Source organism: Enterobacter sp. UPMP701, assembly GCF_053709515.1.
Genome location: NZ_JBSKJN010000010.1, coordinates 1 through 52,354, shown reverse-complemented (window position 1 = coordinate 52,354; position 52,354 = coordinate 1). Strand labels below are relative to the sequence as shown.

Genomic DNA, 52,354 nt, shown 5'->3' with positions numbered 1-52,354 from the left:
CGGCTTGCCGCTGGAGGCGTGAGCCGGAAGGATTAACGCGTCCGGGTTTTCCGGCAGCTCGATGGCGTTCAGCACCAGCTGGAGCAGGTTGCCGAAGTCGCTGGTGTCGCCCACCAGCACTGCACCGAGCAGGGTTTTGTTGTCCTGGCTGACGATAAGACGTTTGTAGACCTCTTTGCTTTCGTCGAGATAGACATAGCTGCGGGAATTCGGGGTGCGACCGTGCGCATCGCCGATACCGCCCACGTCCACGCCCAGTAGCTTCAGCTTGGCGCTCATGTCTGCGCCAGTAAATGCGTTTTCGCTACCGAGGATATGGTCAACGGCGACCTGCGCCATTTTGTAGCCCGGCGCGACCAGGCCGTATACGCGGTTGTTCCAGCTGGCGCATTCACCGATGGCGTAGATATCTGGATCGGAAGTCTGGCAGGAATCGTTAATCATGATCCCGCCGCGCTGCGCTACCGCCAGGCCGCACTGGGTCGCCAGCTTGTCGCGCGGGCGAATACCGGTGGAGAAGACGATGAAGTCCACTTCCAGCTCGCTGCCGTCGGCAAAGCGCATGGTTTTACGCGCTTCGGTACCTTCCTGCACGATCTCTTTGGTGTTCTTGCTGGTGTGAACTTTCACGCCCATGCTTTCGATTTTACGGCGCAACTGGTCGCCACCCATGTGGTCCAGCTGTTCGGCCATCAGCATTGGCGCAAATTCGATAACGTGGGTTTCAACCCCGAGGTTTTTGAGCGCGCCAGCTGCTTCCAGACCCAGCAGACCGCCGCCGACCACCGCGCCACGACGGCTTCGGCGCGCGCAGGACTCGATAGCGTTGAGGTCTTCAATCGTACGATAAACGAAGCAATCCTGCGTTTCCGAGCCTTTAATTGGCGGGATCCACGGATACGAGCCTGTCGCCATGATCAGCTTGTCGTAAAAAACTGTACGCCCGGCACTGGAGTGGATCACTTTTTCCTGACGGTTAATAGTGATGGCACGCTCGCCCACCAGCACTTTTACGCCATGCTTCTCGTAGAAACCTTCACGCACCAGAGAAAGCTCTTCGGCGGTATGATGGGAGAAGTAGGAAGACAAGTGCACGCGGTCGTACGCCTTGCGGGGTTCTTCACAGAACACGGTAATATCGAACTGCTCAGCATCGGCTTTATCGAGAAGATCCTCAATAAAGCGGTGGCCGACCATGCCGTTACCGATGATAGCGAGTCTGACTTTGCTCATTTTTGCCTCGATTTCTTATCTATTACTGCCTACCTTAACGATTCAGCAGTGGCGCTTATTGATGTAAATCAAATACGTCTTCGCCTACTCCTTAGGGGGTATGAGGCTGATTTGTCAGGATTTTTATAAGTTGTGGAAATCGCAGGCTTTTCGATGTCGTCGATTTTGTGTACAACACAAAGGCGGATTTTCAAACAAAAGTACGCTTTAACAACCGTTGCGTTTATCAGGGGAAAGGAAATGTCTACAACACCGCTTTGGCTTGTTCAGAATGTTCGCTTACCGGGTCGGGAAGGACTGTGGCAACTCGCCATTGAAAACGGCCGGTTTGGTGACATCACCCCAATGGACGATACCCACGCCGAGAGTTATGACGTGTTAAATGCGCACGGTGGGCTCGCTATTCCGCCGTTTATTGAGCCGCATATCCATCTTGATACCACCCAGACGGCGGGTGAACCAAACTGGAACCAGTCCGGCACGCTGTTTGAGGGCATTGAGCGCTGGGCGGAACGCAAGGCGTTACTCAGTCATGAGGAAGTGAAAGCGCGCGCCTGGAAAACGCTTAAATGGCAAATCGCCAACGGCATTCAGTTTGTCCGCACCCATGTGGATGTCTCGGACCCGACGCTCACCGCCCTGAAGGCCATGCTGGAGGTGAAGCAGGAGGTCGCCCCGTGGGTGACGCTGCAAATCGTCGCGTTTCCGCAGGAGGGTATTCTCTCTTACCCGAACGGCGCGGCGCTGCTGGAAGAGGCGTTAAAGCTGGGAGCCGACGTGGTGGGGGCGATCCCGCATTTCGAATTCACCCGCGAGTATGGCGTCCAGTCGCTGCACATCGCTTTCGAGCTGGCAAAGAAGTATGACCGTCCGCTGGATATTCACTGCGATGAAATTGACGACGAACAGTCGCGCTTTGTGGAGACGGTCGCGACGCTGGCCTATGAGGCCGGCATCGGCCCGCGCGTGACGGCCAGCCACACTACCGCCATGCACTCCTACAATGGCGCATACACCTCGCGGCTCTTCCGTCTGCTGAAAATGTCGGGAATTAACTTCGTCGCTAACCCGCTGGTCAACATTCATTTGCAGGGGCGCTTTGATGACTATCCGAAGCGCCGCGGCATCACGCGCGTGAAAGAGCTGCAGGAAGCGGGCATTAACGTCTGTTTCGGTCACGACGATGTCTTTGACCCGTGGTATCCGCTCGGCACCGGCAACATGCTGCAGGTGCTGCATATGGGGCTGCACGTCTGCCAGATGATGGGCTATCCGCAAATCGACAGCGGCCTGAATCTGATCACCCATAACAGCGCCCGGACCTTTGGCCTGAGCGATTACGGCATTAAGACGGGGAACCCGGCGAACCTGATTATTCTGCCTGCGGAGAGCGGGTTTGAAGCGGTGCGCCGTCAGGTGCCGGTGCGCTGGTCGATTCGTCAGGGGCGGGTGATTGCCACCACGCAGCTGGCGCAGACGTGGATCCAGACGGATGTCGGGGGAGAAGAGGTGAGTTTTACCAGAAACAGCCCCTCTGCCGAGTGCAAAGGGGCGTAAGGATTAGTGAGACGCTGCTGCCGCGTTGTGCTGGCGGTGGCGGGTCACGAAGCCCAGGATGAAGCACATGATGAACACCACGGCGTACAGACCGTTCGCGGTGTGCAGCGCCGCCAGCGGGCCGCTGTGGGCGACGATCGGGCCCGTCACCACGAAGGTCAGCATGGTGCCGATGGTGCCGCAGGTCAGCACGAAGTTAACCAGCTTCGGCGAGGCCACTTTAGTCTGCAGGGAGCCCAGGGTGATGATCGAGGTGTAAATCGCGCTGGAGAAGAAGCCCAGGGTCAGGATGAACCACGGCATATGCTCCGGTGAACCGTTGATGAACAGGTACATCAGCACGGTCGCCAGGCCCGCCAGCACGGTCAGGATACGCTGCAGGTCGAAGAAGCGCAGGATGAAGCTAAACGCCCACATGCCGAACATGTAAGACATCCAGAAATCGCTCACCAGTTTACCCGCGTCGTTCAGGCTCATGCCCAGGCCTTTGGCGTATTCCGGTACCCAGGAGATAAAGCCCAGCTGGCCCAGGATGTAGCACAGCGCGGCGATGGAGAGGAACAGCACGCCGATGCCCCATTTCTCTTTCGCGACGGGCTCTGCGGTGGTTTGCGCTTTCTTGCCCAGCACCGGGAATTCGCAGCCGAAGGTCAGAATAAAGATCGCCACGTAGACCAGACCGATGCACGCATAGACCCAGTACCACTCAATGCTGCGTGCCAGCAGTACGGCCGCGACCATCGGGAAAATCATCCCGGCCATGCTGAAGAAGGAGTCGGTAAACAGCAGGCGCGCGCCGCGCTGGCGGCCTTCATACATATGGGTAATGAGGAACGTACCGATCGACATGGTGATCCCGCTGACCAGACCGAGCACGAACATGGCGGCGGAGAACAGCGCGATACTGTGGCTCAGCATCAGGCCCGCCACGGCGGCGACCATCAGCACAAAGCCAAAGCGCAGCTGAGTTTTCAGCGGGACGATTTCCATCAGCCAGGCATTCAGGAAGATAGAGATCAGGATCCCCGCGTTGAGGAAGGTGAAAGTGTTACTCATGCTGGAAACGGGCAGCTGGAAGTAGTCTGCGATATTCCCCATCACCATCCCGGTGACGATCACCAACGCGCCGGTCAGGGCGTAGGAGAAGAAGCTGATCCATGTGAGCTTGATGCGATTGCTGTTAGTCATGTCTGGCCTGTTCAGAAAAAGAAAAGCGCCGGGAGGGCGCTGAGAGCGGGCAGATTTTAGTCGTTAAAGTGATCTATTCCTATCTTTTAAAGGCAATGAATATTTAATTGCAGGTTTTAGTGTGATCTAAATCACACTAATGCGGGCGTAACCAATCGTTTGCGCAGTAATAATTGTTTCAATTTCGTAAAATTAGGTAAAAGGCTGGTCTCCGTTCATACTGCTCTTTAGAATCAAGCCATTCGCTTTTTACACTGCGCTTTGTTAAGGAATTCTCATGCTCAAATCAACACTGGCGGCTGTCGCAGCTGTGTTTGCTCTTTCTGCCGTTTCCCCTGCTGCGCTGGCAGCCAAAGGGGACCCTCACGTTCTGCTGACCACCTCCGCCGGGAACATTGAGCTGGAACTGAATAGCCAGAAAGCTCCGGTTTCTGTGAAAAACTTCCTCGACTACGTGAACAGTGGTTTCTATAACAACACCACCTTCCACCGCGTGATCCCAGGCTTCATGATTCAGGGTGGCGGCTTCAATGAGCAGATGCAGCAGAAACAGCCGAACCCGCCAATTAAAAACGAAGCGGACAACGGCCTGCTGAACAAGCGCGGCACCATCTCGATGGCGCGTACCGCAGACAAAGATAGCGCCACCAGCCAGTTCTTCCTCAACGTGGCGGATAACGCCTTCCTTGACCACGGCCAGCGCGACTTCGGCTATGCGGTCTTCGGTAAAATTGTGAAAGGAATGGACGTGGCGGACAAGATTTCTCAGGTACAGACTCATGACGTCGGCCCGTACCAGAATGTACCGTCTAAACCTGTCGTGATCCTCTCCGCGAAAGTTCTGCCATAAGTCTCTTCGACACGGGCGATCCTCGCCCGTGTTGCGTCCCTCCCTGCGAAAGCGCGTTTTGCTGCTTATACTTGTGGCAAACGGACTATTCAGGGAGGCGTTAAGTGAAAAAACTCACCGATAAGCAAAAATCCCGTCTCTGGGAGCAGCAGCGTAACGTCAATCTTCAGGCCAGTTGTCTCCTTGAAAAAGGTAATGGTCCCTCAGAACCTCACATCGAGACGCTTGAGCTTGGGCCTTCCGCGCCCGGGTTGCCCCATCTGTGCCTTATTCACCGCCATCTGTATCACAGCGAGATGAAGCGGGCAGGCGAATTCCGTACCGACGATATTTTTAAGGGAGACATTCCCTTCTGTCATTTCGAGTACATCGAAAAGATGGGCAACGAACTGATGGCGGCGCTGGAGAGCGATAAGTATCTTGTGGGTCTTGAGAAAGCGGCGTTTGTTGAAAAAGTCAGCCATTACTACTGTGAAATCAATATGCTGCATCCCTTTATGCGCGGTAACGGCATTGCGCAACGCGTCTTCTTTGAGCAGTTGGCCATCCATGCGGGTTACGCGCTGGACTGGCGGGATATCGATCCCGAGCAGTGGGTGGCGGCTAACCGAAGTGGCGCAACGGGAGATTTAACCGCGTTAAACGCTATCTTTGCCAAAGTAGTGAGCGAAGCGCGGGAATCTGAGTAGAATAGGGCGGCATTTTTTTCAGGAGCCGCCATGATTCTGCTGATTGATAACTACGATTCCTTCACCTGGAACCTTTACCAGTATTTTTGTGAGCTGGGTGCAGAGGTGGTTGTCCGCCGCAACGACGAGATCGGCATGACCGATATTGAGACGCTGGCTCCGCAGAAAATCGTGATTTCGCCGGGGCCGTGTACGCCATCGGAGTCGGGCATTTCTCTCGATGTTATTCACCACTATTCCGGCAGGCTGCCGATCCTGGGCGTCTGCCTGGGGCATCAGGCCATTGCCCAGGCGTTTGGGGCTACCATCGTGCGTGCCGCGAAAGTGATGCATGGCAAAACCTCGCCGGTCACTCACGCCGGTACCGGCGTATTCCTGGGGCTAAACAATCCGTTAACCGTGACGCGCTATCATTCTCTGGTCATTGACCCGCCGACGCTGCCCGACTGCTTTGACGTTACCGCCTGGAGCGAGTCGCAGGAGATCATGGGGATTCGCCACCGCGAGTACGATCTGGAAGGCGTGCAGTTCCATCCGGAAAGTATCCTCAGCGAGCAGGGGCACGCGCTGCTGGCAAATTTCCTCCATCGCTGAATATCTGTTGCCTTGTTGTGATTTTTTATGCATATTTTGTGATTATATTTTCACAATCACTGTGACATAAAAATGGATGGTCATGACATGGCAACTGAACAACCAGCAATTACCCGCGCGACATTTGATGAAGTGATCCTGCCGATTTATGCACCGGCTGAGTTCATCCCGGTGAAAGGGAAAGGCAGCCGCGTCTGGGATCAGCAGGGTAAAGAGTATGTAGATTTCGCGGGCGGTATTGCGGTTACGGCGCTGGGTCACTGCCATCCTGCGCTGGTTGAGGCATTGAAAACCCAGGGTGAAACCCTGTGGCACACCAGCAACGTGTTCACCAACGAACCGGCGCTGCGCCTGGGCCGTAAGATCATTGATGCCACCTTTGCCGAGCGCGTGCTGTTTATGAACTCCGGCACCGAAGCGAACGAAACCGCCTTTAAGCTGGCGCGCTACTACGCAACCACGCGCCACAGCCCGTATAAAACCAAAATCATCGCCTTCCATAACGCCTTCCACGGACGCTCCTTCTTTACCGTTTCCGTTGGCGGTCAGCCGAAATATTCCGACGGCTTCGGCCCGAAACCGGCCGACATTATCCACGTGCCGTTTAACGATCTGCATGCGGTAAAAGCGGTAATGGACGACCACACCTGCGCGGTGGTGGTGGAGCCTATTCAGGGCGAAGGCGGCGTGACCGCTGCGACCCCGGAATTCCTGAAAGGGCTGCGTGAACTGTGCGATGAGCATCAGGCGCTGCTGGTGTTTGATGAAGTGCAGTGCGGAATGGGGCGTACCGGAGACCTGTTTGCCTACATGCACTACGGCGTGACGCCGGATATTCTGACCAGCGCCAAAGCGCTCGGCGGCGGTTTCCCGGTGAGCGCGGTGTTGACGACGCAGGAAATTGCCTCCGCGTTCCACGTCGGGTCTCACGGCTCCACCTACGGCGGCAACCCGCTGGCGAGCGCCGTGGCCGGCGCCGCGTTCGACATCATTAACACGCCGGAGGTGCTAAACGGCGTTAGCGCGAAGCGCGAGCTGTTTGTGAAGCATCTCCAGCAGATAAACGATAAGTACGCCGTTTTCAGCGAGATCCGCGGCATGGGGCTGCTGATCGGTGCCGAGCTGAAGCCGCAGTACAAAGGCCGCGCGCGCGATTTCCTGCACGCCGCCGCCCACGAAGGGGTGATGGTGCTCAATGCCGGGCCGGACGTGATGCGTTTTGCGCCGTCGCTGGTGGTAGAAGACAATGACATTGAAGACGGGTTAACCCGCTTTGCCGCGGCGGTCGAGAAGATCGTTAAAGGCTAATACTCGGTTCGCTTTAACCGGCGCGTTAACCAAATGCCGTGATGCGGGCGCTGACGCCATGCCACCGACGAAATGGTGTGCATGGTGTTCAGATGTCCCAGCACGCGCTGCAAATGCTGCTCCAGGGTGCTCATCGGCCCGTGGGTCAGCGTCTCCGGCGCTTCCAGAATGTTTGAATCCCCCGACTCACCCGGCGCGTCATACTCCAGACGCTGCTGACACCTCTGCAACGCAATTTCACACGACTGCAAATAGCGTTGCGCCAGGTCTGGCGTCAGCATCGTGTGTTCGCGCGCCAGCGTGGTCATGGCATTAATGTGCTCGACGATAAACTGGCTGTGCGTGACCCACAGCTTCATGTCTGCCAGATAGTGCGCGTTAAAGCCCGGCTCCTGCATCGCCTGGTTAAGGGAGTTAAACAGGGCGTTGTGCGCCTGGTTGACCTTCATGCGCTCGTAGGCCAGCGGAGAGGGCTGCGGGTCATCGCTCAGAATAAGACGAATGGCCTGCTGGTCAGCTTCCAGCGCGTCGTGGGCGTTCTGCCTCAGTAGCCCGCTCTGCCACTGCGGCCACAGCCAGACCATGCCGCCAAAGGCGATCAGGCAGCCAATCAGCGTGTCGATCAGACGGGCAACAATAAACTGTTCGCCGTTAAGCGTAAGTAGTTGCAGGGTATACACCGCCGTCACCGTAAAGCCCACCATCGCCCAGCCGTAGTTTTTACGGATAATCAGATAGCTAACCAGAGTGATCGCCAGCATGCCCGCCAGGGTATAGCCCTCGGGGACGTGGAAGTGCAGCGTCACGCCCGCAATAATCAGACCCGCCATCGTGCCGCCAGCCCGGTGCAGAATGCGCACCCGCGTGGCGCCATAGCCATTCTGGGTGACAAACAGCACGGTCATTAAAATCCAGTAGGGTTTCGGCAGGTGCAGGGCCATTCCCATCAGGCTGGCGATGCTGAGCATGACGCTAATCCTTGCGGCGTTGCGCAGGGCGGAAGATTTCAGCGACAGGTAGCTTTTAAGGGCGGGCAGCAGCGGCAGACGTTTCTGTTTATCCGCCATCAGGTCGCGGGGGTAAAGCGGGCGCTGGGTGCGCAGCACGCGGGCGATGCGGCTAAAGTGCCATGCGGCAAACTGGCCGACCGGGTTTTCCGGGTGCTGGCGTGCAATTTTCTCCAGCGCGCCGAGCTGTTTGTCCATGGAAAAGCGTGTCGGGTAGCGGTGATAGAGAATATCATCGGCCAGCACCCGCAGGCGAGCGGAGACGGTTTGCGCGTTCCAGCGGATCACCGCTTCGGCATGGCTGCGCTCAACCAGCTTTTGCACCTCCTGCGGATGGTGCAGGCTTACGGAAATATGCTCCTGCAGATCGAGCCCGACCTGGAAGGTGCGCAGCAGCCGTTTGTATTCGTGATTTCTGTTGGCGGCAAGCATGTGCAGCTGCTGATAGCACTGGCTTATCAGGTCCACCACCTTTTGCTGGCGCGCAAGCAGCGGCGGCAGCGATTTTTCCGGGTCGGTATGCTGGGTGAGCAGGGTGTATTTGGCTTCGCAGTAATCGGCCAGTTGGCGGTAGAGCAGGCTCAGGGATTCGCGCAGCGGCTGTTCCCGCCACAGCCAGAACCAGAACCAGTTAAACAGCCCGTACCACAGCGTGCCAAGGGCGTAGATCAGCAGCGGCTCCCACACGGGCATATTCCCGGCCAGGCTCAGGGTGAAGATGGCCGCAATGAGTGACGCGGGAAGCAGACGGGCATGGAGCGAGCTGATTTCGGCGGTGACGCCGAGAGTCATCGCCAGCACGGTCAGGATCAGCGGCAGCGGAATGTCGCGGGCCAGTAAGATCTGGACGGCAAGGCTACAGCCAGCAAACAGGCTGCCACCGATAATCAGGCGTTTGAAAAAGCGTTTATGCGGCGTATCCAGACCGGCAATGTTGCAGCAGGCGGGGACGAGGGAAAACAGCAGACCTTGCTGAAGGTGTCCGAGGATCAGGCCCACGGCCACAGGAAGACACAGCACCAGCGTTTGTCGCAGTGCGTAGTTAACTTCCGGGTGATAGATCAGCCTGCGCCACATGGGGAATAGAGACAAAAACGGCGTGACACCTTGCGATGACACGCCGTTTGACCGGGATTAACGGGTTCCGTAAACCACGATGGTTTTACCGTGGGCGGAGATCAGGTTTTGATCTTCCAGCATTTTCAGAATACGGCCCACTGTTTCGCGGGAGCAACCGACGATCTGACCGATTTCCTGACGGGTAATTTTAATTTGCATGCCGTCAGGGTGGGTCATCGCGTCTGGCTGTTTCGCCAGGTTCAGCAGGGTCTGCGCGATGCGGCCGGTAACGTCCAGGAAGGCGAGGTTACCCACTTTCTCTGACGTGACCTGCAGACGGCGCGCCATCTGAGAAGAAAGACGCATCAGGATGTCAGGGTTAACCTGAATCAGCTGACGGAATTTCTTGTAGGAAATTTCAGCCACTTCACATGCTGTCTTTGCTCGAACCCAGGCGCTACGTTCCTGGCCTTCTTCAAACAGGCCCAGTTCACCGATAAAATCGCCCTGGTTCAGATAAGAAAGGATCATCTCTTTGCCTTCCTCATCTTTGATCAGCACTGCCACCGAGCCTTTGACGATGTAATACAACGTTTCCGCTTTTTCACCCTGGTGAATCAGCGTGCTCTTCGATGGGTACTTATGAATGTGGCAATGAGACAAGAACCATTCGAGAGTCGGGTCTGTTTGCGGTTTGCCAAGCACCATGCGCTGTTATCCTCTGTTATAAGCTGTCACCAGAGTCATCAGATGCATCCGGACTCTGGGGTTGCAATCGAATTCTTACCCATACCCTGGGAAGTCGGCTGTCGTAACGTTTCGCAGCCAGTAAAGTTTGATGTCCTCTGCATACATGTGTAACGTCAATGTATTACTGTAGCATCCTGAGTGTTTTAGCATAGCTTTCGCCGCGTGTCTCCTGGTGTCTCGCTTCAGCATGATGCAGGTCGCCTTCCATTGCGAGAAATGTAACGTGCGCGTAATCTGTCACCAAAAATGCAACGTTGGAGTTAATGAATATGCAAGCGCGCGTGAAGTGGGTTGAAGGTTTAACGTTTCTGGGCGAGTCCGCATCAGGACACCAGATTTTGATGGACGGTAACTCCGGCGATAAAGCGCCAAGCCCAATGGAAATGGTGCTCATGGCGGCAGGCGGATGCAGCGCGATTGACGTGGTGTCGATTCTGCAAAAAGGCCGTCATGACGTGACGGATTGCGAGGTAAAACTCACTTCAGAACGTCGCGAAGAGGCGCCACGCTTGTTTACCCATATTAACCTGCACTTTATCGTCACCGGCAAAGAACTGAAAGACGCGGCGGTTTCACGTGCGGTGGATCTTTCTGCGGAGAAATACTGCTCTGTGGCGTTAATGCTGGAGAAAGCGGTAAAAATCACCCATTCGTATGAAGTGATCGAGGCTTAATTATTGGGGCATCGTGCGTGTTGATGCCCTCACCCTAACCCTCTCCCACAGGGAGAGGGAACATGTTCACGCGATCTGCTTCCCTTCCATCAGTCGCTGAACCAGCGGCGTCATGATGAGCTCCATCGCCAGCCCCATTTTCCCGCCCGGTACCACTAACGTGTTCATGTGCGAAATAAACGAGCCCTGCAGCATCGCCAGCAGCCAGGGGTAATCTATACCTTCGAGATTGCGGAAATGGATCACCACAAAGCTCTCATCCAGAGACGGGATACTTTTGGCGGCAAACGGGTTGGAGGTGTCCACCGTCGGCACGCGCTGGAAGTTAATGTGGGTGCGGGAGAACTGCGGCGTGAGGTAATTGATGTAATCTTCCATGGAGCGCACCACCGAGTCCATTACCGCCTCGCGCGAATGGCCGCGCTCGCTCATGTCACGCGTCAGCTTCTGGATCCATTCCAGGTTAACGATAGGGACCACGCCGACCAGCAGATCCACATGGCGTGCCACATCGTGCTGAGGCGTAACTACGCCACCGTGCAATCCTTCATAAAACAGCACGTCGGTCGGTTCCGGCAGCGGTTGCCAGGGGGTAAAGGTGCCCGGCACCTGGTTCCAGGGTACGGCTTCGTCGTAGGTGTGCAAATACTTGCGGGACTGCCCGGTGCCGCTCTGCCCGTATTCACGGAAGGTCTGTTCCAGCAGGCCGAAATCATTGGCTTCCGGGCCGAAGTAGCTGATGTGTTTACCCAGATCGCGCGCCTTGCGGATCGCCATGTCCATCTCAGGCCGCGTATAGCGGTGAAAGCTGTCGCCTTCGACCTCCGCCGAACGGAGATTCAGCTGGGCGAAAATCTTGCGAAAAGCGAGGCTGGTGGTGGTGGTTCCCGCACCACTCGAGCCCGTAACGGCAATAATGGGATGTCTGGCAGACATAGCAACTCCCTGACTGAAAAGGTTGGAAGATCAGCCGTGAAACGCGTTGCGGGGCATGATATTGACCGTCTCATGCAGTTCTGACCACACCAGCACCACGTCGCCGCTTTTCAGCTGGCGTTTTACATCGTTGACCTTTTGCTCAAGCGAACGCTCATGTTCACCATAATCGGTGCCTTCGCGTAATACAAAGCTTTCAATCAGATTATCGAGCGTTTCGGGAGCCAGATCCTGCCAGGGAATGATCATTTTGCACCGTCCAGATAAGGAGTAAGCCAGTCAGGAATTCGCGCCTCCAGCCACATTTTCGGCTTGCGCAGCGTGCCGCCGATGAACCCCACGTGGCCGCCATGCTCGGTCAGCTGGTAGTGAACGTTGTCAGGCAGGAATTCCTGCGCGGGAATAGAGTGATGATCCATAAACGGGTCATCTTTGGCGTGAATAATCAGCGTCGGCTGCGTGATCTTGCTGAGCAGCGGCATGGCGCTGCACTGACGATAATAGTCAATCGCATCGGCGAAGCCGTGGATTTTCGCGGTGATCAGGTCGTCGAACTCGCGAATACGGCGCACCTTTTTCAGCTGGCGCAGGCTTACCGGCAGGGTATCCGGGTAGGCCTTCAGCTTTCGCGCCGCGTTGGCTTTTAGCAGGTTGAGCAGATAGCGCTGATAGACGCGGGAAAAGCCTTTTTCCATGTGGTAGCTGCACTGCTCCAGCATAAACGGCGCGGAAACAATGACGGCGGCATTCAGCGGTACGCTGTCGCCCTCTTTTGCCAGCAGGCAGGCCAGCATATTGCCGCCCAGCGAGTAGCCCACGGCGGCCGTTGGCACGGTGCCGTAATTTTCCCGCAGCCAGTGTAAAAACCAGGTGCCGTCTTCGGTTTCACCCGAGTGATAGATGCGTTTCTGACGATTGGGCTCGCCGCTACAGCCGCGAAAATGCATCACCACGCCGAGCCAGCCGCGCGCTTTTGCCGCCTCAATTAACCCATGTGCATACGGGCTGTGCAGGCTGCCCTCTAAACCGTGAAACACCACCAGACGCGGCTTATGACGAGCCTGCTCCGGCGCTTCGCTCCAGGCGAGATCCAGAAAGTCGCCGTCGGGCAGATCGAGCCGTTGCCAGTGCGGGGTGAACTGAACCTTGCGGCGAATCAGCCGCGGCAGCATGGTTTGCAAATGGCAATTGGCCACGCCGCGCATGGGCACGAATTCGGTGCTGTCTTCGGCTGCAATGTCGAAGTCTGATGGAATGATTTGGGTCATAAGCGCGATGCTGATTCTTGTCGGAAATTTACGATACTTTCCGAATTGTACCCCGTTTAGCCTGGATTTCCGAACCAGGGACAGATTCCGTTCGCACAACGGGGTAAATACGTCACTCCGCCTGCAGCATCGCTTCCAGCTGTTCCTGCGCGTCCAGCCACGCCATTTCGCACTCTTCAAGGCTGGATTTGGTCTTCGCCTGCGTTTGCAGGCAGTCCGTCAGTTCGGCTTTACGGCTCTGGTCGTACAGACCGCTATCACCCAGCTTCTCTTCAACGGAGGCCAGCGTGGCGTTGAGCTTTTCCATCTCTTTTTCAAGACGGGCAATCTCTTTACGCAGCGGCTGCGTCTGGGTGCGCAGCTCGGCTTCGCGACGTTTCTGGTCTTTACGCGACCGCGCGCTGTTGGCGTTGTCTTTCGCTGACTCTTCCGGCTGGTTTTCCTGCTTTTGTACATCCGTCAGCCACTGCTGGTAGTCTTCCAGATCGCCGTCGAATGGTTCGACTTTGCCGCCGTGCACCAGGTAGAGATCGTCCGTGGTGGAGCGGATCAAGTGGCGGTCGTGCGAAACGACAACCAGCGCGCCTTCGAACTCAATCAGCGCTTCGGTCAGCGCCTGACGCATGTCGAGATCAAGGTGGTTAGTGGGTTCGTCGAGCAGCAGCAGGTTCGGGCGCTGCCAGACGATCAGCGCCAGCACCAGACGGGCCTTTTCGCCGCCGGAGAAGCGCTCGGTGTTTTCAGTCACCTTATCGCCCTGGAAGCCGAAGCCGCCGAGATAGTCGCGCAGTTTCTGCTCCATCTCCTGCGGCGCCAGACGTGCCAGGTGCTGAATCGGCGATTCATCCGCGCGTAAAAATTCCAGCTGATGCTGAGCGAAATAGCCCAGCTTGATGCCCTTCGCCAGGCCGATTTCACCGCTGACCGGGTTAAGCTCGCCCGCCAGCAGTTTGATCAGCGTGGATTTACCGGCGCCGTTGCGCCCCAGCAGGCCAATGCGTGAACCCGGCACCAGGTTGAGCTTGATGGAGTCGAGAATAATGCGGTCGGCGTAGCCTGCGCTGACCTTTTCCATCTTCAGCAGCGGATTGGGCAGGCTTTCCGGTGCGCGGAAGCTGAAGTGGAATGGGTTATCCACGTGTGCCGGGGCGATCATCTCCATGCGTTCCAGCATCTTGATGCGGCTCTGGGCCTGCTTGGCTTTTGACGCTTTAGCTTTGAAGCGATCCACAAAGCTTTGCAGGTGCGCCACGCGCTGCTGCTGGCTTTCATACATAGACTGCTGCTGGGCAAGACGCGTCGCGCGCTGGCGCTCGAAGGAGCTGTAGTTGCCGGTGTACTCGAACATCGTTTGCTGTTCGATATGAATGATTTTATCCACCACCGGGTCGAGGAAGTCGCGGTCGTGGGAGATCAGAATCAGAGTGCCCTGATAGCTCTTGAGCCACTTCTCCAGCCAAATAACCGCATCGAGATCGAGGTGGTTGGTCGGTTCATCGAGCAGGAGCAGGTCGGAGCGGCAGATCAGCGCCTGCGCCAGGTTGAGGCGCATACGCCAGCCGCCGGAGAAGTCGCTGACCGGACGTTCAAGCTGTTCGTTGCTGAAGCCCAGGCCGTGCAGCAGGCTGGAGGCGCGGGAGCGAATGGTCCAGGCGTCGATGGCGTCCAGCTTGCCGTGAACGGTGGCGATGGCGTGACCATCGTTGCGCTCGTTCGCGGCATTGAGTTCCGCTTCGAGCTTGCGGTATTCGCGATCGCCGTCGATAACATAGTCGAGCGCCGGTTCGCTCAGGGCTGGTGTCTCCTGGTTTACCCAGGCGAGCTGCCAGTTTCCCGGCCAGGTAAAGTTACCGCCATCTGCGCTAATCTCGTTTTTCAGCAGGGCCAGCAGGGTTGATTTACCGCAGCCGTTTTTGCCGACCAGACCCACTTTCTGGCCCGGGTTGATGGTAGCAGTGGCGTTATCCAGCAGGACGCGCACGCCGCGACGAATTTGTAACGAGGAGAAAACAATCATAGAAGCGCCGTATGTTCCGACTATGTTAATTTGTCATTATGATAATGTAAGGTGTGGGCCATTTTCCGCACCGGGCCGCCATGGTAGCCCAAAACAACGACGATACACAAAAACAGAAACAAGACCGGGAGGGGAATGATGTCTCAGACAGCAAAAGTGCTGCTGCTGTATGCCCATCCGGAATCTCAGGACTCGGTGGCGAACCGGGTGCTGCTTAAGCCGGCCACACAGCTCAGTAACGTAACGGTGCACGATCTCTACGCGCACTATCCTGATTTCTTTATTGATATTCCTTACGAGCAGGAACTGCTGCGTCAGCATGACGTGATCGTGTTCCAGCATCCGCTTTATACCTATAGCTGTCCGGCGCTGCTCAAAGAGTGGCTGGACCGCGTGCTGAGCCGGGGCTTCTCCAGCGGGGTGGGGGGCAACCAGCTGGCGGGAAAGTACTGGCGTAGCGTCATCACCACCGGTGAGCCTGAAAGTGCATACCGCCACGACGGGCTGAACCGCTATCCGATGAGCGATATCCTCAGGCCATTCGAACTGACGGCGGCAATGTGCCGTATGCACTGGATGAGCCCGATTATCGTCTACTGGGCACGGCGACAGGATCCGAAAGCGCTGGCGAGCCACGCCAGAGCCTACGGTGAATGGCTGGCATCACCCATTCCGGCTGGAGGTCGTTAAATGGAAGGATCGAATTTGCTCCTCGCCGGGGTGCTGTTTTTATTTGCGGCGGTCGTCGCGGTGCCGCTTGCTGCACGCATTGGTATCGGTGCGGTGTTGGGTTATCTGCTGGCGGGGATCGCGATTGGCCCCTGGGGGCTGGGATTCATCAGCGATGTAGATGAGATTCTCCATTTCTCCGAGCTGGGCGTAGTGTTCCTGATGTTTATCATCGGCCTGGAGCTGAATCCTTCAAAATTGTGGCAGCTTCGACGCTCTATTTTTGGTGTGGGGGCGGCTCAGGTGCTGTTCAGCGCCGCCATCCTGGGCGGGCTGCTCATGTTGACGCAGTTTTCCTGGCAGGCGGCAGTCATCGGCGGGATAGGCCTTGCGATGTCCTCCACGGCGATGGCGTTGCAGCTCATGCGCGATAAAGGGATGAACCGCAATGAAGCCGGACAGCTCGGCTTTTCGGTGCTGTTGTTCCAGGATTTGGCGGTGATCCCGGCGCTGGCGCTGGTGCCGCTGCTGGCGGGGTCCGGCGACGATCACTTCGACTGGGCAAAAATTTCCATGAAGGTGCTGGCTTTCGCGGGCATGCTGATTGGCGGACGTTTCCTGTTACGTCCGGTGTTCCGCTTTATTGCCGCCTCGGGCGTGCGCGAGGTGTTTACCGCCGCGACGCTGCTGCTGGTGCTCGGCTCGGCGCTGTTTATGGACGCACTGGGGCTGTCGATGGCGCTGGGCACCTTTATCGCCGGGGTGCTGCTGGCGGAGAGTGAATACCGGCACGAGCTGGAAATTGCCATCGATCCCTTCAAAGGGCTGCTGTTAGGCCTGTTCTTTATTTCAGTGGGGATGGCGCTCAACCTTGGCGTACTCTATACCCATCTGCTGTGGGTCATTGTTAGCGTCGCCATTCTGGTGGCGGTGAAGACGCTGGTACTGTACGTCATGGCGCGTATTTATGGGCTGCGCAGTTCAGAGCGCATGCAGTTTGCCAGCGTGTTGAGCCAGGGGGGAGAGTTCGCGTTTGTGCTGTTTTCCACCGCCTCCTCCCAGAAGTTGTTTAAAGATGACCAGATGGCGCTGCTGCTGGTGACGGTCACGCTGTCGATGATGACCACGCCGCTGCTGATGAAGCTGGTGGATAAACTGCTGTCGCGCCGCCTGAACCCGGCGGACGATGAAGATGAAGCGCCATGGGTGGAAGACGATAAGCCGCAGGTGATTGTGGTGGGCTTTGGTCGTTTCGGACAGGTGATTGGACGCCTGCTGATGGCGAACAAAATGCGCATCACAGTGCTGGAACGCGATATCAGCGCGGTTAACCTGATGCGCAAATATGGCTACAAGGTCTATTACGGTGATGCCACCCAGCTTGAGCTTCTGCGCTCGGCCGGGGCGGAAGCCGCGGAGTCTATCGTCATCACCTGCAACGATCCGGAAGACACGATGAAGCTGGTGGAGCTGTGTCAGCAGCACTTCCCGCACCTGCATATTCTGGCGCGTGCCCGGGGACGTGTTGAGGCTCACGAACTGCTTCAGGCAGGTGTGAAACACTTCTCGCGTGAGACGTTCTCCAGTGCGCTGGAGTTGGGCCGCAAGGCATTAATCTCCCTGGGGATGCATCCTCACCAGGCGCAGCGTGCCCAGATGCACTTCCGCCGGCTGGATATGCGAATGCTGCGTGAGCTGATGCCGGTACATAGCGATACGGCGCAAATTTCCCGCGTGCGGGAAGCGCGTCGCGAGCTGGAGGAGATCTTCCAGCGAGAGATGCAACAGGAACGACGCCAGCTCGACGGCTGGGATGAATTTGAATAAAGGGTAACGAAAGATGGCTGTACGTAAACGCTTTATCGCGGGGGCAAAATGCCCGTCTTGCCAGGCTCAAGATACGCTGGCCATGTGGCGCGAAAATAATATTGATATAGTTGAGTGTGTTAAGTGCGGTCATCAGATGCGTGAGGCCGACAAAGAAGCCCGCGATCATGTTCGCAAAGAAGAGCAAGTGATCGGCATTTTTCATCCAGACTAGCGATATGCTCTGAGTTTTTTTAAGCTTAAGGGTACACGGGTGCAGATTTCCGCTACAATCTGCGCCAGCAATTTTCCCACGCTCAGGAGATATCATGAAAGTAGCAAAAGACCTGGTGGTCAGCCTGGCCTATCAGGTACGTACAGAAGACGGTGTGTTGGTTGATGAGTCTCCGGTGAGTGCGCCGCTGGACTACCTGCATGGTCACGGTTCCCTGATTTCCGGCCTGGAAACTGCGCTGGAAGGTCATGAAGTTGGCGACAAATTTGACGTTGCTGTAGGCGCGAACGACGCTTACGGTCAGTATGACGACAACCTGGTTCAGCGCGTTCCTAAAGACGTGTTCATGGGCGTTGACGAACTGCAGGTTGGCATGCGCTTCCTGGCTGAAACTGACCAGGGTCCCGTTCCAGTTGAAATCACTGAAGTTGAAGATGACCACGTTGTGGTTGACGGCAACCACATGCTGGCGGGCCAGAACCTGAAGTTCAACGTAGAAGTTGTTGCGATCCGTGAAGCGACCGAAGAAGAGCTGGCTCATGGCCACGTTCACGGTGCACACGGTCACGACCATGATCACGATCACGGCCACGACGGCTGCTGCGGTGGTCACGGCCACGACCATGGTCATGACCACGGCCACGGTAAAGGTGGTTGCGGCAACGGCGGCTGCGGTTGCCACTAATTCCGTCATGCGGAAAATAAAAAAGCGGGAGAATCCCGCTTTTTTTACGCCTCAATAATGAGGTGGTGGCGTCTCTTCCGACTGTGAGGCAATGTTTGACGGCTGCGTCGCCTTCAGCTTTTCCGTCAGCAGGCGCATATGATCCCGCAGTTTCGCCATTTCGAGTTCGTGCGCGGTCACGGTCTGGTTAAGCTCTTCGATGGTGATGTCCTGAAAAGCCAGGCGGCTTTCCAGCTCAGCCATTCTCGCTTCTATCGTTGTATCCTTCATCATTCACCTCGTTTATATCTGATACGCCATATTAGCCCAGCGGCGGCGCAGTTTAACTGAGTTTATCCTTAAGTACAGTCTCTATCCCGCTGGCAAGAAACTTATTTAAACAAAAATAGTCTGAAAAGTGGCGAGAATTGGGAGTGTCTGTCTGTAGATTTCTTCCGCAACGTTTTATAGTACGTCACTCATTTACGTTTAATGCTGGGGTGAGAGACCCCAGGCCCTGGAGATATGGATGAAATCACTGTTTAAAGTAACGCTGCTGGCGACGACGATGGCTGTTGCGCTGAACGCGCCGCTGTCATTCGCTGCTGATACTGCTGCGAAGCCTGCTGCCACTGCAGACAGCAAAGCGGCGTTCAAAAATGACGACCAGAAATCCGCCTACGCACTGGGCGCATCTCTGGGCCGTTACATGGAAAACTCTCTGAAAGAACAAGAGAAACTGGGCATCAAACTGGATAAAGCTCAGCTGATCGCGGGTGTTCAGGACGCCTTTGCTGATAAGAGCAAGCTGTCTGACCAGGAAATTGAACAGACTCTGCAGGCGTTCGAAGCGCGCGTGAAGGGTGCCGCTCAGACCAAGATGGAAGCGGACGCTAAAGACAACGAAGCGAAAGGCAAAGCCTACCGCGACACCTTTGCTAAAGAGAAGGGTGTGAAAACTTCTTCGACTGGCCTGGTGTACAAAGTTGAGAAAGAGGGTACCGGTGATGCGCCTAAAGACAGCGACACTGTTGTAGTAAACTACAAAGGTACGCTGATCGACGGTAAAGAGTTCGATAACTCTTACACCCGTGGTGAGCCTCTTTCCTTCCGTCTGGACGGTGTGATCCCGGGCTGGACCGAAGGCCTGAAGAACATCAAAAAAGGCGGTAAGATCAAGCTGGTCATCCCACCGGATCTGGCTTACGGCAAAACCGGTGTTCCGGGTATTCCTGCTAACTCTACGCTGGTCTTTGACGTAGAACTGCTGGATATCAAACCAGCACCTAAAGCGGATGCCAAAGCTGACGCGCCAGCTGAAGAAAAAGCAGCGACCGACGCGAAGAAGTAATGTGATAAAAACCGCCGCCTTTAAGGCGGCGGTTTTTTTATTGTGGGGCAGATATAATTAACACTGGAAAGCGCTATACACGCTGTATTAATTTAGTTGTCCGTGTAGATAATGAGCCTGCCCTGAAAACCTAACGACAGGCTCCTGAAAAGGAGTGTTTTTTTCATGTCCAGGTCGCTTTTAACCAACGAAACCAGTGAACTTGATTTGCTGGATCAACGTCCTTTTGACCAGACCGACTTCGATATTCTGAAATCCTACGAAGCGGTAGTGGACGGGTTAGCGATGCTCATTGGTTCCCACTGCGAAATTGTATTGCACTCCCTGCAAGATCTGAAGTGTTCCGCCATCCGCATTGCTAATGGTGAGCATACCGGCCGTAAAATTGGTTCGCCAATTACCGACCTTGCATTGCGTATGTTGCATGACATGACCGGCGCGGACAGCAGCGTCTCCAAATGTTATTTCACCCGCGCCAAAAGTGGCGTGCTGATGAAATCAGAAACCATCGCGATTCGAAACCGCGAGCATCGTGTGATTGGTCTGCTGTGCATCAACATGAACCTTGATGTGCCTTTCTCGCAGATCATGAGCACCTTTATCCCGCCAGAAACGCCAGACGTTGGCTCTTCTGTTAACTTTGCCTCCTCCGTAGAGGATCTTGTCACGCAGACGCTGGAGTTCACCATTGAAGAGGTGAATGCCGACCGCAACGTATCGAACAACGCCAAGAATCGTCAGATCGTACTCAATCTCTACGAGAAAGGGATTTTCGATATCAAAGATGCCATCAACCAGGTGGCTGACCGTCTGAACATCTCCAAGCATACGGTCTACCTTTACATTCGCCAGTTCAAAAGCGGTGACTTCCTGGGGCAAGACAAGTAATGCGTTTTGCGTTAATGGTGACAGGCCCGGCATATGGAACTCAGCAGGCCAGCAGCGCGCTGCAGTTTGCGCATGCGCTACTGGCGGCCGGACATGAACTGGCGAGCGTCTTCTTCTACAGGGAAGGGGTGTATAACGCGAACCAGTTTACGTCACCGGCAAGCGATGAGTTTGATCTGGTTCGCGCCTGGCAGGCATTAAACGAAACGCAGGGCGTTGAGCTGCATATCTGCGTGGCCGCGGCGCTGCGTCGCGGCGTGACGGATGTAGCCGAAGCCGAACGCCTGGGGTTATCGGGTGCTAACCTGCAGCCCGGATTTTCGTTGAGTGGTCTGGGCGCGCTGGCTCAGGCGGCGTTAACGTGTGACAGAGTGGTGCAATTCTGATGAAGCGTGTGGCATTTGTTTTTACTTCTGCGCCGCACGGCAGCGCCGCTGGCCGCGAAGGACTGGACGCGCTGCTGGCAACCTCGGCATTAACGGAAGATATCGGCGTCTTCTTTTTGGGTGACGGGGTGTGCCAGATTCTGGCGGGGCAACAGCCGCAAGCCATTCTGGCGCGTGATTACATCGCGACGTTCAAAGTGTTGCCACTTTACGATATCGACACCTTCTATGTTTGTGCTGACTCTTTAGCCGCGCGCGGTTTAAACGAGGCAACGCCTTTCGTGCTGGATGTGACGGTCCTGCCTTCTTCTGCATTGCGCGAACACCTTTCCCACTTCGACACTGTTTTGACTTTCTGAGGCTGCCATGCTCCATATTCTGAGCCATTCACCGTGGCAATGTGATATCGACACGCTGCTGAGCATGCTGCGCGAAGGTGACGATCTATTGCTGATTCAGGATGGCGTGCTCGCCGCACTTGAAGGCAGCCGTTTTGTTGAAATTCTCACGAATGCCCCCATAACAGTCACTGCGCTGAAAGACGATCTTGACGCGCGGGGTCTTTCTGGTCAAATTTCAGCCAAAATTGACGTGGTTGGCTATACTGATTTCGTCAATCTTACTGTGACGCACGCCAGTCAAATGAACTGGTGATTTGAGATCGCTGTATATTTCTTGACACCTTTTCGACGTAGCCCTAAAATTTCGCGTCCTCATATTGTATGAGGTCGTTTTATTACGTGTTTACGAAGCAAAAGCTAAAACCAGGAGCTATTTAATGGCAACAGTTAACCAGCTGGTACGCAAACCACGTGCACGCAAAGTTGCAAAGAGCAACGTGCCTGCGCTGGAAGCCTGCCCGCAGAAACGTGGCGTATGTACTCGTGTATATACCACCACTCCTAAAAAACCAAACTCCGCACTGCGTAAAGTATGCCGTGTGCGTTTGACTAACGGTTTCGAAGTGACTTCCTACATCGGTGGTGAAGGTCACAACCTGCAGGAGCACTCCGTGATCCTGATCCGTGGCGGTCGTGTTAAAGACCTTCCGGGTGTTCGTTACCACACCGTTCGTGGTGCGCTGGACTGCTCAGGTGTTAAAGACCGTAAGCAGGCTCGCTCCAAGTACGGCGTGAAGCGTCCTAAGGCTTAATGGTTCTCCGTTAAGTAAGGCCAAACTGATTTATCTTAATGTCAAACTAAACTCGTAGAGTTTTGGACAATCCTGAATTAACAACGGAGTATTCCCATGCCACGTCGTCGCGTCATTGGTCAGCGTAAAATTCTTCCAGATCCGAAGTTCGGATCAGAACTGCTGGCAAAATTTGTAAATATCCTGATGGTAGATGGTAAAAAATCTACTGCAGAAGCAATCGTATACAGCGCGCTGGAGACCCTGGCTCAGCGTTCTGGTAAAAATGAACTGGAAGCTTTCGAAGTCGCTCTCGACAACGTTCGCCCAACTGTAGAAGTTAAGTCCCGCCGCGTTGGTGGTTCTACTTATCAGGTTCCAGTTGAAGTTCGTCCGGTTCGTCGTAATGCCCTGGCAATGCGTTGGATCGTTGAAGCTGCTCGTAAACGCGGTGATAAATCCATGGCTCTGCGTCTGGCGAACGAACTTTCTGATGCTGCAGAAAACAAAGGTACTGCAGTTAAGAAACGTGAAGACGTTCACCGTATGGCAGAAGCCAACAAGGCGTTCGCACACTACCGTTGGTAATCCCTTCGGAGTATTAGTCACCAGGCGGGCGCTTCAGAGAAGCCGCTCGCTCTGGGTAACTTAACTGAACGCCTAAAGATATAAACGAGGAATCAAATGGCTCGTACAACACCCATCGCACGCTACCGTAACATCGGTATCAGTGCGCACATCGACGCCGGTAAAACCACTACTACCGAACGTATTCTGTTCTACACCGGTGTAAACCATAAAATCGGTGAAGTTCATGACGGCGCAGCCACCATGGACTGGATGGAACAGGAGCAGGAGCGTGGTATTACTATCACCTCCGCAGCGACTACTGCATTCTGGTCAGGTATGGCTAAGCAGTACGAACCGCATCGCGTAAACATCATCGACACCCCAGGGCACGTTGACTTCACCATCGAAGTAGAACGTTCCATGCGTGTTCTTGACGGCGCGGTAATGGTTTATTGCGCAGTTGGTGGTGTTCAGCCACAGTCTGAAACCGTATGGCGTCAGGCGAACAAATATAAAGTTCCACGCATCGCGTTCGTTAACAAAATGGACCGTATGGGTGCTAACTTCCTGAAAGTTGTTGGTCAGATCAAAACCCGTCTGGGCGCGAACCCTGTTCCGCTGCAGCTGGCAATTGGTGCTGAAGAAGGCTTCACCGGCGTTATCGACCTGGTGAAAATGAAAGCCATCAACTGGAACGACGCAGACCAGGGCGTTACCTTCGAATACGAAGATATCCCGGCTGAGATGCAGGACCTGGCTGACGAATGGCACCAGAACCTGATCGAATCCGCTGCTGAAGCTTCTGAAGAGCTGATGGAGAAATACCTGGGTGGTGAAGAACTGTCTGAAGAAGAGATCAAAAAAGCTCTGCGTCAGCGCGTTCTGAACAACGAAATCATCCTGGTAACCTGTGGTTCTGCGTTCAAGAACAAAGGTGTTCAGGCGATGCTGGATGCGGTAGTTGACTACCTGCCATCCCCGGTTGACGTTCCTGCGATCAACGGCATCCTGGACGACGGTAAAGACACTCCGGCTGAGCGTCACGCAAGTGATGACGAGCCGTTCTCTGCACTGGCGTTCAAAATTGCTACCGACCCATTCGTGGGTAACCTGACCTTCTTCCGCGTTTACTCTGGTGTGGTTAACTCCGGTGACACCATCCTGAACTCCGTGAAAGCGGCGCGTGAACGTTTTGGCCGTATCGTACAGATGCACGCTAACAAACGTGAAGAGATCAAAGAAGTTCGTGCGGGCGATATCGCTGCAGCAATCGGTCTGAAAGACGTGACCACTGGTGACACCCTGTGTGACCCGGATCACCCGATCATTCTGGAGCGTATGGAATTCCCTGAGCCGGTAATCTCCATCGCGGTTGAACCAAAAACCAAAGCTGACCAGGAAAAAATGGGTCTGGCTCTGGGCCGTCTGGCGAAAGAAGACCCATCATTCCGCGTATGGACTGATGAAGAATCTAACCAGACCATCATCGCTGGTATGGGTGAACTGCACCTGGACATCATCGTTGACCGTATGAAGCGTGAATTCAACGTTGAAGCGAACGTGGGTAAACCTCAGGTTGCTTACCGCGAAGCGATTCGCGCGAAAGTTACCGATGTTGAAGGTAAACACGCTAAGCAGTCTGGTGGTCGCGGTCAGTACGGTCACGTTGTGATCGACATGTACCCACTGGAGCCGGGCTCTAACCCGAAAGGTTACGAGTTCATCAACGACATCAAAGGTGGTGTAATTCCTGGCGAATACATCCCAGCCGTTGATAAAGGCATCCAGGAACAGCTGAAAGCGGGCCCTCTGGCTGGCTATCCGGTTGTTGACATGGGTATCCGTCTGCACTTCGGTTCTTACCACGACGTTGACTCCTCTGAACTGGCGTTTAAACTGGCTGCGTCTATTGCCTTTAAAGAAGGCTTTAAGAAAGCAAAACCAGTTCTGCTTGAGCCAATCATGAAGGTTGAAGTAGAAACTCCTGAAGAGAACACCGGTGACGTTATCGGTGACTTGAGCCGTCGTCGCGGTATGCTGCGTGGTCAGGAATCCGAAGTAACTGGCGTTAAGATCCACGCTGAAGTTCCGCTGTCTGAAATGTTCGGATATGCAACTCAGCTGCGTTCTCTGACCAAAGGTCGTGCATCATACACCATGGAATTCCTGAAGTATGATGATGCGCCTAACAACGTTGCTCAGGCCGTTATTGAAGCCCGTGGTAAGTAATCCACAGGATTAAAACCTAAGTCCCGTGCTCTCTCCAGAGGGGAGAGCACTATAGTAAGGAATATAGCCGTGTCTAAAGAAAAATTTGAACGTACAAAACCGCACGTCAACGTTGGTACTATCGGCCACGTTGACCATGGTAAAACTACCCTGACCGCTGCAATCACTACCGTTCTGGCTAAAACCTACGGTGGTTCTGCTCGTGCATTCGACCAGATCGATAACGCGCCAGAAGAAAAAGCTCGTGGTATCACCATCAACACCTCTCACGTTGAGTACGACACCCCGACTCGCCACTACGCACACGTAGACTGCCCAGGCCACGCCGACTATGTTAAAAACATGATCACCGGTGCTGCGCAGATGGACGGCGCGATCCTGGTTGTTGCTGCGACTGACGGCCCAATGCCGCAGACTCGTGAGCACATCCTGCTGGGTCGTCAGGTAGGCGTTCCTTTCATCATCGTGTTCCTGAACAAATGCGACATGGTTGATGACGAAGAGCTGCTGGAACTGGTAGAGATGGAAGTTCGTGAACTGCTGTCTCAGTACGATTTCCCGGGCGACGACACTCCTATCGTTCGTGGTTCCGCGCTGAAAGCGCTGGAAGGCGAAGCAGAGTGGGAAGCGAAAATCATCGAACTGGCTGGCTACCTGGATTCTTACATCCCAGAACCAGAGCGTGCGATTGACAAGCCATTCCTGCTGCCAATCGAAGACGTATTCTCCATCTCCGGTCGTGGTACCGTTGTTACCGGTCGTGTAGAGCGCGGTATCATCAAAGTGGGTGAAGAAGTTGAAATCGTTGGTATCAAAGAGACTGCGAAGTCTACCTGTACTGGCGTTGAAATGTTCCGCAAACTGCTGGACGAAGGCCGTGCTGGTGAGAACGTTGGTGTTCTGCTGCGTGGTATCAAACGTGAAGAAATCGAACGTGGTCAGGTTCTGGCGAAGCCAGGCTCAATCAAGCCACACACCAAGTTCGAATCTGAAGTGTACATCCTGTCCAAAGACGAAGGCGGCCGTCATACTCCGTTCTTCAAAGGCTACCGTCCACAGTTCTACTTCCGTACAACTGACGTCACCGGTACCATCGAACTGCCAGAAGGCGTTGAGATGGTAATGCCAGGCGACAACATCAAGATGGTTGTGACTCTGATCCACCCAATCGCGATGGACGACGGTCTGCGTTTCGCAATCCGTGAAGGCGGCCGTACCGTTGGCGCGGGCGTTGTTGCTAAAGTTCTGGGCTAATTAATTATCCCTGAATGAAAAAAGGACGCTTCGGCGTCCTTTTTTGTTTTCTGGCGTTTTGAACCTGTCACAAATTTTCGCATTTTTTGCCTGCTTCCGTCTCGCATCCCGGCGTTTGTGCTATTGTAATCATAACCATTCTCACTTACACTTTGCGCATATTTTGAACGGGAGTTTTTATGTACGTTTGTTTATGTAATGGTGTGAGTGACAAAAAAATACGTCAGGCCGTTCACCAGTTTCAGCCACAGTCTTTCCAGCAACTTCGCAAGTTTGTTCCGGTGGGAAATCAATGCGGTAAATGCGTTCGCGCAGCGCGTGAGATTATGCAGGACGAATTGATGCAGATCCCGGAATTCAAAGAGATCGCGTAAGCCTCTATCTTTTTTTTGACATCCCCGTAGCCCGATCTACGCTTCAATGAGTGGAAGCGGAGGGACTATATAATGAAAGGTGATGTTAAAATCATAAGTTATCTCAATAAATTATTGGGAAATGAGCTTGTCGCAATCAATCAGTATTTTCTCCATGCAAGAATGTTTAAAAACTGGGGACTGACTCGCCTCAACGATGTTGAATACCATGAGTCCATTGATGAAATGAAACACGCCGATAAATACATTGAGCGTATTTTATTCCTCGAAGGCATTCCTAACCTACAGGATCTCGGAAAACTGGGCATCGGAGAAGATGTCGAAGAGATGCTGCGTTCTGATCTCCGGCTGGAGCTGGAGGGTGCAAAAGATCTGCGTGAAGCCATTGCCTATGCGGACAGCGTACATGACTACGTCAGCCGCGATATGATGATCCAGATCCTGGCCGATGAAGAAGGGCACATCGACTGGCTTGAGACCGAACTAGATCTCATTAGCAAAATTGGCCTACAGAACTACCTTCAGTCTCAGATCAAATTGGAAAGTTAATCAGGCTTTCCCAGCCAACGCATAAACCCGCTGCCGCCAGAAATGGCCCAAAAGGCAGTGGGTTTTTTAATGCCTGCTTATCAGGGGTAAACAACGAGAAAGCAACCAGATACAGCAGAGCCATTAACGCGGCCACTAATGCCAGTATTGGTAGTACACACCAGCCATGCCATGCCCCCTGCGCCGCCAGATATTTTATGTCGCCATATCCCATCCCTTCACGTCGGCAGATGAGACGGTATCCCCAATAGATAATGGCGAATCCGGCGTATCCTGCCATCGCACCCACTACCGCGCTCGGCAAAAAATCAGGATGGAGACAAAGCTGGTAGAGCAGGCCCGTCCATAGCAGTGGGCAAAGAAATTTATCGGGAAGAAGCCCCGTGCGGATATCGGTGCGAACAAGCAAGGCCGATAACGCAAAATAGATCAACAGAAAGGGGAGGGACAGTAGCATAGCGAGAGCCTCAAAATGGTTTGAGCGCATACTCGTAATAATCTGCATGCTCGGCAATGTGTAAAAACAGCAATTGCGTAGCGGCTTCAGACAAAGAGTTGAGAAGGGATACTTTGCATAAAAAATTGCGCGGCCTTACGTATAGTACGTCTTTGGCGCTTAATTTCTAAACGGCACTTGCGTCTTTCTCTGATTTACGTATAATGCGCGGGCTTGTCGTAATTGACGGCGGGTTCAATCTGAACCAGAGTAGCTCACTTTGTTACTCAACAATGCTCCCAATTGGGGAGCTACGTAAGAACGGTTACACTCTCCCATCAATCGTAATGGGTTTGAGGAGTAATCATTTTCGTTTATAAAATAATTGGAGCTCTGGTCTCATGCAGAACCAAAGAATCCGTATCCGCCTTAAAGCGTTTGATCATCGTCTGATCGATCAATCAACCGCGGAAATCGTCGAGACTGCTAAGCGCACTGGTGCGCAAGTCCGTGGTCCGATCCCGCTGCCGACCCGCAAAGAGCGCTTCACCGTTCTGATTTCTCCGCACGTTAACAAAGACGCGCGCGATCAGTACGAAATCCGCACTCACAAGCGTCTGGTTGACATCGTTGAGCCAACTGAGAAAACCGTTGATGCTCTGATGCGTCTGGATCTGGCTGCCGGTGTAGACGTGCAGATCAGCCTGGGTTAATCAGGTCATCGAGCGATTGAGAGGTTGAAACAATGATTGGTTTAGTCGGTAAAAAAGTGGGTATGACCCGCATCTTCACTGAAGATGGCGTTTCTATCCCAGTAACCGTAATCGAAGTTGAAGCAAACCGCGTTACTCAGGTTAAAGATCTGGCTAACGATGGCTACCGCGCTATTCAGGTTACCACTGGTGCTAAAAAAGCTAACCGTGTAACCAAACCAGAAGCGGGTCACTTCGCTAAAGCTGGCGTAGAAGCTGGCCGTGGTCTGTGGGAATTCCGTCTTGCTGAAGGCGAAGAGTTCACCGTAGGTCAGGACATTAGCGTTGAGCTGTTTGCTGACGTTAAAAAAGTTGACGTAACCGGTACCTCTAAAGGTAAAGGTTTTGCTGGTACCGTTAAGCGCTGGAACTTCCGTACCCAGGACGCTACCCACGGTAACTCCTTGTCTCACCGCGTTCCGGGTTCTATCGGTCAGAACCAGACTCCGGGCAAAGTGTTCAAAGGCAAGAAAATGGCAGGTCAGCTGGGTAACGAACGTGTAACCGTTCAGAGCCTGGACGTAGTACGTGTTGACGCTGAGCGCAACCTGCTGCTGGTTAAAGGTGCGGTCCCGGGTGCAACCGGTAGCGACCTGATCGTTAAACCAGCTGTGAAGGCGTAAGGGGATAGCAATGGAATTAGTATTGAAAGACGCGCAGAGCGCGCTGACTGTTTCCGAAACTACCTTCGGTCGTGATTTCAACGAAGCGCTGGTTCACCAGGTTGTTGTTGCTTATGCAGCTGGTGCTCGTCAGGGTACTCGTGCTCAGAAGACTCGTGCTGAAGTAACTGGTTCTGGCAAAAAGCCATGGCGCCAGAAAGGTACCGGCCGTGCGCGTTCAGGTTCTATCAAGAGCCCGATCTGGCGTTCAGGTGGCGTGACCTTCGCTGCGCGTCCACAGGACCACAGTCAAAAAGTTAACAAAAAGATGTACCGCGGCGCGCTGAAAAGCATCCTGTCCGAACTGGTACGTCAGGATCGTCTGATCGTTGTCGAGAAGTTCTCTGTTGAAGCGCCTAAAACTAAGCTGCTGGCACAGAAACTGAAAGACATGGCTCTGGAAGATGTGCTGATCATCACCGGTGAGCTGGACGAGAACCTGTTCCTGGCCGCACGTAACCTGCACAAGGTTGACGTACGCGATGCGACTGGTATCGACCCGGTTAGCCTGATCGCCTTCGACAAAGTCGTAATGACTGCTGATGCTGTTAAGCAAGTTGAGGAGATGCTGGCATGATTCGTGAAGAACGTCTGCTGAAGGTGCTTCGCGCACCGCACGTTTCTGAAAAAGCGTCTACTGCGATGGAAAAAACAAACACCATCGTTCTCAAAGTTGCTAAAGACGCGACCAAAGCAGAGATCAAAGCTGCTGTGCAGAAACTGTTTGAAGTCGAAGTCGAAGTCGTTAACACCCTGGTAGTTAAAGGGAAAGTTAAACGTCACGGACAGCGTATCGGTCGTCGTAGCGACTGGAAAAAAGCTTACGTCACCCTTAAAGAAGGCCAGAACCTGGACTTCGTTGGCGGCGCTGAGTAAGTCGGAGGAGTAATACAATGGCAGTTGTTAAATGTAAACCGACATCTCCGGGTCGTCGCCACGTAGTTAAAGTGGTTAACCCTGAGCTGCACAAGGGCAAACCTTTTGCTCCGTTGCTGGAAAAAAACAGCAAATCCGGTGGTCGTAACAACAATGGCCGTATCACCACTCGTCACATCGGTGGTGGCCACAAGCAGGCTTATCGTATTGTTGACTTCAAACGCAACAAAGACGGTATCCCAGCAGTTGTTGAGCGTCTTGAGTACGATCCGAACCGTTCCGCGAACATCGCGCTGGTTCTGTACAAAGATGGCGAACGCCGTTACATCCTGGCCCCTAAAGGCCTGAAAGCTGGCGACCAGATTCAGTCTGGCGTTGATGCTGCAATCAAAGCAGGCAACACCCTGCCGATGCGCAATATCCCGGTTGGTTCTACCGTTCATAACGTAGAAATGAAACCAGGTAAAGGCGGTCAGCTGGCACGTTCCGCTGGTACTTACGTTCAGATCGTTGCGCGTGACGGTGCTTATGTCACCCTGCGTCTGCGTTCTGGTGAAATGCGTAAAGTCGAAGCAGACTGCCGCGCTACTCTGGGCGAAGTTGGCAATGCTGAGCATATGCTGCGCGTTCTGGGTAAAGCTGGTGCTGCACGCTGGCGTGGTGTTCGTCCTACCGTTCGCGGTACTGCGATGAACCCAGTCGACCACCCACATGGTGGTGGTGAAGGTCGTAACTTTGGTAAGCACCCGGTAACTCCGTGGGGCGTTCAGACCAAAGGTAAGAAGACCCGCAGCAACAAGCGTACTGATAAATTTATCGTACGTCGCCGTAGCAAATAATTTTAGAGGATAAGCCATGCCACGTTCTCTCAAGAAAGGTCCTTTTATTGACCTGCACTTGCTGAAGAAGGTAGAGAAAGCGGTGGAAAGCGGAGACAAGAAGCCCCTGCGCACTTGGTCCCGTCGTTCAACGATCTTTCCTAACATGATCGGTTTGACCATCGCTGTCCATAATGGTCGTCAGCACGTTCCAGTCTTTGTTACCGACGAAATGGTTGGTCACAAACTGGGTGAATTCGCACCGACTCGTACTTATCGCGGCCACGCTGCTGATAAAAAAGCGAAGAAGAAATAAGGTAGGAGGAAGAGATGGAAACTTTAGCTCAACATCGCCATGCTCGTTCTTCTGCACAGAAGGTTCGCCTTGTTGCTGACCTGATTCGCGGTAAGAAAGTGTCGCAGGCCCTGGACATCCTGACCTATACCAACAAGAAAGCTGCGGTATTGGTCAAGAAAGTACTGGAATCTGCCATTGCTAACGCTGAACACAACGATGGCGCTGACATCGACGATCTGAAAGTCGCGAAAATTTTCGTAGATGAAGGCCCAAGCATGAAGCGCATTATGCCGCGTGCGAAAGGTCGTGCAGATCGCATCCTGAAGCGCACCAGCCACATTACTGTGGTTGTGTCCGATCGCTGAGACTCTGGAGACTAGCAATGGGTCAGAAAGTACATCCTAATGGTATTCGCCTGGGTATTGTAAAACCATGGAACTCTACCTGGTTTGCGAACACCAAAGAATTCGCTGACAACCTGGACAGCGATTTTAAAGTACGTCAGTACCTGACTAAGGAACTGGCTAAAGCGTCTGTATCTCGTATCGTTATCGAGCGTCCAGCGAAGAGCATCCGTGTGACTATTCACACTGCTCGTCCTGGCATCGTTATCGGTAAGAAAGGCGAAGACGTAGAAAAACTGCGCAAGGTCGTAGCGGATATCGCTGGCGTTCCTGCACAGATCAATATCGCTGAAGTTCGTAAGCCTGAACTGGACGCTAAATTGGTTGCTGACAGCATCACTTCACAGCTGGAACGTCGTGTTATGTTCCGTCGTGCTATGAAGCGTGCTGTACAGAACGCAATGCGTCTGGGCGCTAAAGGTATCAAAGTTGAAGTTAGCGGCCGTCTGGGCGGCGCGGAAATCGCACGTACCGAATGGTACCGTGAAGGTCGCGTACCGCTGCACACTCTGCGTGCTGACATCGACTACAACACCTCTGAAGCGCACACCACTTACGGTGTAATCGGCGTTAAGGTATGGATCTTCAAAGGTGAGATCCTGGGTGGTATGGCTGCTGTTGAACAACCGGAAAAACCGGCTGCTCAACCTAAAAAGCAGCAGCGTAAAGGCCGTAAATAAGGAGCGTCGCTGATGTTACAACCAAAGCGTACAAAATTCCGTAAAGTGCACAAAGGCCGCAACCGTGGTCTGGCGCAGGGTACGGATGTTAGCTTCGGCACTTTCGGTCTGAAAGCTGTTGGCCGTGGTCGTCTGACTGCACGTCAGATCGAAGCAGCACGTCGTGCAATGACCCGTGCAGTTAAGCGTCAAGGTAAGATCTGGATCCGTGTATTCCCGGACAAACCGATCACCGAGAAGCCACTGGAAGTTCGTATGGGTAAAGGTAAAGGTAACGTGGAGTACTGGGTTGCCTTGATCCAACCGGGCAAAGTCCTTTATGAAATGGACGGTGTTCCGGAAGAGCTGGCCCGTGAAGCCTTCGGCCTGGCAGCAGCGAAACTGCCTATCAAAACCACCTTTGTAACTAAGACGGTGATGTAATGAAAGCAAAAGAGCTGCGTGAAAAAAGCGTTGAAGAGCTGAACGCTGAGCTGCTGAACCTGCTGCGTGAGCAGTTCAACCTGCGTATGCAGGCTGCAAGTGGCCAGCTGCAACAGACTCACCTGCTGAAGCAAGTGCGTCGCAATGTTGCACGCGTTAAGACTTTACTGACTCAGAAGGCGGGTGCGTAATGACCGATAAAATCCGTACTCTGCAAGGTCGTGTTGTTAGCGACAAAATGGAGAAATCCATTGTTGTAGCTATCGAACGTATTGTGAAACACCCGATCTACGGTAAATTCATCAAGCGTACGACCAAACTGCACGTACATGACGAGAACAACGAATGTGGTATCGGCGACAAGGTTGAAATCCGTGAATGCCGTCCACTGTCCAAGACTAAGTCCTGGACGCTGGTTCGCGTTGTAGAGAAAGCGGTTCTGTAATACAGTACGCCTTCTCAATACGAATAAACGGCTCAGCGATGAGCCGTTTATTTTTTCTACCCATATTGCAGAAGCGGTGTTATAATGCCGCGCCCTCGATATGGGGCTTTTTAACGGCTCTGATTTTAGAGTCTCAGGTAGTAGTTGACATTAGCGGAGCACTAAAATGATCCAAGAACAGACTATGCTGAACGTCGCCGACAACTCCGGTGCACGTCGCGTAATGTGTATCAAGGTTCTGGGTGGCTCGCACCGTCGCTACGCAGGCGTAGGCGACATCATCAAGATCACCATCAAGGAAGCAATTCCACGTGGTAAGGTCAAAAAAGGTGATGTGCTGAAGGCGGTAGTGGTGCGCACCAAGAAGGGTGTTCGTCGCCCTGACGGTTCTGTCATTCGCTTCGATGGTAATGCATGCGTTATTTTAAACAATAACAGCGAGCAGCCTATCGGCACGCGTATCTTTGGGCCGGTAACTCGTGAACTTCGTACTGAGAAGTTCATGAAAATTATCTCTCTGGCACCAGAAGTACTCTAAGGAGCGAATCATGGCAGCGAAAATCCGTCGTGATGACGAAGTTATCGTGTTAACCGGTAAAGATAAAGGTAAACGCGGTAAAGTAAAAAATGTTCTGTCTTCCGGCAAACTCGTCGTTGAAGGTATCAACCTGGTTAAGAAACATCAGAAGCCGGTTCCGGCCCTGAACCAACCAGGCGGCATCGTTGAAAAAGAAGCTGCTATTCAGGTTTCTAACGTTGCAATCTTCAATGCGGCTACCGGCAAGGCTGACCGTGTAGGCTTTAGATTCGAAGACGGCAAAAAAGTCCGTTTCTTCAAGTCTAACAGCGAAACTATCAAGTAATTTGGAGTAGTACGATGGCGAAACTGCATGATTACTACAAAGACGAAGTAGTTAAGAAACTCATGACCGAGTTTAACTACAATTCTGTCATGCAAGTCCCTCGGGTCGAGAAGATCACCCTGAACATGGGTGTTGGTGAAGCGATCGCTGACAAGAAACTGCTGGATAACGCAGCAGCTGATCTGACAGCAATCTCCGGTCAAAAACCGCTGATCACCAAAGCACGCAAATCTGTTGCAGGCTTCAAAATCCGTCAGGGCTATCCGATCGGCTGTAAAGTAACTCTGCGTGGCGAACGCATGTGGGAGTTCTTTGAGCGCCTGATCACTATTGCTGTTCCACGTATCCGTGACTTCCGTGGCTTGTCCGCTAAGTCTTTCGACGGTCGTGGTAACTACAGCATGGGTGTCCGTGAGCAGATCATCTTCCCAGAAATCGACTACGATAAAGTCGACCGCGTGCGTGGTTTGGATATTACCATTACCACTACTGCGAAATCTGACGAAGAAGGCCGTGCTCTGCTGGCTGCCTTTGACTTCCCGTTCCGCAAGTAAGGTAGGGTTACTGAATGGCTAAGCAATCAATGAAAGCACGCGAAGTAAAGCGCGTAGCTTTAGCTGATAAATTCTTCGCTAAACGCGCTGAACTGAAAGCGATCATTTCTGATGTGAACGCTTCCGACGAAGATCGTTGGAATGCGGTTCTCAAGCTGCAGTCTCTGCCGCGTGATTCCAGCCCGTCTCGTCAGCGTAACCGCTGTCGTCAAACAGGTCGTCCACATGGTTATGTGGGCAAGTTTGGGTTGAGCCGTATCAAACTGCGTGAAGCCGCTATGCGCGGTGAAGTGCCAGGCTTGAAAAAGGCTAGCTGGTAATTACCAATTGAATCACGGGAGTAAAGACAGATGAGCATGCAAGATCCGATCGCGGATATGCTGACCCGTATCCGTAACGGTCAGGCCGCGAACAAAGTTGCGGTCACCATGCCTTCCGCCAAGCTGAAAGTGGCAATTGCCAACGTGCTGAAGGAAGAAGGTTTTATCGAAGATTTTAAAGTTGAAGGCGACACCAAGCCGGAACTGGAACTTACTCTCAAGTATTTCCAGGGTAAAGCTGTTGTAGAAAGCATTCAGCGTGTCAGCCGTCCAGGCCTGCGCATCTATAAGAAAAAAGATGAGCTGCCAAAAGTTATGGCTGGCCTTGGTATCGCAGTTGTTTCTACCTCTAAAGGTGTTATGACTGATCGTGCAGCGCGCCAGGCTGGTCTTGGTGGCGAAATTATCTGCTACGTAGCCTAATCGGAGGAAAGAATGTCTCGTGTTGCTAAAGCACCGGTCGTTATTCCTGCCGGCGTTGATGTAAAAATCGACGGTCAGGTTATTACGATCAAAGGTAAAAACGGCGAGCTGACTCGTACCCTCAACAAAGCTGTTGAAGTTAAACATGCAGATAACGCTCTGACCTTCGGTCCACGTGATGGTTTCGTGGATGGATGGGCTCAGGCTGGTACCGCGCGTGCCCTGCTGAACTCAATGGTTGTTGGTGTTACCGAAGGCTTCACTAAAAAGCTTCAGCTGGTTGGTGTAGGTTATCGTGCAGCTATCAAAGGGAATGCAGTAGGCCTGTCTCTGGGCTTCTCACACCCTGTTGAGCATCCGCTGCCGGCCGGTATCACTGCAGAATGTCCGACTCAAACTGAAATCGTGCTGAAAGGCGCTGATAAACAGCTGATCGGTCAGGTTGCAGCAGATCTGCGCGCCTACCGTCGTCCTGAGCCTTACAAAGGCAAGGGTGTTCGTTACGCCGACGAAGTCGTGCGTACCAAAGAGGCTAAGAAGAAGTAAGGTAACACTATGGATAAGAAATCTGCTCGTATCCGTCGTGCGACCCGCGCACGCCGCAAGCTCAAAGAGCTGGGTGCAACTCGCCTGGTGGTACATCGTACCCCGCGTCATATTTACGCACAGGTAATTGCACCGAACGGTTCTGAAGTTCTGGTAGCTGCTTCTACTGTAGAAAAAGCTATCTCAGAACAATTGAAGTACACCGGTAACAAAGACGCCGCTGCAGCTGTAGGTAAAGCTGTTGCAGAACGCGCTCTGGAAAAAGGCATCAGCAATGTTTCCTTTGACCGTTCCGGGTTCCAATATCATGGTCGTGTCCAGGCACTGGCAGATGCTGCCCGTGAAGCTGGCCTTCAGTTCTAAGGTAGAGGTGTAAGATGGCTCACATCGAAAAACAGGCTGGCGAACTGCAGGAAAAGCTGATCGCGGTAAACCGCGTATCTAAAACCGTTAAAGGTGGTCGTATTTTCTCCTTCACAGCTCTGACTGTAGTAGGCGATGGTAACGGTCGCGTTGGTTTTGGTTACGGTAAAGCGCGTGAAGTTCCAGCAGCGATCCAGAAAGCGATGGAAAAAGCCCGTCGCAATATGATTAACGTCGCGCTGAACAACGGCACCCTGCAGCACCCAGTTAAAGGTGTTCACACGGGTTCTCGTGTATTCATGCAGCCAGCTTCAGAAGGTACCGGTATCATCGCCGGTGGTGCAATGCGCGCCGTTCTGGAAGTTGCTGGGGTTCATAACGTACTGGCTAAAGCATATGGTTCCACCAACCCGATCAACGTGGTTCGTGCAACTATTGATGGCCTGGAAAATATGAATTCTCCAGAAATGGTCGCTGCCAAGCGTGGTAAATCCGTTGAAGAAATTCTGGGGTAATTGACCATGGCAAAGACTATTAAAATCACTCAAACCCGCAGTGCAATCGGTCGTCTGCCGAAACACAAGGCAACGCTGCTTGGCCTGGGTCTGCGTCGTATTGGTCATACCGTTGAGCGCGAGGATACTCCTGCTGTTCGTGGTATGGTCAACGCGGTTTACTTCATGGTTAAAGTTGAGGAGTAAGAGATGCGTTTAAATACTCTGTCTCCGGCCGAAGGCTCTAAAAAGGCGGGTAAACGCCTGGGTCGTGGTATCGGTTCTGGCCTCGGCAAAACCGGTGGTCGTGGTCACAAAGGTCAGAACTCTCGTTCTGGCGGTGGCGTACGTCGCGGTTTCGAGGGTGGCCAGATGCCACTGTACCGTCGTCTGCCGAAGTTCGGCTTCACCTCTCGCAAAGCAGCGATCACAGCGGAAATCCGTCTGTCTGACCTGGCGAAAGTTGAAGGCGGCGTTGTAGACCTGAACACGCTGAAAGCGGCTAACATTATCGGTATTCAGATCGAGTTCGCGAAAGTGATCCTGTCTGGTGAAGTTTCTACTCCGGTAACTGTTCGTGGCCTGCGTGTTACTAAAGGTGCTCGTGCTGCTATCGAAGCTGCTGGCGGTAAAATTGAGGAATAAGTAGCAGATGGCTAAGCAACCGGGATTAGATTTTCAAAGTGCCAAAGGTGGATTTGGCGAGCTGAAACGCAGACTGCTGTTTGTTATCGGCGCGCTGATTGTGTTCCGTATTGGCTCTTTTATTCCGATCCCTGGTATCGATGCCGCTGTACTTGCCAAACTGCTTGAGCAACAGCGAGGCACCATCATTGAAATGTTCAACATGTTCTCTGGTGGTGCTCTCAGCCGTGCTTCTATCTTTGCGCTGGGTATTATGCCGTATATTTCGGCCTCTATTATTATCCAGCTGCTGACGGTCGTTCATCCGGCCCTGGCAGAGTTGAAGAAAGAAGGGGAGTCTGGACGTCGTAAGATTAGTCAGTACACCCGTTACGGTACTCTGGTGCTGGCAATATTCCAGTCGATCGGTATTGCTACCGGTCTTCCGAATATGCCTGGTATGCAGGGCCTGGTATTAAACCCAGGCTTTGCATTCTATTTCACCGCTGTTGTTAGTCTGGTCACAGGGACAATGTTCCTGATGTGGCTCGGCGAACAGATTACTGAGCGTGGTATCGGTAACGGTATCTCAATCATTATCTTCGCCGGTATCGTTGCGGGCCTCCCGCCAGCCATCGCCCATACTATCGAGCAAGCGCGTCAAGGCGACCTGCACTTCCTCCTGTTGCTGTTGGTTGCAGTATTAGTATTTGCAGTGACGTTCTTTGTTGTCTTCGTTGAACGTGGTCAACGCCGCATTGTGGTGAACTACGCTAAGCGTCAGCAAGGTCGTCGTGTCTATGCTGCACAGAGCACACATTTACCGCTGAAAGTGAACATGGCGGGGGTTATCCCGGCTATCTTCGCTTCCAGTATTATTCTGTTCCCGGCGACCATCGCGTCATGGTTCGGGGGCGGTACTGGTTGGAACTGGCTGACAACAATTTCGCTGTATTTGCAGCCTGGGCAACCACTTTATGTGTTACTCTATGCGTCTGCGATCATCTTCTTCTGTTTCTTCTACACGGCGTTGGTCTTCAACCCGCGTGAAACAGCAGATAACCTGAAGAAGTCCGGTGCATTTGTACCAGGAATTCGTCCGGGAGAGCAAACGGCGAAGTATATCGATAAAGTAATGACCCGCCTGACTTTAGTTGGTGCGCTTTATATTACTTTTATCTGCCTGATCCCGGAGTTCATGCGTGATGCAATGAAAGTACCGTTCTACTTCGGTGGGACCTCACTGCTTATCGTTGTTGTCGTGATTATGGACTTTATGGCTCAAGTGCAAACTCTGATGATGTCCAGTCAGTATGAGTCTGCATTGAAGAAGGCGAACCTGAAAGGCTACGGCCGCTAATTGGTCGCCTGAGAAGTTACGGAGAGTAAAAATGAAAGTTCGTGCTTCCGTCAAGAAATTATGCCGTAACTGCAAAATCGTTAAGCGTGATGGTGTCATCCGTGTGATTTGCAGTGCCGAGCCGAAGCATAAACAGCGCCAAGGCTGATTATTTCGCATATTTTTCTTGCAAAGTTGGGTTGAGCTGGCTAGATTAGCCAGCCAATCTTTTGTATGTCTGTACGTTTCCATTTGAGTATCCTGAAAACGGGCTTTTCAGCATGGTGCGTACATATTAAATAGTAGGAGTGCATAGTGGCCCGTATAGCAGGCATTAACATTCCTGATCAGAAACATGCTGTGATCGCATTAACTTCGATCTACGGCATCGGCAAGACCCGTTCTAAAGCCATCCTGGCTGCAGCGGGTATCGCTGAAGATGTTAAGATCAGTGAGCTGTCTGAAGGACAAATCGACACGCTGCGTGACGAAGTTGCCAAATTTGTCGTTGAAGGTGATCTGCGCCGTGAAATCAGCATGAGCATCAAGCGCCTGATGGATCTTGGTTGCTATCGCGGTTTGCGTCATCGTCGTGGTCTGCCAGTGCGCGGTCAGCGTACTAAGACCAACGCACGTACCCGTAAGGGTCCGCGCAAACCGATCAAGAAATAATCGGGGTGATTGAATAATGGCAAAGGCACCAGTTCGTGCACGTAAACGTGTAAGAAAACAAGTCTCTGACGGCGTGGCTCATATCCATGCTTCTTTCAACAACACCATCGTTACTATTACTGATCGTCAGGGTAACGCATTGGGTTGGGCAACAGCCGGTGGTTCCGGTTTCCGTGGTTCTCGCAAATCCACTCCGTTCGCAGCTCAGGTTGCAGCAGAGCGTTGCGCTGAAGCCGTAAAAGAATACGGCATCAAGAATCTGGAAGTTATGGTTAAAGGTCCGGGTCCGGGTCGTGAATCTACTGTTCGCGCTCTGAACGCCGCTGGTTTCCGCATCACGAATATTACTGATGTGACTCCGATCCCTCATAACGGTTGTCGTCCGCCGAAAAAACGTCGCGTATAACGCTCGTTTTTTAGGTTAGTTGGAGATAGAAAATGGCAAGATATTTGGGTCCTAAGCTCAAGCTGAGCCGTCGTGAGGGCACCGACTTATTCCTTAAGTCTGGCGTTCGCGCGATCGATACCAAGTGTAAAATTGAACAAGCTCCTGGCCAGCACGGTGCGCGTAAACCGCGTCTGTCTGACTATGGTGTGCAGTTGCGTGAAAAGCAAAAAGTTCGCCGTATGTACGGTGTGCTGGAGCGTCAGTTCCGTAACTACTATAAAGAAGCAGCACGTCTGAAAGGCAACACAGGTGAAAACCTGCTGGCTCTGCTGGAAGGTCGTCTGGACAACGTTGTATACCGTATGGGCTTCGGCGCTACTCGTGCTGAATCACGTCAGCTGGTTAGCCACAAAGCAATCATGGTAAACGGTCGTGTTGTTAACATCGCTTCTTATCAGGTTAAAGCGAATGACGTTGTTAGCATTCGTGAGAAAGCGAAAAAGCAATCTCGCGTGAAGGCCGCTCTGGAGCTGGCTGAGCAGCGTGAAAAGCCAACCTGGCTGGAAGTTGATGCTGGCAAGATGGAAGGTACGTTCAAGCGTCAGCCTGAGCGTTCTGATCTGTCTGCGGACATTAACGAACACCTGATCGTCGAGCTTTACTCCAAGTAAAGCTTAGTACCAAAGAGAGGACACAATGCAGGGTTCTGTGACAGAGTTTCTAAAACCGCGCCTGGTAGATATCGAGCAAGTGAGTTCGACGCACGCCAAGGTGACCCTTGAGCCTTTAGAGCGTGGCTTTGGCCATACTCTGGGTAACGCACTGCGCCGTATTCTGCTCTCATCGATGCCGGGTTGCGCGGTGACCGAGGTTGAGATTGATGGTGTACTTCATGAGTACAGCACCAAAGAAGGCGTTCAGGAAGATATCCTTGAAATCCTGCTCAACCTGAAAGGGCTGGCGGTGAGAGTTCAGGGTAAAGATGAAGTTATTCTTACTCTGAATAAATCTGGCATTGGCCCTGTGACTGCAGCCGACATCACCCACGACGGTGATGTTGAAATCGTCAAGCCGCAGCACGTGATCTGCCACCTGACCGATGAGAACGCAGCTATTAGCATGCGTATCAAAGTTCAGCGCGGTCGTGGTTATGTGCCGGCTTCTGCCCGAATTCATTCGGAAGAAGATGAGCGCCCAATCGGCCGTCTGCTGGTCGACGCATGCTACAGCCCTGTAGAGCGTATTGCCTACAATGTTGAAGCAGCGCGTGTAGAACAGCGTACCGACCTGGACAAGCTGGTCATCGAAATGGAAACCAACGGCACAATCGATCCTGAAGAGGCGATTCGTCGTGCGGCAACCATCCTGGCAGAACAACTGGAAGCTTTCGTTGATTTACGTGATGTACGTCAGCCAGAAGTGAAAGAAGAGAAACCAGAATTCGATCCGATCCTGCTGCGCCCTGTTGACGATCTCGAATTGACTGTCCGCTCTGCTAACTGCCTCAAGGCAGAAGCTATCCACTATATCGGTGATCTGGTACAGCGTACCGAGGTTGAGTTGCTGAAAACGCCGAACCTGGGTAAAAAATCTCTTACCGAGATTAAAGACGTGCTGGCTTCACGTGGACTGTCTCTGGGCATGCGCCTGGAAAACTGGCCACCGGCAAGCATTGCTGACGAGTAACCGGATCACAGGTTAAGGTTTTACTGAGAAGGATAAGGTCATGCGCCATCGTAAGAGTGGTCGTCAACTGAACCGCAACAGCAGCCATCGCCAGGCTATGTTCCGCAACATGGCAGGTTCACTGGTTCGTCATGAAATCATCAAGACGACCCTGCCTAAAGCGAAAGAGCTGCGTCGCGTAGTTGAGCCGCTGATTACTCTTGCCAAGACTGACAGCGTTGCTAATCGTCGTCTGGCATTCGCCCGTACTCGTGATAACGAGATCGTGGCAAAACTGTTTAACGAACTGGGCCCGCGTTTCGCGAGCCGTGCCGGTGGTTACACTCGTATTCTGAAGTGTGGTTTCCGTGCAGGCGACAACGCGCCGATGGCTTACATCGAGCTGGTTGATCGTTCAGAGAAAGCAGAAGCTGCTGCAGAGTAATCTGCAGTAACGTAAAAAAACCCGCTCCGGCGGGTTTTTTTATATCCGCCGTATCACCACTTATCTACAATGCCTGTATCAATTTTGTTCATCCCCTGGAGCTCATCATGTGGTTGCTCGACCAGTGGGCAGAACGCCATATTCGCGATGCCCAAAACAAAGGTGAATTCGACAATCTACCAGGAAGTGGAGAGCCTCTGGTACTTGAAGATGATTCGCATATCGCACCTGAACTTAGGGCTGGTTATCGCTTACTGAAAAATGCTGGCTGCCTCCCTCCTGAACTTGAGCAGCGCAGAGAGGCTGTCGAACTGGCCGAGCTTCTCAAAGGAATTCGTCAGGACGAGCCCCGACATACAGAACTTAGCCGCAGGCTTGCGCTAATCGAACTCAAGTTGCGCCAGGCCGGAATGAACACTGAATTCCTGCATGGTGAATACAGTGAAAGATTGATGCAGAAAATAGATGAGGAGTAACGATGTACCGTATCGGTGAACTTGCAAAGCTTGCGAACGTAACGCCGGATACCATCCGATATTACGAAAAGCAGCAGATGATCGATCATGAAGTTCGTACTGAAGGAGGTTTTCGCCTTTATACCGATAACGATCTACAGCGTCTGAGATTCATACGCTATGCGCGACAACTTGGCTTCACGCTGGATTCGATCCGCGAGTTGTTATCGATCCGCATCGATCCTGCTCATCACACTTGCCAGGAATCAAAAAGCATTGTGCAGGCCCGGCTGGATGAAGTTGAAGCGCGCATTCAGGAACTGCAAACCATGCAGCGCTCTTTGCAAAGGCTGAATGATGCCTGCTGCGGAACGGCGCACAGCAGTATTTACTGTTCAATTCTCGAAGCCCTTGAACAGGGAGCCAGTGGAGAAACCCAGGGTTGTTGATTTTTAGCCCACACGGGTCTAGACTTCCGTCGTCATAAACCATGCTCAGGAGACGTTATGAGCCGCTATCAGCACACGAAGGGACAAATTAAAGACAATGCCATTGAGGCTTTACTTCATGACCCGCTTTTTCGACAGCGCGTTGAAAAGAATAAAAAAGGGAAGGGAAGTTATCTGCGTAAAAACAAGCATGAAAAACGGGGTAACTGGGAGGCCAGTGGCAAGCAAGCGAATCGCTTATTTACCACTGGCCTTCCTGTTTTTAACTGCTGATTAAACGCGGTTATTCTGCTCTTTTAACAGATCGCGAATTTCACTCAGTAACACTTCTTCTTTCGTTGGTGCAGGCGCTACTGCTGGCTCTTCCTTTTTACGGTTGAGCCTGTTGATCAGCTTGATAGCCATAAAAATGGCAAACGCCACGATCACGAAATCAAATACGTTCTGGATAAATACGCCGTAATGCATCACGACCGCAGGGATATCACCCTGGGCTTCACGCAGTGTGAAAGCGAACTGTTTGAAATCAATGCCCCCGATTAGCAGCCCTAAAGGTGGCATGATAATGTCTGCAACTAATGATGAAACAATCTTACCGAATGCCGCACCAATAATAACACCCACTGCCAAATCCACCACGTTCCCGCGCATCGCAAATTCGCGAAATTCTTTAATAAAACTCATTATGTTCTCCTTGTGCCAGCTGACGAGTATAAGTTTAACAAATGATTAGCCAATTGCCATTCGGGATAATTAAACGTTATGAAAAATAAAAGACACAAGAATTAAAAGGATAAAGTATGGGTGCTCTTGCTTGAACACCCAAAGCATTAAAGGAAGAATGGACTTGGCTGGAATAAACGTTCGACGTCGGTAATAAATTTTTTATCGGTAAGGAACATAATTACGTGGTCGCCTTGCTCAATACGCAAATTATCATTGGCGATCATAACGTCATTCCCGCGCACTACGGCGCCGATAATTGTGCCTGGTGGCAGCTTAATTTCATCGATCGACCGACCTACAACGCGTGACGTGGTTTCATCTCCATGAGCTACCGCTTCAATGGCTTCTGCCACCCCGCGACGCAGAGATGAAACGCCGACAATATCTGCTTTACGCACATGGCTAAGCAGGGCAGAGATCGTCGCCTGCTGCGGCGAAATGGCAATATCAATAACGCTGCCCTGAACCAGATCAACATACGCTTTGCGCTGGATAAGCACCATGACCTTCTTTGCTCCCATACGCTTGGCGAGCATGGCGGACATGATATTCGCCTCGTCGTCATTGGTGACGGCAATAAAGAGATCAACTTGATCAATATGTTCTTCAGCCAGCAGTTCCTGATCCGAGGCATCGCCGTAAAATACGATCGTATTTTGCAACTTTTCCGCCAGCTCAGCAGCACGCTGCTGATCGCGCTCGATCAACTTCACGCTGTAGTCTTTTTCCAGCCTGCGCGCGAGACCCGCTCCAATATTGCCACCGCCGACCAGCATAATACGTTTATAAGGCTTTTCGAGACGCTGCAACTCACTCATCACCGCACGGATATGCTGAGAGGCCGCAATGAAGAAGACTTCATCCCCCGCTTCGACAATGGTGGAGCCTTGCGGGCGAATGGGTCTGTCGTGACGGAAAATGGCGGCGACGCGCGTATCGATATGCGGCATGTGCTCGCGCATTGTGGAAAGCGCATTGCCGATTAACGGGCCGCCGTAATAGGCTTTCACGACGGCCAGACTGACTTTACCCTCGGCAAAGTTCACCACCTGCAGGGCGCCCGGATATTCGATCAGACGATAGATGTTGTCGATAACCAGCTGTTCTGGCGCGATGAGATGGTCAATAGGAACCGCTTCTGAATTAAAGAGCTTCTCAGCGTCACGGACATAGTCCGGGGAACGGATACGCGCGATTCGGTTTGGCGTGTTGAAAAGCGAGTAGGCCACCTGGCAAGCTACCATATTGGTTTCGTCAGAACTGGTGACCGCAACCAGCATGTCGGCATCGTCGGCGCCGGCCTCGCGAAGAACCCGCGGGTGGGAACCATGACCCTGAACAACGCGCAGATCAAATTTGTCCTGTAAAACACGCAGGCGATCGCCGTTGGTATCAACAATCGTGATGTCGTTGTTTTCTCCAACCAGGTTTTCTGCCAGCGTTCCGCCCACTTGTCCTGCGCCCAGAATGATAATCTTCATATCTCGTGACCTGTTCTCAACATCACTCTTTGATTAGCTTAGCGTAAAAGAAGCCGTCACCCTCTTCCGCACCGGGCAGGTTCTGTTGACCCGGGCGTTCAGGCGTTCCCGTATCGTGTAACGCCGCGTCCGGGGTGCGTTTAAGGAAGGCCGCGATTTGCTGGCTGTTTTCTTCCGGCAATACGGAGCAGGTTGCATAGACCAGCGTTCCGCCGGGTTTAAGATGCGGCCAGATGGCATCCAGAATATCGGATTGCAGCTGGGAAAGTTCTTTAATGTCACGATCGCGGCGCAGCCACTTGATGTCCGGATGACGGCGAATAACGCCGGTTGCTGAGCAAGGGGCATCCAGCAAAATACGATCGAATTGCGTTTCACCACACCATTCTGCGGGCTTGCGTCCGTCGCCCTGCTTAACCTGTGCCTTCATGCCCAGACGTTTGAGGTTATCATAGACGCGTGAGAGGCGTTGTTCATCGACATCCACTGCCATGACGTTGGCCTGCGGAGCCACTTCCAGGATGTGCGTTGTTTTTCCGCCTGGAGCAGCGCAAAGATCAAGGATCTGTTCCCCGTTTTTAGGTTCAAGCCAGGTCATGCAGCCCTGAGCCGAGGCATCCTGCACGGTCACCCAGCCTTCATCAAAACCGGGTAAAGCCTGTACCGGAGCAGGGGAAGCTAAACGCACCGCATCAGGGTAGGCTTCATGAGTGAATCCACTCATTCCCGTTTCTTCCAGTAATGCCAGCCATGCGTCACGGGTATGGTGATTACGATTGACGCGTAACCACATCGGTGGGCGTTGATTATTCGCATCGGCAATGTTTTGCCACTGCTGCGGATACGCTTTTTTAAGGCGATTTAGCAGCCAGTCCGGGTGCAGAAAACGTGTTTCGCTTTGTGCAAATTCAGCCAGAAGCTCGTCCTGTTGACGCTGGAACTGGCGCAGTACGCCGTTGATTAATCCTTTCAACTGAGGGCGTTTAATCGCAACGGCACCTTCCACCGTTTCAGCCAGCGCAGCGTGAGGAGGAATGCGGGTATGAAGAAGCTGATAAAACCCCACCATAATCAAATAATGTACGGTGCGCTGTTTGCCTGTCATTGGGCGTGACATCAGCTTATTAATGAGCCACTCAAGCTGAGAAAGCGTGCGCAGGACGCCAAAGCAGAGTTCCTGAAGCAGGGCTTTGTCTTTATCAGAGACTTTTTGTTGCAGCGGAGGCAGGACATTACTCAGTGATTGCCCCTGCTCGATAACCTGCTCAACGGCCTGGGCCGCCATACTGCGTAGATTTTGTTTTTTCATAACCGTAAAAATAAAAATGCCCGGAAACACCGGGCCTTAAGCATAAACTGGGTCAGGCAAGACGATTGCCCGGTATAAACCATTCGCGACGGGAATTTAACAGATCCTGAGCGCTCATGGCTTTCTTACCGGCCGGTTGCAGCGATTCAAGATTCAGGATCCCTTCCGCAGTCGCAACCTGGATTCCGTTCTTGCTGGCCTCAATAATCGTACCGGGTTCAGCTGCTGTATCACCGCTAATGACGGAGGCCTTCCAGACTTTCACTGGCTGCTCATCAATCTCCATCCAGCTCATCGGCCACGGATTAAAAGCGCGAATGCAGCGTTCAAGTTGAGCCGCAGACAAAGACCAGTCGATCCGCGCTTCTTCTTTGCTCAGTTTTTCAGCATAAGTTACCAGCGCATCATCCTGAACTTCCGGTTTCGCCGTATTATCAGCCAGCTGCTGCAGCGTCTCGATAAGCCCTTGTGGACCGAGGCCTGCAAGTTTGTCATACAGCGTGGCACTGGTATCGTCTGCCGTAATGGGGCAGGCCAGTTTATACAGCATATCGCCGGTGTCTAAACCTATATCCATCTTCATGATTGTGACGCCGGTTTCAGCATCACCTGCCCACAGGGAGCGCTGGATAGGCGCCGCGCCACGCCAACGCGGGAGCAGGGAACCATGCACGTTGATACAACCCAGACGAGGCATATCAAGCACCGCTTTTGGCAGAATTAAACCGTAAGCCACCACCACCATTACGTCGGCGTTCAGGTCAGCAACTAACTGCTGGTTTTCCTGAGGGCGTAAGGATGCAGGCTGGAAAACAGGTAGCCCATGCTCTTCTGCCAGCACCTTAACCGGGCTCGGCATCAGTTTTTTACCGCGACCGGCCGGACGGTCCGGCTGGGTAAAGACGCCAACAACCTGGTGACCAGAAGATAACAGCGCGTCAAGATGACGCGCTGCAAAATCAGGGGTACCCGCGAAGATAATACGTAGTGTTTTAGACACGATGATCCTTGTATCCGGGGGACGCTATGCGCGAGAGCGCAAACGATCCAGTTTCTCTACTTTCTGACGAATACGCTGCTGTTTTAGCGGAGAGAGATAATCGATAAATAGCTTACCGACCAGGTGATCCATCTCATGCTGAATACAAATTGCCAGCAGGTCGTCTGCTTCCAGCTCGAACGGATTTCCGTCACGATCGAGGGCGCGGATTTTCACTTTTTCGGCACGCGGCACTAACGCGCGCTGTTCAGGAATAGACAGACAGCCTTCCTCAATACCCGTTTCGCCGCTCTTTTCAAGCAGCTCAGGGTTGATCAACACCAGCCGCTCATCGCGATTCTCAGAGACGTCGATCACGATAATACGCTTGTGAATGTCAACCTGCGTTGCCGCCAGGCCAATGCCTTCTTCGGCGTACATGGTATCGAACATATCATCAACGATACGCTGGATTTCTGCATTCACTTCTTTAACCGGTTCAGCGACGATGCGAAGGCGCTCGTCCGGAATATGTAACACTTGCAAAACTGCCATAAATTTCCAGAGTCGTGTTCAGGAGTTGATAAGAATATTACTTCTATTCTAGACAAATCGTCGGTCGATTGACAGCATCAGTGACCAATCGCAATGATTGCGCAAGCCGGTTGTGGCAGGAGGAAAGGATGACGTCTACCGAGATATGGCTACGCCTAATACACACAGGTTCACTATGCGGTGATGGAATGCTGGAAGCGGCGGCACAACTGTGCAAGCGGACAAATATAGATGTTCCCGCTGTCAGAGGCGCCGGGCTGACAGCAAAACAGGCTGAGCGATTCTTTGCCCAAGATGAAAGTGAACTGGAGCGTAGTCTGATTTGGCTTGAGCAGCCGGGGAATCATCTGTTGACGACAAACCATCCACTTTATCCTCCTTTACTTCGAGCAATTCCTGATTATCCCGGCGCATTATTCGTAAAAGGTAACCCTGAAATCCTTAATTGTGTCCAGCTGGCGGTCGTGGGTAGCCGTGCGCCGTCATGGTACGGAGAACGATGGGGGAAAATTCTGTGCGAACAACTTTCGCAAAGTGGTTTCACGATCACCAGCGGACTGGCCTGCGGTATAGACGGCATTGCTCACAACGCCGCGCTGTCTGTAAAAGGGCGTAGCGTGGCCGTGCTGGGGAACGGCCTGTTTAGCATTTATCCCCGTCGGCATCAGGCTTTGGCTATGCGATTAATCGAATCTGACGGGGCGATAGTATCTGAATTCCCTCTTTCGGCGCAGCCACGACCGGCAAACTTCCCGCGTCGTAATCGGATTATCAGCGGGCTTAGCCAGGGAGTATTGGTCGTTGAAGCGGCAGTACGAAGCGGCTCGTTGGTCACAGCACGATGCGCGCTCGATCAGGGGAGGGAGGTATTCGCCTTACCCGGCCCGATTGGTAACCCGGGGTGCGAAGGCCCCCACTGGCTGATAAAGCAGGGTGCTACGCCGGTAACAGAAGTGCGGGACATTCTTGAAAATTTGCAATATGGCTTGCAATGTCTGCAGGAAGATCCCGAAAAGCGACATTATTCATCAGATCAGGGAAAGGTGGCATTGCCATTTCCCAAGCTCCTGGCTAACGTAGGAGATGAGGTAACACCTGTTGACGTTGTCGCTGAACGTGCCGGCCAACCTGTGCCAGTAACGGTAGCACAGCTACTCGAACTGGAGTTAGCAGGGTGGATCGCAGCTGTACCCGGCGGCTATGTCCGATTAAGGAGGGCATGCCATGTTCGACGTACTGATGTATTTGTTTGAGACTTACATCCATAACGAAGCAGAAATGCGAGTGGATCAGGACAAATTGACACAGGATCTTACCGATGCGGGGTTTGAGCGGGAAGATATCTACAATGCGTTGATGTGGCTGGAAAAACTGGCTGATTATCAGGAAGGCCTCGCCGAACCGATGCAGCTTGCTTCTGACCCGTTGTCAGTACGCATTTATACCGCTGAAGAGTGTGAAAGGCTGGATGCCAGCTGCCGGGGATTCATCTTATTCCTTGAGCAGATTCAGGTGCTGAACCTCGAAACGAGAGAAATGGTGATAGAGCGCGTCATGGCGCTGGATACGGCAGAATTTGAACTGGAAGATCTCAAATGGGTGATTCTGATGGTTCTGTTTAATATCCCGGGCTGTGAAAATGCCTATCAGCAGATGGAAGAATTACTCTTTGAAGTGAATGAAGGTATGCTGCATTAATTCAATGTGCAGCACCAAGAGTTGTTATGGCCAAATCAGCACTATTCACGGTGCATAAAAACGAGCCCTGCCCGCAGTGCGGGGCTGAACTTGTTATTCGGTCCGGGAAACACGGCCCGTTTCTCGGTTGTTCACACTATCCGGAATGTGATTATGTCCGTCCCCTGAAAAGCCAGGCGGATGGACATATCGTTAAAATTCTGGAGGGACAGCTTTGTCCTGTCTGTGGCGGCGAATTAGCGTTACGTCAGGGGCGTTTCGGTATGTTTATTGGCTGTAGCCGTTATCCGGAATGTGAACATACGGAACAAATTGATAAGCCTGATGAAACGGCCATTGCTTGCCCGCAATGCCAACACGGCCAGCTGGTACAGCGTCGTTCCCGTTTTGGTAAAACCTTCCATTCGTGCGATCGCTATCCTGAATGCCAGTTCGTTATCAATTTCAAACCGGTAGCGGGCGTCTGCGCTCATTGCAATTATCCGCTACTTATCGAGAAGAAAACGGCGCAAGGTATGAAACGCTTCTGCGCCAGTAAACAATGTGGAAAGCCGGTTACGGCGGATCAAAATAGTGAACAATAACCTGCCATCAGGCTCCATTGCGCATGCTGTGGATGTACTGAAAAAAGAAGAAGTCATCGCCTATCCCACTGAAGCGGTTTTTGGGGTCGGTTGCGATCCTGACAGCGAGACGGCTGTAAGCCGCCTGCTTGCCTTAAAACAAAGACCCGTCGAGAAAGGGCTGATTTTGATCGCTGCCAATTACGAGCAGCTAAAACCCTACATCAATGACTCCATGCTGACGCCGGCGCAGCGCGATACTATCTTCTCCGCATGGCCGGGACCGGTGACCTTTGTTTTCCCGGCGCAGCCGACAACACCACGCTGGTTGACTGGACGCTTTGATTCCCTTGCCGTTCGCGTCACCGATCATCCGCTGGTGGTTGAGCTTTGCCTGGCATTTGGTAAACCGCTGGTCTCAACCAGTGCGAATCTGACCGGGTTGCCACCTTGCCGCACAACGGAAGAAGTACTGGCGCAGTTCGGGAATGACTTCCCGGTTGCCGCCGGAGAGACAGGAGGGCGCCTGAATCCGTCTGAAATTCGCGACGCTTTGACCGGCGAACGTTTTCGCCAGGGGTAATCTCATGGAAACCTATGCTGTTTTTGGTAATCCGATTGCACACAGCAAATCGCCGTGGATCCATCAGCAATTTGCGGAGCAGTTGCAGATCGATCATCCCTATGGCCGCGTACTGGCGCCGGTAGAATCGTTTATTCCGACACTGGAGGCCTTTTTCGCCGCAGGCGGCAAAGGCGTGAATGTGACGGTTCCTTTTAAAGAGGAAGCTTTCGAACGTGCGGATGAACTGACCGAGCGCGCCTCGCTTGCTGGTGCAGTCAATACCCTCAAACGGCTTGAGGATGGACGCCTTCTGGGTGACAACACCGACGGAATTGGTTTGCTGAGCGACCTGGAAAGACTCTCCTTTATCAAACCCGGGTTCCGGGTCCTGCTGATTGGTGCGGGTGGCGCGTCGCGGGGAGTGCTGTTGCCTCTGCTTTCCCTGGACTGTGCGGTGACCATTACTAACAGAACCTTCTCCCGGGCAGAAGCGCTGGCTGCGTTGTTTGCGCATACTGGCAGCGTGAGCGCGGTAGCGCTTGACGATCTTGCCGGGCATGAATTTGATCTGGTTATCAATGCCACTTCCAGCGGCATTAATGGTGAGATCCCGGCAATCCCAGCTTCCCTGGTAAGCACTCACGCCTATTTCTATGACATGTTTTATCAGAAAGGGAATACACCCTTCCTGAACTGGTGCGAGCAACATGGCGCGAAACATTTAGCCGATGGGCTAGGAATGCTGGTGGGACAGGCCGCACATGCAGTGCTGCTCTGGCATGGGGTGTTACCTGCGGTTGAGCCAGTAATTGAAAAGTTAAAGCAGGAGCTTTCGGTGTGAATCAGGCTATTCACTTCCCTGACAGGGAGAACTGGGATGAGCGTAAACAAGCGGTTTGTTTCCCGGTGCTGGTGCAGGGTATGCAGCTTACCTGTGCCATTGGCGGGGAATCGCTGTTGCGTCGTTTTGGCGGTTCAGACCCGTTAACTGTATTTTGTGAAAATCGCTGGGATCTCGAAGAGGAAGCCAGCGATTTGATCCGCGATCAGCAGGAAGACGATCAGGGCTGGGTTTGGTTGTCCTGATTCAGGTAGTCATTCTTCCATTTTACGTAGTTGTTCGCTGAGTATTTTAACCCTTCGATCTCTGCCTCCTTCAGGGGGCGGATCTGCTTGACCGGGCTTCCCAGATAGAGATAGCCGCTCTCCAGTCTTTTGTTCTGCGGGACAAGGCTACCGGCACCAATCATTACATCTTCTTCTACTATCACACCATCCAGCAAAATCGATCCCATGCCAACGAGTACTCGATTACCGATAGTGCAGCCGTGAAGCATCACTTTATGGCCGACGGTAACATCTTCTCCAATGATGAGGGGATTACCTTCGGGATTATAAGAGGACTTGTGGGTGACATGCAGAACGCTACCGTCCTGAATATTGGTACGTGCACCAATAGACACATAGTTAACATCTCCCCTGATGGCGACGAGCGGCCAGATGCTGACGTCATCGGCCATTCGGACATCACCAATAACCACGCTGCTGGGATCGATCATCACGCGATCGCCTTTTTGGGGGAACAGATCTTTATAAGGGCGTAATACTGCAGACATAACTACCTCTAAGGATGAGCGTTATACAGAAGACTTGATCATATTATTGGATCGAGGCAAGGCAAAAAGCGTCAATATTTAAGCAGATCGGGCGGGATTTCAGCGAAAAGCACGGAAAATCGACAGTTGGAAAAAAAGATCTAAAAAACACTTGTGCTAAAAAATGGGATCCCTATAATGCGCCTCCATCGACACGGCGGATGTGAATCACTTCACAGACAACCCGGTCGG

74 protein-coding genes (1 of these 74 cut by a window edge) are annotated in these 52,354 nt (G+C 52.9%); 58 read left to right on the top strand and 16 right to left on the bottom strand.

Annotation, left to right across the window (positions count from 1 at the left end; genetic code table 11):
• Positions 1-1,233, bottom strand: partial view of a nitrite reductase large subunit NirB gene (gene nirB / locus ACWKXT_RS18805; RefSeq protein ID WP_454533103.1) — the beginning only. 1,311 nt of this gene lie to the left of the window's left edge; only the first 1,233 of its 2,544 coding nucleotides appear in the window; its start codon is at positions 1,231-1,233; the stop codon falls past the left edge of the window.
• Positions 1,234-1,473: 240 nt separating this feature from the next.
• On the opposite strand from nirB, the gene ACWKXT_RS18800 reads away from it, so the two are divergent.
• Positions 1,474-2,790 (top strand): cytosine deaminase, encoded by a 1,317-nt coding sequence (locus ACWKXT_RS18800; protein ID WP_454533102.1) that lies wholly within the window; start codon positions 1,474-1,476, stop codon positions 2,788-2,790.
• A 3-nt stretch (positions 2,791-2,793) separates the two neighbouring features.
• Here ACWKXT_RS18800 and tsgA read toward each other — a convergent pair whose 3' ends face one another.
• Positions 2,794-3,978 (bottom strand): MFS transporter TsgA, encoded by a 1,185-nt coding sequence (tsgA, locus tag ACWKXT_RS18795; RefSeq protein ID WP_021242206.1) that lies wholly within the window; start codon positions 3,976-3,978, stop codon positions 2,794-2,796.
• A 277-nt stretch (positions 3,979-4,255) separates the two neighbouring features.
• Here tsgA and ppiA point away from each other — a divergent pair, with 277 nt between their 5' ends.
• The 4 genes from ppiA to argD all read left to right on the top strand — a co-directional run bounded on the left by ppiA (position 4,256) and on the right by argD (position 7,419).
• A complete protein-coding gene (gene ppiA / locus ACWKXT_RS18790) occupies positions 4,256-4,828 on the top strand; it encodes a peptidylprolyl isomerase A (RefSeq protein ID WP_032644556.1) in 573 nt (190 codons plus the stop codon).
• 104 nt (positions 4,829-4,932) lie between these two features.
• Positions 4,933-5,517, top strand: coding sequence for a putative adenosine monophosphate-protein transferase Fic (locus tag ACWKXT_RS18785; protein ID WP_454529472.1), 585 nt, complete (start codon positions 4,933-4,935; stop codon positions 5,515-5,517).
• A 30-nt stretch (positions 5,518-5,547) separates the two neighbouring features.
• Positions 5,548-6,111 carry an aminodeoxychorismate synthase component 2 gene (gene pabA / locus ACWKXT_RS18780; RefSeq protein WP_454529473.1) on the top strand — a complete coding sequence of 188 codons (564 nt, stop codon included), beginning with the start codon at positions 5,548-5,550 and terminating at the stop codon, positions 6,109-6,111.
• A gap of 87 nt (positions 6,112-6,198) precedes the next feature.
• A complete protein-coding gene (argD, locus tag ACWKXT_RS18775; RefSeq protein ID WP_454529474.1) occupies positions 6,199-7,419 on the top strand; it encodes a bifunctional acetylornithine/succinyldiaminopimelate transaminase in 1,221 nt (406 codons plus the stop codon).
• Here the strand turns inward: argD and ACWKXT_RS18770 are convergent.
• The gene (locus ACWKXT_RS18770) at positions 7,416-9,503 is read right to left on the bottom strand and encodes a YccS/YhfK family putative transporter (RefSeq protein WP_454529493.1); all 2,088 of its coding nucleotides are present in this window, start codon (positions 9,501-9,503) and stop codon (positions 7,416-7,418) included. The two genes, argD and ACWKXT_RS18770, sit on opposite strands and share 4 nt — an antisense overlap.
• 57 nt (positions 9,504-9,560) lie before the next feature.
• Positions 9,561-10,193, bottom strand: a complete 633-nt coding sequence (gene crp / locus ACWKXT_RS18765) for a cAMP-activated global transcriptional regulator CRP (RefSeq protein ID WP_000242758.1) — start codon at positions 10,191-10,193, stop codon at positions 9,561-9,563.
• 311 nt (positions 10,194-10,504) lie between these two features.
• Here crp and ACWKXT_RS18760 point away from each other — a divergent pair, with 311 nt between their 5' ends.
• Complete coding sequence (locus ACWKXT_RS18760) at positions 10,505-10,909, top strand: OsmC family protein (protein ID WP_010436331.1); 405 nt, start codon at positions 10,505-10,507, stop codon at positions 10,907-10,909.
• 66 nt (positions 10,910-10,975) lie between these two features.
• Here the strand turns inward: ACWKXT_RS18760 and ACWKXT_RS18755 are convergent, their stop codons facing one another.
• From ACWKXT_RS18755 to ACWKXT_RS18740, 4 genes are all read right to left on the bottom strand, one after another.
• Complete coding sequence (locus ACWKXT_RS18755) at positions 10,976-11,845, bottom strand: phosphoribulokinase (protein WP_116342661.1); 870 nt, start codon at positions 11,843-11,845, stop codon at positions 10,976-10,978.
• 30 nt (positions 11,846-11,875) lie between these two features.
• Complete coding sequence (locus ACWKXT_RS18750) at positions 11,876-12,094, bottom strand: YheU family protein (protein WP_013099053.1); 219 nt, start codon at positions 12,092-12,094, stop codon at positions 11,876-11,878.
• Positions 12,091-13,113, bottom strand: coding sequence for a hydrolase (locus ACWKXT_RS18745; RefSeq protein ID WP_454533101.1), 1,023 nt, complete (start codon positions 13,111-13,113; stop codon positions 12,091-12,093). The genes ACWKXT_RS18750 and ACWKXT_RS18745 overlap by 4 nt, the downstream gene beginning before the upstream one ends.
• A gap of 112 nt (positions 13,114-13,225) precedes the next feature.
• Positions 13,226-15,130: an ABC transporter ATP-binding protein gene (locus tag ACWKXT_RS18740; RefSeq protein ID WP_454533100.1), complete on the bottom strand. Its 1,905-nt coding sequence runs from the start codon at positions 15,128-15,130 to the stop codon at positions 13,226-13,228.
• Positions 15,131-15,265: 135 nt separating this feature from the next.
• On the opposite strand from ACWKXT_RS18740, the gene kefG reads away from it, so the two are divergent.
• The 4 genes from kefG to slyD all read left to right on the top strand — a co-directional run bounded on the left by kefG (position 15,266) and on the right by slyD (position 18,525).
• Positions 15,266-15,820, top strand: a complete 555-nt coding sequence (kefG, locus tag ACWKXT_RS18735) for a glutathione-regulated potassium-efflux system ancillary protein KefG (protein WP_059357223.1) — start codon at positions 15,266-15,268, stop codon at positions 15,818-15,820.
• Positions 15,821-17,626, top strand: coding sequence for a glutathione-regulated potassium-efflux system protein KefB (gene kefB, locus ACWKXT_RS18730; protein ID WP_454529477.1), 1,806 nt, complete (start codon positions 15,821-15,823; stop codon positions 17,624-17,626).
• 13 nt (positions 17,627-17,639) lie between these two features.
• Positions 17,640-17,840 carry a YheV family putative zinc ribbon protein gene (locus ACWKXT_RS18725; protein ID WP_003861689.1) on the top strand — a complete coding sequence of 67 codons (201 nt, stop codon included), beginning with the start codon at positions 17,640-17,642 and terminating at the stop codon, positions 17,838-17,840.
• A 94-nt stretch (positions 17,841-17,934) separates the two neighbouring features.
• Entirely contained in the window at positions 17,935-18,525 is a 591-nt protein-coding gene (gene slyD / locus ACWKXT_RS18720) for a peptidylprolyl isomerase (RefSeq protein ID WP_003861691.1), read from the top strand.
• Between the two features lie 51 nt (positions 18,526-18,576).
• On the opposite strand, the gene ACWKXT_RS18715 is transcribed toward slyD, so the two are convergent.
• A complete protein-coding gene (locus tag ACWKXT_RS18715) occupies positions 18,577-18,795 on the bottom strand; it encodes a protein SlyX (protein WP_008503009.1) in 219 nt (72 codons plus the stop codon).
• 238 nt (positions 18,796-19,033) lie between these two features.
• Between ACWKXT_RS18715 and fkpA the strand changes: the two genes are divergently transcribed.
• The 11 genes from fkpA to bfr all read left to right on the top strand — a co-directional run bounded on the left by fkpA (position 19,034) and on the right by bfr (position 27,237).
• The gene (gene fkpA, locus ACWKXT_RS18710; protein WP_025758059.1) at positions 19,034-19,855 is read left to right on the top strand and encodes an FKBP-type peptidyl-prolyl cis-trans isomerase; all 822 of its coding nucleotides are present in this window, start codon (positions 19,034-19,036) and stop codon (positions 19,853-19,855) included.
• A gap of 165 nt (positions 19,856-20,020) precedes the next feature.
• Positions 20,021-20,743, top strand: coding sequence for a helix-turn-helix transcriptional regulator (locus ACWKXT_RS18705; RefSeq protein ID WP_003861697.1), 723 nt, complete (start codon positions 20,021-20,023; stop codon positions 20,741-20,743).
• Entirely contained in the window at positions 20,743-21,129 is a 387-nt protein-coding gene (tusD, locus tag ACWKXT_RS18700; protein ID WP_454533099.1) for a sulfurtransferase complex subunit TusD, read from the top strand. Before ACWKXT_RS18705 ends, tusD begins: the two co-directional genes overlap by 1 nt.
• Positions 21,129-21,488 carry a sulfurtransferase complex subunit TusC gene (tusC, locus tag ACWKXT_RS18695; RefSeq protein WP_454533098.1) on the top strand — a complete coding sequence of 120 codons (360 nt, stop codon included), beginning with the start codon at positions 21,129-21,131 and terminating at the stop codon, positions 21,486-21,488. The genes tusD and tusC overlap by 1 nt, the downstream gene beginning before the upstream one ends.
• Before the next feature lie 7 nt (positions 21,489-21,495).
• Entirely contained in the window at positions 21,496-21,783 is a 288-nt protein-coding gene (gene tusB, locus ACWKXT_RS18690; RefSeq protein WP_454533097.1) for a sulfurtransferase complex subunit TusB, read from the top strand.
• Between the two features lie 124 nt (positions 21,784-21,907).
• Positions 21,908-22,282, top strand: a complete 375-nt coding sequence (gene rpsL, locus ACWKXT_RS18685; RefSeq protein ID WP_000246815.1) for a 30S ribosomal protein S12 — start codon at positions 21,908-21,910, stop codon at positions 22,280-22,282.
• Positions 22,283-22,378: 96 nt separating this feature from the next.
• Positions 22,379-22,849, top strand: coding sequence for a 30S ribosomal protein S7 (gene rpsG, locus ACWKXT_RS18680; RefSeq protein WP_003861706.1), 471 nt, complete (start codon positions 22,379-22,381; stop codon positions 22,847-22,849).
• A 96-nt stretch (positions 22,850-22,945) separates the two neighbouring features.
• A complete protein-coding gene (fusA, locus tag ACWKXT_RS18675) occupies positions 22,946-25,060 on the top strand; it encodes an elongation factor G (protein ID WP_028014637.1) in 2,115 nt (704 codons plus the stop codon).
• A 69-nt stretch (positions 25,061-25,129) separates the two neighbouring features.
• Positions 25,130-26,314, top strand: coding sequence for an elongation factor Tu (gene tuf, locus ACWKXT_RS18670; RefSeq protein ID WP_217480381.1), 1,185 nt, complete (start codon positions 25,130-25,132; stop codon positions 26,312-26,314).
• Positions 26,315-26,493: 179 nt separating this feature from the next.
• Positions 26,494-26,688 (top strand): bacterioferritin-associated ferredoxin, encoded by a 195-nt coding sequence (gene bfd, locus ACWKXT_RS18665; RefSeq protein WP_432459510.1) that lies wholly within the window; start codon positions 26,494-26,496, stop codon positions 26,686-26,688.
• A 72-nt stretch (positions 26,689-26,760) separates the two neighbouring features.
• Positions 26,761-27,237 carry a bacterioferritin gene (gene bfr, locus ACWKXT_RS18660; protein WP_454529480.1) on the top strand — a complete coding sequence of 159 codons (477 nt, stop codon included), beginning with the start codon at positions 26,761-26,763 and terminating at the stop codon, positions 27,235-27,237.
• Here bfr and ACWKXT_RS18655 read toward each other — a convergent pair.
• Positions 27,221-27,694, bottom strand: coding sequence for a prepilin peptidase (locus ACWKXT_RS18655; RefSeq protein WP_454529481.1), 474 nt, complete (start codon positions 27,692-27,694; stop codon positions 27,221-27,223). The genes bfr and ACWKXT_RS18655 overlap by 17 nt on opposite strands.
• Positions 27,695-28,074: 380 nt before the next feature.
• Between ACWKXT_RS18655 and rpsJ the strand changes: the two genes are divergently transcribed.
• From rpsJ to ACWKXT_RS18500, 31 genes are all read left to right on the top strand, one after another.
• A complete protein-coding gene (rpsJ, locus tag ACWKXT_RS18650; RefSeq protein ID WP_001181005.1) occupies positions 28,075-28,386 on the top strand; it encodes a 30S ribosomal protein S10 in 312 nt (103 codons plus the stop codon).
• 32 nt (positions 28,387-28,418) lie between these two features.
• The gene (rplC, locus tag ACWKXT_RS18645) at positions 28,419-29,048 is read left to right on the top strand and encodes a 50S ribosomal protein L3 (RefSeq protein WP_003863274.1); all 630 of its coding nucleotides are present in this window, start codon (positions 28,419-28,421) and stop codon (positions 29,046-29,048) included.
• Between the two features lie 10 nt (positions 29,049-29,058).
• Complete coding sequence (gene rplD, locus ACWKXT_RS18640) at positions 29,059-29,664, top strand: 50S ribosomal protein L4 (RefSeq protein WP_000424395.1); 606 nt, start codon at positions 29,059-29,061, stop codon at positions 29,662-29,664.
• Positions 29,661-29,963, top strand: coding sequence for a 50S ribosomal protein L23 (gene rplW, locus ACWKXT_RS18635; protein ID WP_000617546.1), 303 nt, complete (start codon positions 29,661-29,663; stop codon positions 29,961-29,963). Before rplD ends, rplW begins: the two co-directional genes overlap by 4 nt.
• 17 nt (positions 29,964-29,980) lie before the next feature.
• Positions 29,981-30,802 (top strand): 50S ribosomal protein L2, encoded by an 822-nt coding sequence (gene rplB, locus ACWKXT_RS18630; protein WP_000301859.1) that lies wholly within the window; start codon positions 29,981-29,983, stop codon positions 30,800-30,802.
• Between the two features lie 16 nt (positions 30,803-30,818).
• Positions 30,819-31,097, top strand: coding sequence for a 30S ribosomal protein S19 (gene rpsS / locus ACWKXT_RS18625; RefSeq protein ID WP_001138117.1), 279 nt, complete (start codon positions 30,819-30,821; stop codon positions 31,095-31,097).
• 14 nt (positions 31,098-31,111) lie between these two features.
• A complete protein-coding gene (gene rplV, locus ACWKXT_RS18620) occupies positions 31,112-31,444 on the top strand; it encodes a 50S ribosomal protein L22 (RefSeq protein ID WP_002919773.1) in 333 nt (110 codons plus the stop codon).
• A 17-nt stretch (positions 31,445-31,461) separates the two neighbouring features.
• A complete protein-coding gene (gene rpsC / locus ACWKXT_RS18615; RefSeq protein WP_000529945.1) occupies positions 31,462-32,163 on the top strand; it encodes a 30S ribosomal protein S3 in 702 nt (233 codons plus the stop codon).
• Positions 32,164-32,175: 12 nt separating this feature from the next.
• Positions 32,176-32,586 carry a 50S ribosomal protein L16 gene (rplP, locus tag ACWKXT_RS18610; RefSeq protein ID WP_002919759.1) on the top strand — a complete coding sequence of 137 codons (411 nt, stop codon included), beginning with the start codon at positions 32,176-32,178 and terminating at the stop codon, positions 32,584-32,586.
• Entirely contained in the window at positions 32,586-32,777 is a 192-nt protein-coding gene (gene rpmC / locus ACWKXT_RS18605) for a 50S ribosomal protein L29 (protein WP_003863282.1), read from the top strand. Before rplP ends, rpmC begins: the two co-directional genes overlap by 1 nt.
• On the top strand, positions 32,777-33,031 hold the full coding sequence (gene rpsQ / locus ACWKXT_RS18600) for a 30S ribosomal protein S17 (RefSeq protein WP_008503489.1): 255 nt from the start codon (positions 32,777-32,779) through the stop codon (positions 33,029-33,031). The genes rpmC and rpsQ overlap by 1 nt, the downstream gene beginning before the upstream one ends.
• 166 nt (positions 33,032-33,197) lie before the next feature.
• The gene (gene rplN, locus ACWKXT_RS18595; RefSeq protein ID WP_002919748.1) at positions 33,198-33,569 is read left to right on the top strand and encodes a 50S ribosomal protein L14; all 372 of its coding nucleotides are present in this window, start codon (positions 33,198-33,200) and stop codon (positions 33,567-33,569) included.
• 10 nt (positions 33,570-33,579) lie between these two features.
• Positions 33,580-33,894, top strand: a complete 315-nt coding sequence (gene rplX / locus ACWKXT_RS18590) for a 50S ribosomal protein L24 (protein WP_003863287.1) — start codon at positions 33,580-33,582, stop codon at positions 33,892-33,894.
• A 14-nt stretch (positions 33,895-33,908) separates the two neighbouring features.
• Positions 33,909-34,448 carry a 50S ribosomal protein L5 gene (gene rplE / locus ACWKXT_RS18585; RefSeq protein WP_001096202.1) on the top strand — a complete coding sequence of 180 codons (540 nt, stop codon included), beginning with the start codon at positions 33,909-33,911 and terminating at the stop codon, positions 34,446-34,448.
• Positions 34,449-34,462: 14 nt separating this feature from the next.
• Positions 34,463-34,768, top strand: a complete 306-nt coding sequence (gene rpsN, locus ACWKXT_RS18580) for a 30S ribosomal protein S14 (protein WP_003863291.1) — start codon at positions 34,463-34,465, stop codon at positions 34,766-34,768.
• 30 nt (positions 34,769-34,798) lie between these two features.
• Positions 34,799-35,191: a 30S ribosomal protein S8 gene (gene rpsH / locus ACWKXT_RS18575; RefSeq protein ID WP_006178918.1), complete on the top strand. Its 393-nt coding sequence runs from the start codon at positions 34,799-34,801 to the stop codon at positions 35,189-35,191.
• Between the two features lie 12 nt (positions 35,192-35,203).
• On the top strand, positions 35,204-35,737 hold the full coding sequence (gene rplF, locus ACWKXT_RS18570) for a 50S ribosomal protein L6 (protein WP_003863296.1): 534 nt from the start codon (positions 35,204-35,206) through the stop codon (positions 35,735-35,737).
• Positions 35,738-35,746: 9 nt separating this feature from the next.
• Positions 35,747-36,100: a 50S ribosomal protein L18 gene (gene rplR / locus ACWKXT_RS18565; RefSeq protein ID WP_003863297.1), complete on the top strand. Its 354-nt coding sequence runs from the start codon at positions 35,747-35,749 to the stop codon at positions 36,098-36,100.
• 14 nt (positions 36,101-36,114) lie between these two features.
• Complete coding sequence (rpsE, locus tag ACWKXT_RS18560; protein WP_003863299.1) at positions 36,115-36,615, top strand: 30S ribosomal protein S5; 501 nt, start codon at positions 36,115-36,117, stop codon at positions 36,613-36,615.
• Positions 36,616-36,621: 6 nt separating this feature from the next.
• Complete coding sequence (gene rpmD / locus ACWKXT_RS18555; RefSeq protein ID WP_003863301.1) at positions 36,622-36,801, top strand: 50S ribosomal protein L30; 180 nt, start codon at positions 36,622-36,624, stop codon at positions 36,799-36,801.
• A 3-nt stretch (positions 36,802-36,804) separates the two neighbouring features.
• Positions 36,805-37,239 (top strand): 50S ribosomal protein L15, encoded by a 435-nt coding sequence (gene rplO / locus ACWKXT_RS18550; protein ID WP_014885468.1) that lies wholly within the window; start codon positions 36,805-36,807, stop codon positions 37,237-37,239.
• A 7-nt stretch (positions 37,240-37,246) separates the two neighbouring features.
• Entirely contained in the window at positions 37,247-38,578 is a 1,332-nt protein-coding gene (gene secY / locus ACWKXT_RS18545) for a preprotein translocase subunit SecY (protein ID WP_003863305.1), read from the top strand.
• 31 nt (positions 38,579-38,609) lie between these two features.
• Positions 38,610-38,726 carry a 50S ribosomal protein L36 gene (rpmJ, locus tag ACWKXT_RS18540; protein WP_000868187.1) on the top strand — a complete coding sequence of 39 codons (117 nt, stop codon included), beginning with the start codon at positions 38,610-38,612 and terminating at the stop codon, positions 38,724-38,726.
• Between the two features lie 146 nt (positions 38,727-38,872).
• The gene (gene rpsM / locus ACWKXT_RS18535) at positions 38,873-39,229 is read left to right on the top strand and encodes a 30S ribosomal protein S13 (RefSeq protein WP_013099021.1); all 357 of its coding nucleotides are present in this window, start codon (positions 38,873-38,875) and stop codon (positions 39,227-39,229) included.
• Positions 39,230-39,245: 16 nt separating this feature from the next.
• Entirely contained in the window at positions 39,246-39,635 is a 390-nt protein-coding gene (gene rpsK / locus ACWKXT_RS18530; RefSeq protein WP_003863312.1) for a 30S ribosomal protein S11, read from the top strand.
• A gap of 32 nt (positions 39,636-39,667) precedes the next feature.
• Positions 39,668-40,288: a 30S ribosomal protein S4 gene (gene rpsD, locus ACWKXT_RS18525; RefSeq protein WP_004868345.1), complete on the top strand. Its 621-nt coding sequence runs from the start codon at positions 39,668-39,670 to the stop codon at positions 40,286-40,288.
• A gap of 25 nt (positions 40,289-40,313) precedes the next feature.
• Positions 40,314-41,303: a DNA-directed RNA polymerase subunit alpha gene (locus tag ACWKXT_RS18520; protein WP_002919219.1), complete on the top strand. Its 990-nt coding sequence runs from the start codon at positions 40,314-40,316 to the stop codon at positions 41,301-41,303.
• Between the two features lie 40 nt (positions 41,304-41,343).
• Entirely contained in the window at positions 41,344-41,727 is a 384-nt protein-coding gene (rplQ, locus tag ACWKXT_RS18515; RefSeq protein ID WP_001216368.1) for a 50S ribosomal protein L17, read from the top strand.
• A 107-nt stretch (positions 41,728-41,834) separates the two neighbouring features.
• Entirely contained in the window at positions 41,835-42,203 is a 369-nt protein-coding gene (locus ACWKXT_RS18510) for a DnaJ family domain-containing protein (RefSeq protein ID WP_454533096.1), read from the top strand.
• Positions 42,204-42,205: 2 nt separating this feature from the next.
• Positions 42,206-42,631 (top strand): Zn(2+)-responsive transcriptional regulator, encoded by a 426-nt coding sequence (gene zntR, locus ACWKXT_RS18505; protein WP_014833516.1) that lies wholly within the window; start codon positions 42,206-42,208, stop codon positions 42,629-42,631.
• Between the two features lie 57 nt (positions 42,632-42,688).
• A complete protein-coding gene (locus tag ACWKXT_RS18500) occupies positions 42,689-42,904 on the top strand; it encodes an alternative ribosome-rescue factor A (RefSeq protein WP_454529484.1) in 216 nt (71 codons plus the stop codon).
• Here ACWKXT_RS18500 and mscL read toward each other — a convergent pair whose 3' ends face one another.
• The 5 genes from mscL to def all read right to left on the bottom strand — a co-directional run bounded on the left by mscL (position 42,905) and on the right by def (position 47,681).
• A complete protein-coding gene (gene mscL / locus ACWKXT_RS18495) occupies positions 42,905-43,315 on the bottom strand; it encodes a large-conductance mechanosensitive channel protein MscL (RefSeq protein ID WP_454533095.1) in 411 nt (136 codons plus the stop codon).
• Positions 43,316-43,461: 146 nt separating this feature from the next.
• Positions 43,462-44,838 carry a Trk system potassium transporter TrkA gene (gene trkA / locus ACWKXT_RS18490; RefSeq protein WP_024909661.1) on the bottom strand — a complete coding sequence of 459 codons (1,377 nt, stop codon included), beginning with the start codon at positions 44,836-44,838 and terminating at the stop codon, positions 43,462-43,464.
• Positions 44,839-44,860: 22 nt separating this feature from the next.
• Positions 44,861-46,147 (bottom strand): 16S rRNA (cytosine(967)-C(5))-methyltransferase RsmB, encoded by a 1,287-nt coding sequence (gene rsmB, locus ACWKXT_RS18485; RefSeq protein WP_454533094.1) that lies wholly within the window; start codon positions 46,145-46,147, stop codon positions 44,861-44,863.
• A 52-nt stretch (positions 46,148-46,199) separates the two neighbouring features.
• A complete protein-coding gene (gene fmt, locus ACWKXT_RS18480; RefSeq protein ID WP_454533093.1) occupies positions 46,200-47,147 on the bottom strand; it encodes a methionyl-tRNA formyltransferase in 948 nt (315 codons plus the stop codon).
• 24 nt (positions 47,148-47,171) lie between these two features.
• Positions 47,172-47,681 carry a peptide deformylase gene (def, locus tag ACWKXT_RS18475; protein WP_006812188.1) on the bottom strand — a complete coding sequence of 170 codons (510 nt, stop codon included), beginning with the start codon at positions 47,679-47,681 and terminating at the stop codon, positions 47,172-47,174.
• 128 nt (positions 47,682-47,809) lie between these two features.
• On the opposite strand from def, the gene dprA reads away from it, so the two are divergent.
• From dprA to ACWKXT_RS18445, 6 genes are read left to right on the top strand one after another with little or no spacing between them, the layout of a single operon-like run.
• Positions 47,810-48,934, top strand: coding sequence for a DNA-protecting protein DprA (gene dprA, locus ACWKXT_RS18470; protein ID WP_454533092.1), 1,125 nt, complete (start codon positions 47,810-47,812; stop codon positions 48,932-48,934).
• Positions 48,906-49,379, top strand: a complete 474-nt coding sequence (gene smg / locus ACWKXT_RS18465; protein ID WP_008503477.1) for a DUF494 family protein Smg — start codon at positions 48,906-48,908, stop codon at positions 49,377-49,379. Before dprA ends, smg begins: the two co-directional genes overlap by 29 nt.
• Positions 49,380-49,405: 26 nt before the next feature.
• Positions 49,406-49,963 carry a topoisomerase DNA-binding C4 zinc finger domain-containing protein gene (locus tag ACWKXT_RS18460; RefSeq protein ID WP_454529488.1) on the top strand — a complete coding sequence of 186 codons (558 nt, stop codon included), beginning with the start codon at positions 49,406-49,408 and terminating at the stop codon, positions 49,961-49,963.
• A complete protein-coding gene (gene tsaC / locus ACWKXT_RS18455; RefSeq protein WP_454533091.1) occupies positions 49,953-50,525 on the top strand; it encodes an L-threonylcarbamoyladenylate synthase type 1 TsaC in 573 nt (190 codons plus the stop codon). Before ACWKXT_RS18460 ends, tsaC begins: the two co-directional genes overlap by 11 nt.
• Before the next feature lie 4 nt (positions 50,526-50,529).
• Positions 50,530-51,348, top strand: a complete 819-nt coding sequence (gene aroE / locus ACWKXT_RS18450; RefSeq protein ID WP_454529490.1) for a shikimate dehydrogenase — start codon at positions 50,530-50,532, stop codon at positions 51,346-51,348.
• Positions 51,345-51,593, top strand: coding sequence for a DUF1488 domain-containing protein (locus ACWKXT_RS18445; RefSeq protein WP_454529491.1), 249 nt, complete (start codon positions 51,345-51,347; stop codon positions 51,591-51,593). The genes aroE and ACWKXT_RS18445 overlap by 4 nt, the downstream gene beginning before the upstream one ends.
• Here ACWKXT_RS18445 and ACWKXT_RS18440 read toward each other — a convergent pair.
• Positions 51,569-52,123: a gamma carbonic anhydrase family protein gene (locus ACWKXT_RS18440; protein ID WP_454529492.1), complete on the bottom strand. Its 555-nt coding sequence runs from the start codon at positions 52,121-52,123 to the stop codon at positions 51,569-51,571. The genes ACWKXT_RS18445 and ACWKXT_RS18440 overlap by 25 nt on opposite strands.
• Positions 52,124-52,354 lie beyond the last annotated feature (231 nt).

What these genes read in the sequence shown, in the direction of transcription:
- ACWKXT_RS18800 (WP_454533102.1), top strand. Translation starts at nt 1,474, where the DNA reads ATGTCTACAACACCGCTTTGGCTTGTTCAGAATGTTCGCTTACCGGGT.
- tsgA (WP_021242206.1), bottom strand. Translation starts at nt 3,978, where the DNA reads ATGACTAACAGCAATCGCATCAAGCTCACATGGATCAGCTTCTTCTCC.
- ppiA (WP_032644556.1), top strand. Translation starts at nt 4,256, where the DNA reads ATGCTCAAATCAACACTGGCGGCTGTCGCAGCTGTGTTTGCTCTTTCT.
- pabA (WP_454529473.1), top strand. Translation starts at nt 5,548, where the DNA reads ATGATTCTGCTGATTGATAACTACGATTCCTTCACCTGGAACCTTTAC.
- argD (WP_454529474.1), top strand. Translation starts at nt 6,199, where the DNA reads ATGGCAACTGAACAACCAGCAATTACCCGCGCGACATTTGATGAAGTG.
- ACWKXT_RS18770 (WP_454529493.1), bottom strand. Translation starts at nt 9,503, where the DNA reads ATGTGGCGCAGGCTGATCTATCACCCGGAAGTTAACTACGCACTGCGA.
- crp (WP_000242758.1), bottom strand. Translation starts at nt 10,193, where the DNA reads ATGGTGCTTGGCAAACCGCAAACAGACCCGACTCTCGAATGGTTCTTG.
- ACWKXT_RS18760 (WP_010436331.1), top strand. Translation starts at nt 10,505, where the DNA reads ATGCAAGCGCGCGTGAAGTGGGTTGAAGGTTTAACGTTTCTGGGCGAG.
- ACWKXT_RS18755 (WP_116342661.1), bottom strand. Translation starts at nt 11,845, where the DNA reads ATGTCTGCCAGACATCCCATTATTGCCGTTACGGGCTCGAGTGGTGCG.
- ACWKXT_RS18750 (WP_013099053.1), bottom strand. Translation starts at nt 12,094, where the DNA reads ATGATCATTCCCTGGCAGGATCTGGCTCCCGAAACGCTCGATAATCTG.
- ACWKXT_RS18745 (WP_454533101.1), bottom strand. Translation starts at nt 13,113, where the DNA reads ATGACCCAAATCATTCCATCAGACTTCGACATTGCAGCCGAAGACAGC.
- ACWKXT_RS18740 (WP_454533100.1), bottom strand. Translation starts at nt 15,130, where the DNA reads ATGATTGTTTTCTCCTCGTTACAAATTCGTCGCGGCGTGCGCGTCCTG.
- kefG (WP_059357223.1), top strand. Translation starts at nt 15,266, where the DNA reads ATGATGTCTCAGACAGCAAAAGTGCTGCTGCTGTATGCCCATCCGGAA.
- kefB (WP_454529477.1), top strand. Translation starts at nt 15,821, where the DNA reads ATGGAAGGATCGAATTTGCTCCTCGCCGGGGTGCTGTTTTTATTTGCG.
- ACWKXT_RS18725 (WP_003861689.1), top strand. Translation starts at nt 17,640, where the DNA reads ATGGCTGTACGTAAACGCTTTATCGCGGGGGCAAAATGCCCGTCTTGC.
- slyD (WP_003861691.1), top strand. Translation starts at nt 17,935, where the DNA reads ATGAAAGTAGCAAAAGACCTGGTGGTCAGCCTGGCCTATCAGGTACGT.
- ACWKXT_RS18715 (WP_008503009.1), bottom strand. Translation starts at nt 18,795, where the DNA reads ATGAAGGATACAACGATAGAAGCGAGAATGGCTGAGCTGGAAAGCCGC.
- fkpA (WP_025758059.1), top strand. Translation starts at nt 19,034, where the DNA reads ATGAAATCACTGTTTAAAGTAACGCTGCTGGCGACGACGATGGCTGTT.
- ACWKXT_RS18705 (WP_003861697.1), top strand. Translation starts at nt 20,021, where the DNA reads ATGTCCAGGTCGCTTTTAACCAACGAAACCAGTGAACTTGATTTGCTG.
- tusD (WP_454533099.1), top strand. Translation starts at nt 20,743, where the DNA reads ATGCGTTTTGCGTTAATGGTGACAGGCCCGGCATATGGAACTCAGCAG.
- tusC (WP_454533098.1), top strand. Translation starts at nt 21,129, where the DNA reads ATGAAGCGTGTGGCATTTGTTTTTACTTCTGCGCCGCACGGCAGCGCC.
- tusB (WP_454533097.1), top strand. Translation starts at nt 21,496, where the DNA reads ATGCTCCATATTCTGAGCCATTCACCGTGGCAATGTGATATCGACACG.
- rpsL (WP_000246815.1), top strand. Translation starts at nt 21,908, where the DNA reads ATGGCAACAGTTAACCAGCTGGTACGCAAACCACGTGCACGCAAAGTT.
- rpsG (WP_003861706.1), top strand. Translation starts at nt 22,379, where the DNA reads ATGCCACGTCGTCGCGTCATTGGTCAGCGTAAAATTCTTCCAGATCCG.
- fusA (WP_028014637.1), top strand. Translation starts at nt 22,946, where the DNA reads ATGGCTCGTACAACACCCATCGCACGCTACCGTAACATCGGTATCAGT.
- bfd (WP_432459510.1), top strand. Translation starts at nt 26,494, where the DNA reads ATGTACGTTTGTTTATGTAATGGTGTGAGTGACAAAAAAATACGTCAG.
- bfr (WP_454529480.1), top strand. Translation starts at nt 26,761, where the DNA reads ATGAAAGGTGATGTTAAAATCATAAGTTATCTCAATAAATTATTGGGA.
- ACWKXT_RS18655 (WP_454529481.1), bottom strand. Translation starts at nt 27,694, where the DNA reads ATGCTACTGTCCCTCCCCTTTCTGTTGATCTATTTTGCGTTATCGGCC.
- rpsJ (WP_001181005.1), top strand. Translation starts at nt 28,075, where the DNA reads ATGCAGAACCAAAGAATCCGTATCCGCCTTAAAGCGTTTGATCATCGT.
- rplC (WP_003863274.1), top strand. Translation starts at nt 28,419, where the DNA reads ATGATTGGTTTAGTCGGTAAAAAAGTGGGTATGACCCGCATCTTCACT.
- rplD (WP_000424395.1), top strand. Translation starts at nt 29,059, where the DNA reads ATGGAATTAGTATTGAAAGACGCGCAGAGCGCGCTGACTGTTTCCGAA.
- rplW (WP_000617546.1), top strand. Translation starts at nt 29,661, where the DNA reads ATGATTCGTGAAGAACGTCTGCTGAAGGTGCTTCGCGCACCGCACGTT.
- rplB (WP_000301859.1), top strand. Translation starts at nt 29,981, where the DNA reads ATGGCAGTTGTTAAATGTAAACCGACATCTCCGGGTCGTCGCCACGTA.
- rpsS (WP_001138117.1), top strand. Translation starts at nt 30,819, where the DNA reads ATGCCACGTTCTCTCAAGAAAGGTCCTTTTATTGACCTGCACTTGCTG.
- rplV (WP_002919773.1), top strand. Translation starts at nt 31,112, where the DNA reads ATGGAAACTTTAGCTCAACATCGCCATGCTCGTTCTTCTGCACAGAAG.
- rpsC (WP_000529945.1), top strand. Translation starts at nt 31,462, where the DNA reads ATGGGTCAGAAAGTACATCCTAATGGTATTCGCCTGGGTATTGTAAAA.
- rplP (WP_002919759.1), top strand. Translation starts at nt 32,176, where the DNA reads ATGTTACAACCAAAGCGTACAAAATTCCGTAAAGTGCACAAAGGCCGC.
- rpmC (WP_003863282.1), top strand. Translation starts at nt 32,586, where the DNA reads ATGAAAGCAAAAGAGCTGCGTGAAAAAAGCGTTGAAGAGCTGAACGCT.
- rpsQ (WP_008503489.1), top strand. Translation starts at nt 32,777, where the DNA reads ATGACCGATAAAATCCGTACTCTGCAAGGTCGTGTTGTTAGCGACAAA.
- rplN (WP_002919748.1), top strand. Translation starts at nt 33,198, where the DNA reads ATGATCCAAGAACAGACTATGCTGAACGTCGCCGACAACTCCGGTGCA.
- rplX (WP_003863287.1), top strand. Translation starts at nt 33,580, where the DNA reads ATGGCAGCGAAAATCCGTCGTGATGACGAAGTTATCGTGTTAACCGGT.
- rplE (WP_001096202.1), top strand. Translation starts at nt 33,909, where the DNA reads ATGGCGAAACTGCATGATTACTACAAAGACGAAGTAGTTAAGAAACTC.
- rpsN (WP_003863291.1), top strand. Translation starts at nt 34,463, where the DNA reads ATGGCTAAGCAATCAATGAAAGCACGCGAAGTAAAGCGCGTAGCTTTA.
- rpsH (WP_006178918.1), top strand. Translation starts at nt 34,799, where the DNA reads ATGAGCATGCAAGATCCGATCGCGGATATGCTGACCCGTATCCGTAAC.
- rplF (WP_003863296.1), top strand. Translation starts at nt 35,204, where the DNA reads ATGTCTCGTGTTGCTAAAGCACCGGTCGTTATTCCTGCCGGCGTTGAT.
- rplR (WP_003863297.1), top strand. Translation starts at nt 35,747, where the DNA reads ATGGATAAGAAATCTGCTCGTATCCGTCGTGCGACCCGCGCACGCCGC.
- rpsE (WP_003863299.1), top strand. Translation starts at nt 36,115, where the DNA reads ATGGCTCACATCGAAAAACAGGCTGGCGAACTGCAGGAAAAGCTGATC.
- rpmD (WP_003863301.1), top strand. Translation starts at nt 36,622, where the DNA reads ATGGCAAAGACTATTAAAATCACTCAAACCCGCAGTGCAATCGGTCGT.
- rplO (WP_014885468.1), top strand. Translation starts at nt 36,805, where the DNA reads ATGCGTTTAAATACTCTGTCTCCGGCCGAAGGCTCTAAAAAGGCGGGT.
- secY (WP_003863305.1), top strand. Translation starts at nt 37,247, where the DNA reads ATGGCTAAGCAACCGGGATTAGATTTTCAAAGTGCCAAAGGTGGATTT.
- rpmJ (WP_000868187.1), top strand. Translation starts at nt 38,610, where the DNA reads ATGAAAGTTCGTGCTTCCGTCAAGAAATTATGCCGTAACTGCAAAATC.
- rpsK (WP_003863312.1), top strand. Translation starts at nt 39,246, where the DNA reads ATGGCAAAGGCACCAGTTCGTGCACGTAAACGTGTAAGAAAACAAGTC.
- rpsD (WP_004868345.1), top strand. Translation starts at nt 39,668, where the DNA reads ATGGCAAGATATTTGGGTCCTAAGCTCAAGCTGAGCCGTCGTGAGGGC.
- ACWKXT_RS18520 (WP_002919219.1), top strand. Translation starts at nt 40,314, where the DNA reads ATGCAGGGTTCTGTGACAGAGTTTCTAAAACCGCGCCTGGTAGATATC.
- rplQ (WP_001216368.1), top strand. Translation starts at nt 41,344, where the DNA reads ATGCGCCATCGTAAGAGTGGTCGTCAACTGAACCGCAACAGCAGCCAT.
- ACWKXT_RS18510 (WP_454533096.1), top strand. Translation starts at nt 41,835, where the DNA reads ATGTGGTTGCTCGACCAGTGGGCAGAACGCCATATTCGCGATGCCCAA.
- zntR (WP_014833516.1), top strand. Translation starts at nt 42,206, where the DNA reads ATGTACCGTATCGGTGAACTTGCAAAGCTTGCGAACGTAACGCCGGAT.
- ACWKXT_RS18500 (WP_454529484.1), top strand. Translation starts at nt 42,689, where the DNA reads ATGAGCCGCTATCAGCACACGAAGGGACAAATTAAAGACAATGCCATT.
- mscL (WP_454533095.1), bottom strand. Translation starts at nt 43,315, where the DNA reads ATGAGTTTTATTAAAGAATTTCGCGAATTTGCGATGCGCGGGAACGTG.
- trkA (WP_024909661.1), bottom strand. Translation starts at nt 44,838, where the DNA reads ATGAAGATTATCATTCTGGGCGCAGGACAAGTGGGCGGAACGCTGGCA.
- rsmB (WP_454533094.1), bottom strand. Translation starts at nt 46,147, where the DNA reads ATGAAAAAACAAAATCTACGCAGTATGGCGGCCCAGGCCGTTGAGCAG.
- def (WP_006812188.1), bottom strand. Translation starts at nt 47,681, where the DNA reads ATGGCAGTTTTGCAAGTGTTACATATTCCGGACGAGCGCCTTCGCATC.
- dprA (WP_454533092.1), top strand. Translation starts at nt 47,810, where the DNA reads ATGACGTCTACCGAGATATGGCTACGCCTAATACACACAGGTTCACTA.
- smg (WP_008503477.1), top strand. Translation starts at nt 48,906, where the DNA reads ATGTTCGACGTACTGATGTATTTGTTTGAGACTTACATCCATAACGAA.
- ACWKXT_RS18460 (WP_454529488.1), top strand. Translation starts at nt 49,406, where the DNA reads ATGGCCAAATCAGCACTATTCACGGTGCATAAAAACGAGCCCTGCCCG.
- aroE (WP_454529490.1), top strand. Translation starts at nt 50,530, where the DNA reads ATGGAAACCTATGCTGTTTTTGGTAATCCGATTGCACACAGCAAATCG.
- ACWKXT_RS18440 (WP_454529492.1), bottom strand. Translation starts at nt 52,123, where the DNA reads ATGTCTGCAGTATTACGCCCTTATAAAGATCTGTTCCCCCAAAAAGGC.